General features: G+C 62.9%; 39 protein-coding genes and 1 pseudogene (1 of these 40 cut by a window edge). 11 read left to right on the forward strand and 29 right to left on the reverse strand.

Annotated features, from left to right (window positions below):
- The 3 genes in view from ACFQ24_RS02775 to ACFQ24_RS02785 are tightly spaced (each overlapping or abutting the next) and all read right to left on the reverse strand, a layout consistent with a single transcriptional unit that may run on beyond the window.
- Window positions 1–147: the beginning of an efflux transporter outer membrane subunit gene (locus tag ACFQ24_RS02775; protein WP_380908959.1), read on the reverse strand. The gene continues 1,248 nt to the left of window position 1, outside the view; only the first 147 of its 1,395 coding nucleotides appear in the window; it begins with the start codon at window positions 145–147; the stop codon falls past the left edge of the window.
- On the reverse strand, window positions 144–3,248 hold the full coding sequence (locus tag ACFQ24_RS02780; protein ID WP_380908961.1) for an efflux RND transporter permease subunit: 3,105 nt from the start codon (window positions 3,246–3,248) through the stop codon (window positions 144–146). The genes ACFQ24_RS02775 and ACFQ24_RS02780 overlap by 4 nt, the downstream gene beginning before the upstream one ends.
- A complete protein-coding gene (locus ACFQ24_RS02785) occupies window positions 3,248–4,225 on the reverse strand; it encodes an efflux RND transporter periplasmic adaptor subunit (protein WP_380908962.1) in 978 nt (325 codons plus the stop codon). The genes ACFQ24_RS02780 and ACFQ24_RS02785 overlap by 1 nt, the downstream gene beginning before the upstream one ends.
- 287 nt (window positions 4,226–4,512) lie before the next feature.
- On the opposite strand from ACFQ24_RS02785, the gene ACFQ24_RS02790 reads away from it, so the two are divergent.
- Entirely contained in the window at window positions 4,513–6,552 is a 2,040-nt protein-coding gene (locus ACFQ24_RS02790; RefSeq protein ID WP_380908964.1) for a TonB-dependent siderophore receptor, read from the forward strand.
- 16 nt (window positions 6,553–6,568) lie between these two features.
- Here the strand turns inward: ACFQ24_RS02790 and ACFQ24_RS02795 are convergent, their stop codons facing one another.
- The 10 genes from ACFQ24_RS02795 to ACFQ24_RS02840 all read right to left on the reverse strand — a co-directional run bounded on the left by ACFQ24_RS02795 (window position 6,569) and on the right by ACFQ24_RS02840 (window position 18,246).
- On the reverse strand, window positions 6,569–7,108 hold the full coding sequence (locus ACFQ24_RS02795; RefSeq protein WP_380908966.1) for a phosphatase PAP2 family protein: 540 nt from the start codon (window positions 7,106–7,108) through the stop codon (window positions 6,569–6,571).
- Window positions 7,109–7,204: 96 nt separating this feature from the next.
- On the reverse strand, window positions 7,205–10,240 hold the full coding sequence (locus ACFQ24_RS02800) for an efflux RND transporter permease subunit (RefSeq protein ID WP_380908968.1): 3,036 nt from the start codon (window positions 10,238–10,240) through the stop codon (window positions 7,205–7,207).
- On the reverse strand, window positions 10,237–11,247 hold the full coding sequence (locus tag ACFQ24_RS02805; protein WP_380908970.1) for an efflux RND transporter periplasmic adaptor subunit: 1,011 nt from the start codon (window positions 11,245–11,247) through the stop codon (window positions 10,237–10,239). Before ACFQ24_RS02805 ends, ACFQ24_RS02800 begins: the two co-directional genes overlap by 4 nt.
- Window positions 11,244–12,599, reverse strand: coding sequence for a TolC family protein (locus ACFQ24_RS02810; RefSeq protein WP_380908972.1), 1,356 nt, complete (start codon window positions 12,597–12,599; stop codon window positions 11,244–11,246). Before ACFQ24_RS02810 ends, ACFQ24_RS02805 begins: the two co-directional genes overlap by 4 nt.
- A gap of 290 nt (window positions 12,600–12,889) precedes the next feature.
- Complete coding sequence (locus ACFQ24_RS02815; protein WP_380908974.1) at window positions 12,890–14,065, reverse strand: glycosyltransferase; 1,176 nt, start codon at window positions 14,063–14,065, stop codon at window positions 12,890–12,892.
- A 4-nt stretch (window positions 14,066–14,069) separates the two neighbouring features.
- Window positions 14,070–14,579, reverse strand: a complete 510-nt coding sequence (locus ACFQ24_RS02820) for a DUF2141 domain-containing protein (protein ID WP_380908976.1) — start codon at window positions 14,577–14,579, stop codon at window positions 14,070–14,072.
- A complete protein-coding gene (locus tag ACFQ24_RS02825) occupies window positions 14,576–15,535 on the reverse strand; it encodes a hypothetical protein (protein ID WP_380908978.1) in 960 nt (319 codons plus the stop codon). The genes ACFQ24_RS02820 and ACFQ24_RS02825 overlap by 4 nt, the downstream gene beginning before the upstream one ends.
- 55 nt (window positions 15,536–15,590) lie before the next feature.
- Window positions 15,591–16,742: a glycosyltransferase gene (locus ACFQ24_RS02830; protein WP_380908980.1), complete on the reverse strand. Its 1,152-nt coding sequence runs from the start codon at window positions 16,740–16,742 to the stop codon at window positions 15,591–15,593.
- Entirely contained in the window at window positions 16,730–17,488 is a 759-nt protein-coding gene (locus tag ACFQ24_RS02835; RefSeq protein ID WP_380908982.1) for a DUF2334 domain-containing protein, read from the reverse strand. Before ACFQ24_RS02835 ends, ACFQ24_RS02830 begins: the two co-directional genes overlap by 13 nt.
- Before the next feature lie 2 nt (window positions 17,489–17,490).
- Window positions 17,491–18,246: a hypothetical protein gene (locus ACFQ24_RS02840; protein WP_380908984.1), complete on the reverse strand. Its 756-nt coding sequence runs from the start codon at window positions 18,244–18,246 to the stop codon at window positions 17,491–17,493.
- 173 nt (window positions 18,247–18,419) lie between these two features.
- Here ACFQ24_RS02840 and ACFQ24_RS02845 point away from each other — a divergent pair, with 173 nt between their 5' ends.
- A complete protein-coding gene (locus ACFQ24_RS02845; protein ID WP_380908986.1) occupies window positions 18,420–19,472 on the forward strand; it encodes an endonuclease/exonuclease/phosphatase family protein in 1,053 nt (350 codons plus the stop codon).
- On the opposite strand, the gene ACFQ24_RS02850 is transcribed toward ACFQ24_RS02845, so the two are convergent.
- The 8 genes from ACFQ24_RS02850 to ACFQ24_RS02885 form a co-directional block, all read right to left on the reverse strand.
- On the reverse strand, window positions 19,444–21,597 hold the full coding sequence (locus ACFQ24_RS02850) for a TonB-dependent receptor (protein ID WP_380908988.1): 2,154 nt from the start codon (window positions 21,595–21,597) through the stop codon (window positions 19,444–19,446). The genes ACFQ24_RS02845 and ACFQ24_RS02850 overlap by 29 nt on opposite strands.
- A gap of 145 nt (window positions 21,598–21,742) precedes the next feature.
- A complete protein-coding gene (locus ACFQ24_RS02855) occupies window positions 21,743–22,699 on the reverse strand; it encodes a FecR family protein (protein ID WP_380908990.1) in 957 nt (318 codons plus the stop codon).
- Window positions 22,700–22,756: 57 nt separating this feature from the next.
- Window positions 22,757–23,284 carry an RNA polymerase sigma factor gene (locus ACFQ24_RS02860; RefSeq protein WP_380908992.1) on the reverse strand — a complete coding sequence of 176 codons (528 nt, stop codon included), beginning with the start codon at window positions 23,282–23,284 and terminating at the stop codon, window positions 22,757–22,759.
- Window positions 23,285–24,049: 765 nt separating this feature from the next.
- A complete protein-coding gene (locus tag ACFQ24_RS02865; protein WP_380908994.1) occupies window positions 24,050–27,313 on the reverse strand; it encodes an error-prone DNA polymerase in 3,264 nt (1,087 codons plus the stop codon).
- Window positions 27,313–29,136, reverse strand: a complete 1,824-nt coding sequence (locus ACFQ24_RS02870) for a DUF6504 family protein (protein WP_380908996.1) — start codon at window positions 29,134–29,136, stop codon at window positions 27,313–27,315. Before ACFQ24_RS02870 ends, ACFQ24_RS02865 begins: the two co-directional genes overlap by 1 nt.
- Window positions 29,054–29,830 (reverse strand): ImuA family protein, encoded by a 777-nt coding sequence (locus ACFQ24_RS02875; protein ID WP_380908998.1) that lies wholly within the window; start codon window positions 29,828–29,830, stop codon window positions 29,054–29,056. Before ACFQ24_RS02875 ends, ACFQ24_RS02870 begins: the two co-directional genes overlap by 83 nt.
- 85 nt (window positions 29,831–29,915) lie before the next feature.
- Complete coding sequence (locus tag ACFQ24_RS02880; protein ID WP_380909000.1) at window positions 29,916–30,335, reverse strand: DUF1810 domain-containing protein; 420 nt, start codon at window positions 30,333–30,335, stop codon at window positions 29,916–29,918.
- Window positions 30,332–30,955, reverse strand: coding sequence for an SOS response-associated peptidase family protein (locus tag ACFQ24_RS02885; protein WP_380909001.1), 624 nt, complete (start codon window positions 30,953–30,955; stop codon window positions 30,332–30,334). Before ACFQ24_RS02885 ends, ACFQ24_RS02880 begins: the two co-directional genes overlap by 4 nt.
- 152 nt (window positions 30,956–31,107) lie before the next feature.
- Here ACFQ24_RS02885 and ACFQ24_RS02890 point away from each other — a divergent pair, with 152 nt between their 5' ends.
- From ACFQ24_RS02890 to ACFQ24_RS02910, 5 genes are all read left to right on the forward strand, one after another.
- Window positions 31,108–31,533 carry an SOS response-associated peptidase family protein gene (locus ACFQ24_RS02890; RefSeq protein WP_380909002.1) on the forward strand — a complete coding sequence of 142 codons (426 nt, stop codon included), beginning with the start codon at window positions 31,108–31,110 and terminating at the stop codon, window positions 31,531–31,533.
- Window positions 31,534–31,546: 13 nt separating this feature from the next.
- Window positions 31,547–32,134: an alpha-ketoglutarate-dependent dioxygenase AlkB gene (locus ACFQ24_RS02895; protein WP_380909004.1), complete on the forward strand. Its 588-nt coding sequence runs from the start codon at window positions 31,547–31,549 to the stop codon at window positions 32,132–32,134.
- 160 nt (window positions 32,135–32,294) lie between these two features.
- On the forward strand, window positions 32,295–32,831 hold the full coding sequence (locus ACFQ24_RS02900) for a hypothetical protein (protein WP_380909006.1): 537 nt from the start codon (window positions 32,295–32,297) through the stop codon (window positions 32,829–32,831).
- Between the two features lie 53 nt (window positions 32,832–32,884).
- On the forward strand, window positions 32,885–33,271 hold the full coding sequence (locus tag ACFQ24_RS02905) for a hypothetical protein (protein WP_380909008.1): 387 nt from the start codon (window positions 32,885–32,887) through the stop codon (window positions 33,269–33,271).
- A gap of 151 nt (window positions 33,272–33,422) precedes the next feature.
- Window positions 33,423–34,580 (forward strand): extracellular catalytic domain type 1 short-chain-length polyhydroxyalkanoate depolymerase, encoded by a 1,158-nt coding sequence (locus tag ACFQ24_RS02910; RefSeq protein ID WP_380909010.1) that lies wholly within the window; start codon window positions 33,423–33,425, stop codon window positions 34,578–34,580.
- Window positions 34,581–34,700: 120 nt separating this feature from the next.
- Here ACFQ24_RS02910 and ACFQ24_RS02915 read toward each other — a convergent pair whose 3' ends face one another.
- From ACFQ24_RS02915 to ACFQ24_RS02950, 8 genes are all read right to left on the reverse strand, one after another.
- Window positions 34,701–35,327 (reverse strand): hypothetical protein, encoded by a 627-nt coding sequence (locus ACFQ24_RS02915; protein ID WP_380909012.1) that lies wholly within the window; start codon window positions 35,325–35,327, stop codon window positions 34,701–34,703.
- Between the two features lie 31 nt (window positions 35,328–35,358).
- Window positions 35,359–35,898, reverse strand: coding sequence for a thermonuclease family protein (locus tag ACFQ24_RS02920; RefSeq protein WP_380909052.1), 540 nt, complete (start codon window positions 35,896–35,898; stop codon window positions 35,359–35,361).
- A 78-nt stretch (window positions 35,899–35,976) separates the two neighbouring features.
- Window positions 35,977–36,444: an SRPBCC domain-containing protein gene (locus ACFQ24_RS02925; protein ID WP_380909014.1), complete on the reverse strand. Its 468-nt coding sequence runs from the start codon at window positions 36,442–36,444 to the stop codon at window positions 35,977–35,979.
- 356 nt (window positions 36,445–36,800) lie between these two features.
- On the reverse strand, window positions 36,801–37,232 hold the full coding sequence (locus ACFQ24_RS02930) for a hypothetical protein (RefSeq protein ID WP_380909016.1): 432 nt from the start codon (window positions 37,230–37,232) through the stop codon (window positions 36,801–36,803).
- Between the two features lie 152 nt (window positions 37,233–37,384).
- Window positions 37,385–37,924 (reverse strand): JAB domain-containing protein, encoded by a 540-nt coding sequence (locus tag ACFQ24_RS02935; RefSeq protein ID WP_380909018.1) that lies wholly within the window; start codon window positions 37,922–37,924, stop codon window positions 37,385–37,387.
- Window positions 37,925–37,956: 32 nt separating this feature from the next.
- Complete coding sequence (locus tag ACFQ24_RS02940; RefSeq protein WP_380909020.1) at window positions 37,957–38,373, reverse strand: hypothetical protein; 417 nt, start codon at window positions 38,371–38,373, stop codon at window positions 37,957–37,959.
- A gap of 78 nt (window positions 38,374–38,451) precedes the next feature.
- Window positions 38,452–38,796: a hypothetical protein gene (locus tag ACFQ24_RS02945; protein ID WP_380909022.1), complete on the reverse strand. Its 345-nt coding sequence runs from the start codon at window positions 38,794–38,796 to the stop codon at window positions 38,452–38,454.
- A gap of 62 nt (window positions 38,797–38,858) precedes the next feature.
- Complete coding sequence (locus ACFQ24_RS02950) at window positions 38,859–39,347, reverse strand: hypothetical protein (RefSeq protein WP_380909024.1); 489 nt, start codon at window positions 39,345–39,347, stop codon at window positions 38,859–38,861.
- Between the two features lie 544 nt (window positions 39,348–39,891).
- Between ACFQ24_RS02950 and ACFQ24_RS22675 the strand changes: the two are divergent.
- From ACFQ24_RS22675 to ACFQ24_RS02965, 4 genes and pseudogenes are all read left to right on the forward strand, one after another.
- Window positions 39,892–40,365 (forward strand): annotated as a pseudogene (locus ACFQ24_RS22675) (DUF7146 domain-containing protein); the annotation flags it as partial.
- A 6-nt stretch (window positions 40,366–40,371) separates the two neighbouring features.
- Window positions 40,372–40,704, forward strand: a complete 333-nt coding sequence (locus ACFQ24_RS02955) for a toprim domain-containing protein (protein ID WP_380909026.1) — start codon at window positions 40,372–40,374, stop codon at window positions 40,702–40,704.
- A 33-nt stretch (window positions 40,705–40,737) separates the two neighbouring features.
- A complete protein-coding gene (locus ACFQ24_RS02960; protein WP_380909028.1) occupies window positions 40,738–42,771 on the forward strand; it encodes a ParB/RepB/Spo0J family partition protein in 2,034 nt (677 codons plus the stop codon).
- A gap of 134 nt (window positions 42,772–42,905) precedes the next feature.
- Window positions 42,906–45,194: a strawberry notch-like NTP hydrolase domain-containing protein gene (locus tag ACFQ24_RS02965; protein ID WP_380909030.1), complete on the forward strand. Its 2,289-nt coding sequence runs from the start codon at window positions 42,906–42,908 to the stop codon at window positions 45,192–45,194.
- The last annotated feature ends 117 nt before the right edge of the window (window positions 45,195–45,311 follow it).

The following is a 45,311-nucleotide window of genomic DNA, read 5'->3' on the forward strand; positions in this document are numbered from 1 at the left end:
GTCGTCTGGCACTGGCGCGATCGTGGAGATGTCCCGCGTCGTGAACGCTGGGCTGGCCATCGGCGATACGGACGCAGAAGGCGGTGTCGATGCTGCCATGCAGCCGCTGGCGAGCAGGGCGCTCAAGGCGCTCAGGCGACGGATCATGCCGCTTCTCCCCGCGCTGGCGGTTCATTTGGTCCCGGGGCATCCTCGCCGAAGCGCGCATAGAGGGCGGGCATCAGGAACAGGTTGAGCAGGGTCGAGGACACAAGGCCGCCCAGTATCACGATCGCCATCGGATGCTCGATCTCATGCCCCGGCGCGTTGCCTGCGACGATCAGCGGCACCAGCGCCAGCCCCGCGCAGGCCGCCGTCATCAGGATCGGCACCAGCCTTTCCTCCGCGCCGCGCAGGATCAGGGCAGGGCCGAACGGTTCGCCTTCATGGACCCGCAGATGATGATAGTGGGACAGCAGCATGATGCCGTTGCGCGCCGCGATGCCGATCACCGTGACGAAGCCGACCAGCGAGCCGAGCGACAGCAGGCCGCCGGTCAGCGCTACCGCCACAACGCCGCCGACCAGGGCGAAGGGCAGGCTGACCGCGACCAGCGCCGTTATCCGCCCGGATCGGAACTCCAGCCACACAAGGATCAATATGCCGATCAGGCACAGCAGTCCGGTCGTCCAGAGGCGCTGGCGCGATTCCTTCAAGGCGGCATATTCGCCCAGCACCTTGGCGTGATAGCCCTGCGCGAACGAGGTCTGCACCACCGCCTGCTCGATTGCGCGCGCGACTGTGCCAAGGTCCGATCCGTTGACGTTCAGCGTCACGTCCAGACGGCGCTGGCTATTCTCCCGCTTCACTTCGTTCGGTGCAGGTTCGATGCGGACATCGGCCACGTCGCGCAGGCGCACTGGCGTGCCTGCGGGCGTCTGGATCATCAACTCGCGCAGCGCATGCAGTTCGCCCCGAATCGCCGGCTCGCCCCAGATCGCCACGTCGAACGCCTTCTGGTCGCGATAGATTTCCCCCAGCTTCTGTCCCGCGATCAGGCTTTGCGCCTGTCGGCGGACCTCACCGGGCGTCAGGCCCAGCGTCGCCATGTCGGCGGGACGAGGCCGGATCTGGATTTGCGGGACCAGCACCTGCGCTTCGACCTTGAGGTCCGCCACGCCGTCAATCCCCGCGATCTTTGCCTTCAGCCGATCGGCACTGGCGCGCAGTTCCGCCTGATCGGGGCCGAAAATACGCACGACGACCGTGGCGCCCGCACCCGACAGCACTTCCTTGATACGCTCGCGCAGGTAAGTGAGGACGTCGCGGAACAAACCGGGATAGCCCTCGATCACGTCCTTGATCTTCGCGACGCTGGCATCATAGTCTGCCGTCTCGTCTAGGCTAATCCACAGTTCCGTGAAGTTCGGGCCGACCACTTCGTCGGCGGCTTCCGCCCGACCGATATGCGCGCCGAAATTGCGCACGCCGGGAATGGTGCGCAATTCCTTCGACACCTTGATCGTGATGCGATCCATCGCCTCGATCGAGGAGCTGGGCTTTTCCAGCCAATGCATCAGGAAATCCGTTTCGCGAAAATCGGGCAGGAACTGGTCCTTGAACGTGGCATAGCCGACCCCCGCCAGCAGCAGCCCACCCGCCACCACGCCAATGACCGCGCGCGGCGCAGCGATCAGGCGGGGCAGGGTGGCGGTATAGCTGCGCTTGAGCGCCGTCACGAAGCGCGTGTCCCGCTCGGTATTCAGCGGCGCGTTAGGTAGCAAGAACAGGCACATGGCGGGCGTCACGACCAGCGCCACCAGCAAGGACGCGCCGATCGCCAGCACATAGGCGATCGCCAGGGGCTGGAAGAAGGTGCCCGCCACACCGCCTAGAAAGAAGATCGGCAGGAACACCAGCATCACGATCAGTGACGCGAAGACAACCGCCGATCGCACTTCCAGCGACGCACGCAATACGACATCGAAGGCGGGACGGGGGCTTTCGCTTTCCCGGTTCAACCGCAATCGGCGCGCGATATTCTCGACGTCGATGATCGCGTCGTCCACCACTTCGCCCAGGGCAATGACAAGGCCCGCGATCACCATCGTGTTGATCGTCGCCCCGCTCCACAGCAGCACCAGGCCCGCGCCCAGCAATGACAGCGGGATCGCGATCAGACTGATCGTCGCCTGCCGCCAGTCGCGGGTGAAGAGAAAGAGCACGACCGCGACGAGGATGCAGCCGATCGCCAGCGCGCGGGTCAGATTGTCGATCGACCGCTCGATGAAGGTGGCGGGGCGAAAGATCGTGTTGTCGATCTTCACGTCCTTCAGGCCCGGCTTGATTTCCTCCAGCGCGGCCTCGACCGCATGGGTCAGGTCCAGCGTGTTGCCGGTCGGCTGCTTTTCGACGATCAGCATGATGCCGGGGCCATCATCGATGATCGCGTTGCCGATCGGCGCGGCATAGCCTTCGCTCACCCGCGCGACATCGCCGATCCGTATGGGCGCTTCGCCCGCCAGTTTGATGATGGTCTGCGCGAGGTCATCGGGGGTCTGGATCGCGCCGGGCTGCTGCACGGCCATGCGCTGGTTGGCGGTGTCCACGAAACCGCCGCCGCCCACCAGCACGGCATCGCCCGTAGCCGCGCGCAGTTCGTTCAGTGTCACGCCCGCCGCGCGCAGCTTGTCGGGATCGACCAGCACCTGCAACTGTCGGTCCCGCATGCCCCACATCGCCACATTGGCGACGCCGGGCACCGCCATGAGGCGCGGCCGTATCGTCCAGCGTACCAGTTCCGACAATTGCATCTGGTCGAGTTTGCTGGATGAGATGCCGATCTTCATCGCTCGGCTGGTCGAGGACAAAGGCGGGAGCATCACCGGGGGGCGAGCTGCCGTGGGCAGGCGCCCCTGCACCTGCGTAACCCGTTCCTGCACCATCTGCCGCGCGCGCATGACGTCCGTGCCGCGATCTAGCAGGATCACGACCGAAGACAGGCCCAGTACGGACTTGGATCGCAGCGTCGCAAGGTGCGGGATGCCGTTCAACTGCGTTTCGATTGGCACGGTAATCAGGCTTTCGACTTCCTCGGTCGACAGGCCGGGCGCTTCGGTCTGGATTTCGACCATCGGCGGCGCGAATTCGGGAAAAACGTCCAATGGCACACTGGTGGATGCGCGTAGCCCCAACACAACCAGAAGGACGGCCATGGCCAGCACCAGCACACGCTGGGTCAGCGCCGCGCGAACGAGCCACGCCAGCATCAGTGCGCGACCCCGAATTCGGTGCCGAACAATTCCATGGCGCCGGTCGTGACAACCCGCATGCCCGGCTCCAACCCGCGCGATACTATCGCGCCATCCGCCCCGGCCGATGTGATTTCCACTCGCTGACGCACGAAATGGTTTGGCTCAGTCTGGGCATAGACCCATTCCCCGCCATAGATATCGCGCAGAATTGCGGAGGCGGGTACGGTCAGCCCCTGTTGCATCCGCCCGATTGGCAGTTGAACGCCGACCCGCTGCCCGACGCGCCATTCATGACTTCGATTGTCGATGGCATAATAGAGGTCCACCGTACCTGCCGCAGCATTGGCCGAAGGCGGCGCCTGAACTGGGTGCGCGCGGCTATCGGAATCGGTCGCGCCCAATGCCCGAACCAGCACGGAAGAGGATCGGGCGACGTCGGCGATATCCGTTCCAGATACCGACACGCGCACCCACAGGGCCGACTGGCGATCGAGCGCGGCGACTGAAGGCCCCAGCAGGCGTCGCTGCTCGACCGCTACATTCGCCTGCGCCTGTGCAGTGGCGAGCGCGGCGGCGGCTTCGTCGCGCGAGCGGATGCTGCCCGCCTCCTCGGCAACCAATCGGCTCGCCCGATCGAGGGCGATGCGGGCAAGGCGCGCCTGCGCGCGGGTCCGCGCCACCTCTCCATCGGCCGCAGCTTGTGCAGTGCCGATCTGGGCCAGGTTGCTGAGCGATCCGGTCGGCACACCGCCCGCGCCGTTAGGCACGACGATCTCGCCGCTGGTTTCGCGCATCATCGCGGCCTGCCCCTGACCAACCTTAATTGTGGCGATGCCGAGCCGTTGGACGGCCTGCGGCGTCAGCGTGAGTTTCAGCAGTTCGGTTTCATGCCCGACCGTTTCCGCCTTGGCTGGCGGCGTCGAGCGCGCCTTGTTTTTATCACCGCATGCCGGGAGCAGCAGCAGAACGCAGAGAAAGGAAATGCGGTGCATGGGGACTCGCCATCGATCAAACTGGCTTCGTCTCTACCGGTAGGCGGTGGAACCCTGCTCTCTGCAACTATACGATTTGTCCATCTTTCGCCGGAACGTTACGAAATACTGCAAATGAGTTGCATTAGGTAATTTGCGCTCTTATTGGCCCCGCCGACGTGGGGGCATGGTGGGGCAGCATGGCTCGATCATGCCGGATATAGAGGGTTGAGAGGATGATGATGGCGTCTGTTGGATATCGTGCAGGTTCGCAAAGGCTGATGAAACAGGCGGCAAGCCTTGCCGTAATGGCAATTATGATGACTGTCCAGGCGCAGGCGCAAACCCCGGAGCCGGGGCAAGATGCAAGCGATATCGTCGTCACCGCAGATCGGAATGACAGCTTTGGTGCCGATTTTGTTCAGGCGGGCACATTTCGCGATTCCAGGATCATGGATACGCCGCTGACGGTCGCGATCATGACCAAGGAACTGCTCGAAGCACAGCAGGCCCGCTCCATTCTGGACGCCGTCCGTAACACGCCCGGCGTCACGCAGGCGCAGATCAACTCCACCATCTACAGCAATCTTGCTGTGCGGGGCATCATCCTCAACAACTTCACCAACGTCCGGTGGAACGGCATCTTGCCGGTGGTGAACCTGATAGAGCAGCCGATAGAGAGCAAGGACCGCATTGAGGTGCTCAAGGGGGCCGCTGGCCTTTATTATGGCTTCGCGACGCCATCGGGGATCATCAATCTCGTCACTGAACGGCCCGGTGCTGCGCCTATTACGCGCGTTGATGTGCAGGGTGACAGCAATGGATCGATCGGTGCGAGCTTCGATGTCAGCCGCACCTTCGGCACCGTGGGCATGCGCGTGAACGCGGGCACATCCCTCATCGAAACGGGCGTCAAGCGGACGCGCGGCGAGCGTAGCTTCGTGACCGGCGCGCTGGACTGGAACCCGGCCGACAATCTCGAAATCCTGCTCGACGCGGAATATATCTACAAAAGCATCACCGAACCGACCGAGTTCAGTCTGCCCGCTGCGGTCAATGGCGTGATTGCCCTGCCGTCGCTGCAATCCTCCTCCAAGAATCTGGGCGGTGAATGGATGCAGGGCAAGGGATGGGAAATCAACCTGCTCGCCCGGCTAAACTATGATTTTGCACCGGACTGGCGTTTGGCGCTGGCGGCGGGACAGTCCTATCTGACCCGCGATCGCGCCTATTCCTCCTTTGGCGGCTATGATCTGACGACCGGCAATGGCACCGTGACGGTCGCCATGACACATGGCAATGATTACAAGACGCGCATCTATCGCGGTGATCTGTCGGGTACATTCCATACAGGGCCGATCGAACATAATGTTCTGATCGGTGTCGCCTATAATACGCGCGACGGTAATGTGCCGACGGCGGTGCGTTATTCGTTCGCGCAAAATCTTTATAATCCTGTGGCGATTCCGCAGCGCGCCAATCCGCCCCGGATCATTCCCAACCCCTCGAACGTGGAGGATCTGGGCCTTTACATCTTCGACCGGGCCTCGCTCGGCGAATGGCTTCAGGCTACGATCGGTTACCGCAAGACGGACTATAGCGACGTCAGTCGGACGACATCCTACAAGATCAAGCCCGATACCCTGTCCTATGGTGTCATGGTAAAGCCTGCGCGCTGGGTCAGCATCTATGCCAACTATATTGAGGGGCTGGAACCGGGGCCGATCGCGCAGCAGATTGCCAATAATGCCGGCGAAATCCTGCCCGCAGCGATCAGCAAGCAGAAGGAAGCGGGCGTCAAGATCGAACCGATGGACGGCCTGCTGCTGACGAGCGCCTATTTCCATATCAAGCGGCCATCGGCCTATCTCAACAGCGCCAATTTCTTCGTTCAGGACGCTGAGGCCGTTTATGAAGGCGTCGAGTTCAGTCTGGTCGGCGAATTGACGCGGAACCTGTCGATTGCCGCCAGCGCGATGTCGCTGGAAGCCGAGCAGAAATCGGGCAACGCCACGGTGATCGGCAAGCGGATCGAGAATGTATCGAAATTCTCCGGTTCGCTATTCTTGGAATATCGCGTCCCTATGATCGACGGGCTGCGCCTTTCGGCCGGCGTCTTCCATGTCGGCAGACGGGCCGTTAATGCGCTGAACCAGGCGTTTGTACCGGGCTATGAGACGTTCGATGTCGGTGCGAGCTACAACTTCAACCTGCTCGGCAACCAGACGACGGTGAGCATCTATGGAGAGAATATCACCAACAAGCGCTATTGGGCATCGTCCGGGTCCAGCTTGCTGGCGCAGGGCTTGCCCATGGCGGTCAAGGTCGGTTTGTCTACGCGGCTATAAGCCGGGGCTGCCCACCTTAAAAGCGCATCGTCATTGCGACGCCGCCGCCTGCGCTGTCGCCCCAGGGCAAAATGCGGACATTGGCGTCGCGGCGCGTCGTGATGAGGAAGCCGGATTCCTCGCCGATGGCGGCACCAGCGACCACATCATACCAGTGATGTTTGTCGGCCTTCACCCGCGCCAGCCCCACGAAAGCCGCGACGAGTTGCGCGGGAACGCCGACCCGCCAGCCATAGCGATTGTGCAGGCTGGCGGCGGCGGCGAAAGAGGTTGCCGCGTGTGATGAAGGAAAGCTTTTCCGGTTGCTGCCGTCGGGCCGCATTTCGGGAAAGGTTTCTTTCAGACCCAGCGACAGCAGGGTTGCGGCGCCCACACTGCCGCCAGCCTGGAGCGTGCCGGTCCAGTCGCCCTCAACTGTCGGTAAAGCCAACGCACCGATCACCAATGCGTCCCTGCCGATATCACTGGCGTCGCGCCAGCCCTTGTCGGACGCATGCGCGGTCCCTGATGCGAAAAGCGACAATGCCGTTGTGATCGAAGCGATACCACGCCGCATATATTATCCCCCCAGCGAGCAGGAGGCTCGCGGCAGGACGACGGCGGCGTTACGAACGCACCTCAGTCAGCCTATGAAATTTCCGCATGGCACGGGTCAGCACCTGCTGCGTGCCGACCAGCAAAGCAACAAGGCCGGCAGGAATAGCAGCACCAGTGGCACGGCCGCGACAAGGCCGAAGATGATCGCCGTGGCCAACGGTTGCTGGAGGCCCGCGCCGCGGCTGAGGCCCAGCGCCAGCGGGCTGAGCGTCAGGATCGCGATTAAGGCCGACATCAGGATCGGGCGGAGGCGCTTGGACCCTGCTTCCCGCAAAGCGGCCAGCGTCGCGCTCGCGCCGCCTTCTATTTCCGCGAGGTAGAAGATCACCAGTTCCGTCACCATGCCCACGACCATGGTCAGGCCCATCAGCGCGGATATGTTTAGTTCCGTGCCGGTGATCCACAGCCCCAGCAGCACTGCGCCCGCTACCAGCAGCACTGTGGCCATCGCGGATATCGTCCATGCGAGATTTTCGAACAAATAGGTCAGCAGCAAGGCGCTGAGTAGGAGGGCGGCGGCAAAGACCATCGCCATGTCTGCAAAACTCTTCTGCTGTTCGGCATAGAGGCCGCCATAATCGACGCGCACGGAAGTCGGCAGATGAAGCCCTGCCACCTTGGCCTGCACTGCCTGCATGGCGGACCCAAGATCGCGTCCTTCCAGCCTTGCCGTGACGGCGATAAAGGGTGCCAGATCCTCGCGCGTCAACTGCTTCTGCCCGCCATCGATCCCGACCTGCGCGATCGATCCCAGCCGCACGCCGTGCCCATCCGGCGCGGTCAGCGGCAGGTCGGCGATCTGGTTCGCGCGGCTATGCAAATCCTGCGCGCCGCGCACCCGGACTGCCACCAGTTGCTCGCCGAAGCGGATATTGGTGGCGATGCTGCCGCCGACCAGTGCCTCGATCTGGCTTGCAACCTGATCCGGGTCCAGCCCCTGTTGCGCGGCCCGGCCATTGTCGATCTTGACCGAGATGGCATCGCCCGTAACCCGTAGGCCGTCTACGATCTCGACCACGCCGGGGATCGTCGCCAGCGCCTTGCCAACGCGCCCGGCGGATGCTTCCAGCGCGGCGGGATCGTCCCCGAACAACTTTACTTCGATTGGCTGCGGCACGGCCGTTAGGTCGCCGATCAGGTCTTCCATCAATTGTACCAGTTCGACCTGCAATCCCGGCACCTTCGCCTCTATCTGCTGGCGGATGTCGGCCATCACTGCATCGATCGGGCGGCGCGATCCCCCCTTCAGCCGCACGAAGAAATCGCCTTCATCGGCTTCGGTCAGCCCGCCGCCCAGTTGCACGCCCAGGCGGCGTGAATAGCTGGCGACCTCTGGCGTTGCGGCGACGATCGCTTCCACCTGTTTGACCAGCCGGTCGGTATCGGCCAGCGAAGATCCGGGCTTGGCGGTATAGTCGAGCACGAAGCCGCCCTCATCCATGACCGGCATGAAGCCGGAGGGCAGTTGATACCAGGACAGGGTCCCGGCGACTAGGAAGACGCTGCCCATGATAGCAGCGGAAAGGCCGGGCCGTCCGAAGAAACAATCCCCTGCGCGGACATAGGCGTGGTTGAGCCGGTGCATGACGCGATCGGCCTTTTCCGCCGTTTGCGCATCACTCTGCCGCAGCCAGCGTGCGGCAATCAAAGGGATGACGCAGCGGGAGAAGAGCAGCGAGAGGGTAAGAGCCGTGACGATGGTGATGGCCAGTGCCTTGAAGAAGCCGCCGCTGACGCCGCTGATGAAGCTCAACGGCAGGAAGACGACGATCGTCGCAAGGGTGGAGCCGATCAACGGTCGCCCCATTTCGGCAGCGGCGGCGAGCCGGCTTTTGACGTCCGGTGCAGTCCCTTCTTGCATGCGCCGCATGATATGTTCCAGCATGACGACCGCATCGTCCACCACCAGTCCGACGGCGGCCGCCATGCCGCCCAGCGTCATCATGTTGAAGCTGAGGCCCAGCGGATAGAGTAGCAAACATGTCCCGGCGAGCACGGCGGGCAGCATCAGTCCGGTGATCAGCATCAGCCGCCCGGACCGCAGGAACAGGAACAGGACCAGACCCGCCAGGATAGCCCCCAGCAGGATGGCGTCCCGCACGGCATTGGCTGCCCCCGTCACCAGTTCGGACTGGTCATAGAAGGGCGTGACCGTCACCGTCGCGGGCAGCCCCAACGCGTGCAGGCGCGCATCGACCGCCTTGACGATTGCGACCGTATCGCCCGTCAGTGCCTGCCGCACGTTGATGAGGACGGCGCTGCGTCCATCGGATGCGATCCGGACATAGGCGGGTTCCGCCGCCGGGCGCACGGTCGCGACCTGTCGCAGCGTGACCACCGCCGCACCATTGCCGGTCGCGGCGCGGATCGGCGTGGCGAGCAGATCGGCCGTTGATGTTGGTGTGCTTTGCACCAGTACCAGATACAGGCGATGCCTGTCCTCGATCCGTCCCGCGCCGCGAATGGCATTGGACTTGGCCAAGGCGACGGTAACGTCGGTAATGCCAAGGCCGAAGGTCCGCAGCCGGGCTGGGTCGATATCGACCGCCAGTTCGCGCGGCGTGCCGCCCAGCACGTCAACCGCTGCTACGCCCTGTACAGCAGTCAGGGCAGGGCGAACCTTGAGTTCCGCCAGTTGCCGCAGCGCCTGCTGGTCGAGCGAAGGGGAGGTGAGCGCGATGCCCAACACCGGGAAGATGGTGGGATCGGAGCGACGGACATCGAAGCGCGTGCCTGTGGGCAAATCGGGCAGCAAGGTCGCCAGCGCTCCCTGCGTCGCCAGTGTCGCCGCCACCATATCTTCGCCCCAGTCGAAATTGAGCGCGACATCGGCCGTGCCCCGGCTGGTGGTCGATCGGACCCGCGTCACGCCGGGGACACTGCGTAGTGCGATTTCGACCGGGCGGCTGATTTCTGCTGCCATCTGGGCTGCGTCCCGGTCGCCCGCGTCGATGGTGACGACCACGCGCGGATAATCGATATGCGGGAACAGGCTGACCGGCATGCTGCGCGCCGCGAGGATACCTCCCAGCGCCAGCAACAGGACAGCCAGCCAGATCGATCGGCTATGCCGCTCCAGCGTCGCGGTCATCGCAGGCGAACCTTCATCCCGTCGTCCAGCGCAGTCCCGCCCTCGACCACGACCTGATCGCCTGGCGCCAGGCCCTTCGTGACGACGACGACCGCACCGTCGCTCGATCCCGCCACGATGTCCCGGCGATGGGCCGTCCCTTTGACGACCACGAAGACGAAAGGCTGGCCGGCATCGTCGAGCAATGCGGCATAGGGAATGGCCAGCGCGTCCTGCGTGCCTTTTATGGTGGCATCGCCGGTCAACGTTTCGCCCGGCCGAAGCGTCGTGCCTGCGGGCAGATCGGCATAGGCGGCGGCGAGTTTCGTTTGCGGATCGACCATAGGATCGACCGCGGACAAGCGGGCCGGGATCGCGCGACCGTTGCCCGCCGTCATGATCGCTATCGCGGCGCCTGTACGCAGATTGCGGACAAACGCCGGATCGACCCCGAAGTGCGCCCTGATCGCGCCCGTTCCGCCGATCGTGACGACCGACGTGCCCGCCGGGATCAGGTCACCCGGCGTTCCGGTGATGCTTTCGACATACCCCGCGCGGGGTGCGCGCAATGTCAGGCTGCGGCCTGTCAGGCTGGTCAGCGTGGCGTCGGCGCTGGCCTTGGCGGCGCGGGCGGTTTCGACATCGGCGTCGCTCATCAGCCCGTCGCCGCGCATACGCACGGCGCGGGCATAGGCTGCGTCGGCGGCCTGCGCATCGCTGCGTGCCTTGGCCATGTCCAGCATTGCGGTCGGGCCGGGGGCGAGGCGGACGATGGCCTGGCCCTGCTGCACGGCGGACCCGACCGGCGCGTCGATGGCGATGAAGCGCGCTTCAATCGGCGCGAACAGGTCCGCCCGCCCGCCGGGACCGCTGTCGGCCACGCCATAGAGGCGGATTGTCTCCCCAACTGCCTGCCTGCCCACTACGGCCAGCTTGACCAGAGCCTGCGGCTCTGGGCTGTCCTCTTGAGGGGCCTGTGAGCAGGCGGCCAGCAGCATCAGCGCGATGGCCGGAACGATCCTCTTCACTTCCATTGCTCCCGCGCTATACCTGTCAATAATTCCAGGGCGATGGCCTGTTCCGCCATGTCCTGCGCGCTGTGCAGGCGCAGGAGTTTGCGGTCCCGCACTATCTGTTCAGCGGCCCGCGCGGTCGCATCGGGGAGGTCGCCGCGTGTTGCCGCACAGCGGCTCGCGTCGGCCAGCCGCGTCGCTTCCGCAAGGCCAGTGTCGAGTTCGGCATATTGGCGCCTGGAAATCGCGAGTGCCGTGACGGCGGCGGCAATCTCCGCCCGTGTCTGAAAAAGCCGCGCCTCATATTCCGCTTTCAATGCGGTACGGGTTGCCTTCTCTATCGCGATGCCACCCCGATTGCGGTTCCATAGCGGCAGTGTGAAGCCGATCGCCGGTCCCAGCGTGACGTTCCTGCCGGTGTCGCGCCCGCCATTGATCGTCAGGTCCAGCGTTGGAAACTGATCGAGGATCGCCTTGCGCAAGGATGCTTCCTGCGCGTCATACCCCTCGCGCAAGGCACGCAGGTCTGACCGTTCCTGCTGCGCGAGCGTGAACAGGCGGTCGGCATCCGGCATCGTCCCAAAGGTAGCAATGGACGCGATACGCACCGGGTAGGTCGGTGGCAGGCCTAGCAACCGGTTCAATTCCAGGCGGGCTGCCGCAAGGTCTTTTTCTGCCTGTCGGACGATCTGCTGCGCATCGACGGCCGCGATCCGGGCGCTTTGCAGGGGATCTGCCGACACGTCCCCCCGACCGGCGGCAGCACCATATCGGGTAAGAAGATGTTCCGCCGAAGCAAGGCTGTCCCGCGCGACCACGCTTTGTGCTTCCAGCGCCGCGATGCGCACCGCCTGCAATCGCGCCTGTCCCGCCGTCTGCCACTCCGCCCAGACGAGATCCATGCGCGCCTGACGCTGCTGGGCCATCGCCTGTTGCCGGAGAACGGCACGGGTCCGGAGGGCATTGAGGTCAAGTCCGAGAGCCCCTGCGATCCCCGCGACCGGATCGGCGCCCGACAGGATCGGGTCGACTCCCAGAGAGAAGGTCGGATCGGGCAACAAGCCAGCATTGAACACCTGCGCGTCGTTTATGCCATTGCGGGCACGCAAGGATTTGAGGTCGGGGTTAGCCGTCACGACCAGCGCGGCGATGGCATCTTCGCTGAGCGGTGCGGACAGGTCGATACTCTGCGTAACGGAACCGGGCATGGCGCCATAAGAGCGGACCAGTAGCCTGGCATCCGGCGCGGCAAGAATGTCCGGCGTGTTGGTCAGTGGGTCAGGCGTATAATGGGCACAGCCTGCTAGCAACAGAAACAAGGTGGCGGCGGGCATGAACCGGTATCGACGGGGGGAAAGACGCGACACGAAACCGCCATTCTGAAAGAGAGATGCAGCGGTAATAAAAGCCATAGAGGCAATTGCCCAAGAAAATTGCTGAACATAATTTGTTTAAGGAAGGTCATGCACGTCTGTCGCTCAAGGCCCACCATATGATCCGCACCATCAGCGGCCAGCAGCGACAACTGCACTGACGGGTGAACCCTGCGCTGCTGTCGCGGCGACGATCTGCTTCGGCGATGCGCAGACGGCGCAGCAGCCGCCTTTTTGCGCGGACGCTTGGCCGGACATGAGCTGTCTCGATCGGCATGATGGCATCAGGCGGCATGACGACCCCTCCCGTTCAGTGCGGCATAGCTGGCGAACAGCTGATCGAAATGGCTGTCCATGGTGCCGACATATGCGGCTGCGCTGGTCGCACGCGCGCGCCATGCGGCCGGATCGGTCGTCGCCAGATGATCGATCGCTTGTGCCAGGCTGGCGGTTTGGCCGGCGCGATAGTGCAGGCCCATGCCTCGTGCGGCGTGATCGGCGGCCCCACCTTCATCGGGAACGATCACCGGCAGGCCGCTCGCCCGCGCCTCCGCTGCGACCATGCAGAAGGTTTCCGCCTCGCACCCGTGGACCAGCGCGTCGGCGCTAGCGAGCAGCCTGGCCAGTGCCGGGCGATCGCTCGTTGGGGCCAGCAGATGAATGTGCGGATTATGGGCTGCTGCCCGCCGCACGCGCGCGCTGTCCCGGCCGTCGCCGATCAGGACCAGCCCCACGGGTTGACGGTACCCCGCCATGGCGACCGCCTGTATCACCTGTGGCCAGCGCTTCTCCGGTGCATGACGACCGGCGCCAATCAGCAAGAGGCTGTCGGGACCAAGGCCACAGCATTGCAGCAAATGGCTGCGCAGGGCTTCGTTGCGGTGGAGGGGAGAGAAGATGCCGGGCTCCACGCCCATCGCGATGGTCCGGGCTCGAGTGATGCCCCCATCGCGTAACCGGGTCGACAGGCTGTCATTGGCGCTGACGATCAGGTCGAATGCGGTATCGAGCCTGCGCAGATGTCGCCAGTACCAGTCGAAACCACGATCGATCGTCGCTCGCCGCGCGACCGGGCCGAACCAGCGATAGGCATAGGCCGATAACGGGTCGGCGTGCATGATAAGCGCCCGCGGTGCATCGCCCCGCCAGCGACCGACCATCGCCGCGCTGGACCACGGAGAAGACGCTTCGACCAGATCAGGCTGCAACCGATCGAGCATGGCGTGCAGAGAGGCTTCGTCATCGAAATAATGATAGCGCCTATCAAGCGGAAAACGTCGCGCAGGCAGCAGGACGATCCGGCCGTCGCCACCTGTCGGCAGGATTGCGCTGCGTTCGCCGGGGGCCAGGATGATGACCTCATGCCCGGCCTTCGCACCAGCCTTCAGCTTGCGTTCGACATAGGTTTTCACCCCGCCACCCTGCGGCGCGTAGAAGGCGCAGACATCGACTATTCGCATGGCATCAACGCTCCAGGGGGCCGAAGGAAAACAGGCTGCGACGATAGTTGAGGGTGATGGCGATCGGGGTCGGCCCGGTAAGGGCGCGAGCACTCGCGGCATTGGCTGAGGGCTTTCGCATGCCCAGTTTCGGATTGCCCGCGAACCCTATGCCATCGACCGACAGCGCGAATTTGCGGTTCCCGTCGCGATCGTGCAGCAGGCTGAGGGCGTAGATGCCCGGTCCAGGCGCGCGAATGCAGAGTTGGATCGGGCCTGACGCAGGGACAGGGATTTCGACGCGACGAAAGGCCTTTCCGGCTGCCACCAATATATTGTCGTCGGCCAGAAAATCGTCGTCGTTCGCCGGATAGAGTTCCAGCTTCAGCCGGCCCTTGCGATCCTTGATGCCGTTGACCGTGACAAGGAAAGACGGGCCATGCTCGTCCGCGCGGCACTGGCCCTCCGCCTTGCCCAGATCAGGGGAGGAGGGGAGCGATGTCGCTGCCGCCCAGATCAGTAACGGCGCGATCATCCCCGGCTCCCGCGCCACAGGCCGCTAGCGCCCAGCGCAATGCCTACCAGCAGATGTGCCGCCAGGATCAGCGTGGCCATCAACGCCATCGCCGACACGATTTCACTATCGCGGCCGATCAGGAAAGCGGCCATGCCGGCAAAAACGACATCCTTGTTGGGCAGCAATGGCAGGCGCGAGATCAATTGCCGCAACGTACCCAGCAATATCCATGTGCCGACGTCCACCGACGGCAATAATATGTGCCACATGGTGGCCGCCAGCAGGGTCGTCGCGACAATACGCAGCAAGTGGATGGCTGAAACGAACCACAGGTCTGCGCGCGGCAGGGCGAAAAGCCTGTTCCGCAGCAGCAGTGCCACCAGCGACGTTGCCAGCACGAACAGGATGGACCCCATGATTTCCCAATGGGTAGCGCCGATGGGCAGTGCATCGAACAGGGGGATGGCGATCGCCAGCATCGCCAGCGTCACGATATTGCCGACCAGCGCGGACAGGATCGTCACATCCTTTAGTGCGCCGAAGGGCGCCGCTTTGATAGCAGCGCTGCGCCGCGCCCAGGCGTAGAAATAGACTTCCCCCAGATAGCCCAGCAATATCTCGTTGCTCACCAGCTTGCGCAGCAGTGCGCCGAAGCCGCTGACCGGGATGGCCCATAGCCGACGGAAGATGACCCATTCGGATACCGGCCCCGCGGTATAATATGCGAGGAAAGCCAACCAGAAGAGCGGCGCTGTAGGCAGGAGCGCCAAAAGGCTGGTCCGGTCGATATCACGGAACTGATGAAGTGCCGCCGCCAGGATCAGGATCGATACCAGCGGCCCCGCCCATAGCGTCCAGTTGCGGCCAGAGCGGATCAGCGGTTGCGGATCGATGACGGTGGAGAGGGGGGCAATACCCTCCTGGAAAAGGGGATGGGATCGAAGTACTGAACCGGCGGATGTCTGGCCCGTCATACATGTCTCGTCATTGTTGTTTCGGACGCTCTGACGACACGTCAGGCGGGGCACCTCAGTTGGAGGAAAGGAAATTATTCTGTCGGGTTGGGGCAGGCCGTCGGATCGCCTGGAAACAGGCCAGATAGGCCTGCGATGCCCGTTCGACGGTGAAGCGACGGGCCTGTGCCAGACTGGCCGCGCGATCCTGACGCAGGCGACCGGCATCGCGAATGGCGGCGCTGAATGCTTGCAGGTCACCCGTGTCGATCAGATGAGCGAGGGCGCCATGGCCGGTCAGAGCGGCCATGCTGACGCTGCATCGGGTGGCGATGATCGGCAGACCGGCCGCCAATGCTTCCACGATGACGGCAGGCACGCCTTCATAGTCCGAAGACAGCAGGAAAACGTCGAAATCTGGGAGGCGGCTCGCCGGGTCGGGAACATGACCGGCCAGTTCGACGCGATCCTCGATACCAAGATTGCGGCATAGCGCTGACAGCGTGGCATGTTCCGGGCCGTCGCCATAAATGGTCAGGCTATCCAGCGATGCGGCCCCGCATGCGAAGGCGCGCAGCATTAGCGCGACATTCTTCTGGGGCGCCAGCCGACCGATCGCGGCAAAGCGAATGCCGCCGGCTGAGGCGTTACGCGCCGACCCGACAGCATGATGCAGCCGCACTAGCTGCGCCTCGTCTAGCGCAGGGTCAGGAATGATCGATATGCGTCCGATCGCGGCTGGAATGGCGTTGGTAATTTCGCCTTCCATCGGATGTTCCATCCCGATGAAATGGTCGATGAATGCGCCATGCAGATGCAGCCATCGGCGATAGAGCCAGCGGACCGGAGGGATCATGTCCCGGCGCTCCAGATCGTTGCTGATCTTTGCCAGGATCGGTGGACAGCGGCGCCCCAGCAGCAATTTCATCGCCAGCGCGACGATCGTATAGCTGTTCCCCGCGCAGAACAAAGCGTCGGGCCGGAGCCTGACGATCACGCGCGGCAGCGTGGCAATCATCCACAATGTCTCGATCCAGCCGATCGCAAAGGGCTGGCGCGGCACCTCATAGGCAAGGTCGGCGGCCATTTCCTCGCGCATCGCGCCATCCGCCCGCCCCATGAAAAGCGGTGCATCAACGCCTTCCGCACGCCAAGCCCGGACAAGGCGCAGCGCGACGCGCTCGACGCCTCCCGGTTCGAAACTGTACAGGAATGTCAGGATGCGCATGGCGTGCTCGATGCGGGCAACAGGTCGCTATAACGAGCCGGTACATGGCTGCGCCGCACCCGCCGCAGCGCATCGTCGATGCTGAGCATCAGGGCAGGGACATGGGCGTCGCCCGGATGCACCGCGATCCGAACAACCGGCGCAAATTGCAGCAGCGGCGGTAACAGACGGGCGACGGCCAGCGACGATGCAATGCGCGCCCGGCTGCGGCTGGCCCAGGTGATGACTGGTCCGCGCGCCAGCGTGGCGCCGGTCTGGGGCGACCAGATCTTCATATGATCTTCCGCCAGCGCGAATCCTGCCTGTTCAAGCGCCACCAATGCCGGTGCGCCATAGAGCCAGGCAGGAGCGACGAAGCCCGCAACTGGCCTGCCACTGATATCTTCGATCAGCGCCCGGCCATCGGTCATGCGTTGCAAGGCGGTTGCATGGTCAAGGCCCAGAAACTCGCCTTCGCCCGCCGTCATGTGGCGAGCCTTGAACTGGGATGCGGTCCCCACATGGCGGCTGTCGTCCCTATGATACCAGCCATGGGCGAACAGGCTGACGCCCCGATCCGACCAGCCGCGCAGGCACGACGCAAAGGGCGAACCGGCAATTAGCGGATGCTCCCCCCAATGATTGGGCACCACCAGCATCGCCAGATGTTCAAGGGCAACATGGCGCGATACATGGTCCACCAGTCGGTCGACTTCGGTTTCGAAGCGGGGGCCGACATCGTGAACGGACAGGAGCAGTCGGCGCATGCTCATAGATGAAAACGCAGACTGGCCATGGCGCGCCGGTCGCTATGGAGCGCGGTTTGGTCGAAAAGGCCAAGATAGGGGCTGGGCCTCTGCATCGCGCCAAGTGAAAATCGCCAGTCCATTCCGCCTCGCATGCTTGAGGCCGCTGTTGCGAAGGCGAGTTCCAGGCCATGGCCGGTCAGTGGCGCGCCACCGATCATTTCTGTCAGGCGCGTCAGATCATCATGATGTGACGTGCGGGCGATCGACAGATAGTTCAGCGACAAGCGGCTTTCGTTGCCAAAGGCTAGCGCCGTGCCGACCCGCGCCATTCGGGTCGACAGCCGGCGCGGAACAAGGTCGACAATGTGTAGTCGCCTGCTCATGCGCGCATAATCGCCTCCGATAACCAAGCCAAAGTCCGACGAGAGAGGGATGTTCGCCGACAGGCCAAAGCCCTTTGTCGACCAGTGAACGGCATCCGGCCCGCGGTTCCAGCGGTCAGCGCCATTTGTGGCACGGCTGGCTGACAGCGAAAGCGCGATCACGCCGATCGACAGATTGGTGACGCGGGACCGGACAGCGGCGCGGTCGAAATGATCGGGGGGGCTGAACATAGTGGAGAAGGGGAGCGTCTCGGTGCTGCTCCGGTTAGGCCGGGCATCGGTGCGCGCCAGTCGAGCGGCGCTGGCGACCAGAAGATCGGAGATTTGTGTCGGCGGCTCTACCGCCTGCGCCATCACCATTGCGGGATAGAAGGCGGCTGTCGCCAGGATCATCGTCCCAATTGGTCGGTGGTTGCGCATATGTCCCTGTCCCCGTTTCCACAGAGACGACACACTCCGGGGCAACCGCAGTTGCGATGATCCCGGAAAATTCTTGTCCGCGCCAACTGTGGCTACCGCATCGGCACGGCGTCCATCTGCCGACAAGCGGGAGACAGGCGTTGCGGATGAAGAGACAAATTGCGCTGGCGATGATCCTCGCCACCTCGATCGGTGCGGCCGCCCCCGAATTGCCATATCGCTATCGGGGGCCGCTTCAGTCGCCTGCCTTTGACGGGCGATTGTCAGTCATGACCTATAATATCCATGGCCTGCCGTGGCCGGTGGCATGGGGTCGCTCCGGCGCATTTGCGCAGATAGCCCAGCAACTGGTGGCCTTGCGGGCGCTGGGGCGGCAACCGCATGTCGTGTTGCTCCAGGAAGCCTTCACACCGCAGGCGCAGGCTATCGGCCGTGCGGCCGGCTATCCCTATATCGTCGAAGGGCCATCGGCCGATATGGCCAGCCCAGAACCCGCAGATACGGCCGATGCTCGCTCTATGGCGGCTGAATCCTGGACGCATGGGGAGGGGCTCGGCAAATATGTCGGCAGCGGGCTTCAATTGTTGTCCGACTTCCCGATCGTCGGTGTGCGCAGGATGGCGTTTCCGGCTTTCGCCTGTGCCGGTTATGATTGCCTCGCCAACAAAGGCGCGTTGATGGCGAGCATTCGTTTGCCCGGCAGGGCTGATCGCGTCGATATCGTCACCACGCATCTCAACAGCAGACATGCGTCCGGTGTGGCAGATGACCGGTCATTGCAGGCCTATCGCTTGCAGGTGGGCTATCTTTCCGACTTCATTCGCAAGGCGCATGATCCGGCCCGTGCGCTGATCGTTGCGGGCGACTTCAATGTGGGGAGCGTGGCACCACGCCGCGCCACGCTGCTGTCGCATGTGCGCACCGGCTGGAGCCAATATGGCGACATAGACGATGCATTTGGTGAGGCGGTCAGGCATCATCTGCCTTTGTCGGATGACGCGCGTTATGCCCATATGCGGGCACGGGACTGGCAATTCTATACGCCGGGCCACTCTACGGATATTGAACTGGAGCGGCTGGACGTTCCGTTTGGCCACGCCGCCGATGGCAGCATGCTATCCGATCATGTCGGCTACACCGCGACCTACCAGCTTCCTGTCCGCCGGATTGCTACCAGGACCGCGCAACCGACAGCATGAACGTGCGGGGGCGCAAAGGCGTATATTGCGACCCGGCACGGATCGAGAAAGGGTTGCCGAACGCAAAGCTGTCGCCCCGCACGTCGAGCAGATTGTCTATGCGGACGCCTAGCGTCCAGTCGCCCTGCGACAATTCGGCATTGGCCGACGTCACCGCATAATTGCCCATGTTCCGATCCAGATCGTCATCGAAGGACAGGCGCGCCTTGCCGATATAATTGGCCTGAATTGCGGCATGCCCGGTCCAGTCGTTCAGCAGGATGAAGTCCTTTGCCAGCGCTACGCGTCCGGCCAGTGCGGGCGCGATGGGCAGGCGACGATCGTCCAGTTCCACGCCATCAGCCGCACGTGTGAGCCGTGCCGACTGGACAGTTCCGCCCGCGGACAGGATGAAGCCCTTGCCAATGGTCCAATCGGTCGTGATCTCTCCGCCGATGATCGCACCGCGCCCGGCGTTGCGGGTCGATACCAGGCCGTTGGCCAGCAGATAGTCCGACTGAATCTCGTCCCATCTTGTATGATACAGGCTGGCGGACAGTGAAAAGCGCCCGTCATGGGATGAGCGACGCACTCCCAGATCGATCGTGCTGAGTTCGTCTGCATCGAACTGGCGCGATGCTGCCATATCGGCCGGGGCCAGTCCGCCGGGGCGCATCGCCCGCGCATAGCGCAGATAGAGGAGGCCGCGACCGCCTAGGTCCAGCGAAAGCGATGCGCTGGGCGACAGGATGGTCTTGCTGATACGCACCGGGTTTACTGTCGGATCGTCGCCCGTGCCATCCTGCGCGATGCTGTGGAACAGGCGCGCACCCAATGTCAGGTCCAGCTGGTTTATGATCCGCAACGTGCCTTCACCGAAAGCGGCATATTCGATCACGCGGCGATCATAGCTTTCTACTGTCTGCGCGGCGTTGCTGTCGTCCATGACCTGCGCGTTGCCGCGGGTCGTCGCCTGAAGATAGGACAGGCCCACCAGCCAATGATCGTCGCCTCTCGACGCGAGTCGCAGTTCCTGATTGAAAACGGAATAATGCCTCTGATCCTCGAACCGGACCGGGCCGCTAAGACCGAAGGCGTCGGCGGCTTTGCTGGCATCCAGGATATAATCGAAACCATGATCGGCATAGCTGGTCGCCGATGTCAGTTCCAACGCGCCGATCGCTCCGGTGATCGTGCCGTGCCAGAGCTTGAAATCATTGTCGGTCGGTTCCGCGAACGCATTATCGCGGCTTAACGTATCGTCTGATGCCGTCACATATTGGCTGTCGCGCGAATTAATGTCCTGTAACGCAAATCCCGCATCAACCGTCCAGTCATCGGCCGGACGCCAGCGAAGGCCAAGGCGAACGCCCACCGTTTCGGCCGAATTGCTGCCGCGTTTTCCCCCGCTATTGCTGATCCATCCACCATTGACGAAACGATAGCCTGTTGCCCGGACTGCCAATCGGTCATCCACTAACGGCAGATTGAAAATAGCCTCGGCGCCTGTCCCCGGCTGGCCATGTTGCACGGCTTCGCCCGACAGGCGGACCGATCCCGAAACGCCCTCGAAATCGGGTTTGCGGGTCACGATATGATAGATGCCGCCCAGCGCGCCAGAGCCATAGAGGGGCCCTTGCGGTCCTTTCAGCAACTCCACCCGGTCGACGTCGATAAGCCGCAGGTCGGGGTCCGGCGCATTGAAGGTCACGCGCGCTTCGTCCATTTGAACGGCGACGGTCGACTGACTAAGTCCGTTGAACGGGCTGTCGGCGACCCCGCGAATGAACTGGCGATTGCGCCCCGGCCCCATATTGGTCATCGCCAAGCCCTCCAGATCAAGGCTGATGTCGCGGCTGGATGGCGTACGCGACCGGGCGAGCGGCGCGAAGGACAGGACTGAAACGGATAGCGGCACATCGCGTAGAATCTGTGGCCGTTTCTGCGCAGTGACGACGATGTCGCCCGGCGGTGGCGCGACCGGCGGAGGCGGGAACGATAGCTTGGGCCGAACTGTGCGCGCCTTGGGGATGCGCTCGATCCGGTAAAGCGTCGCGCTGATCCGCACCGCGCGCAGGTCTGTGCCGGCCAACAGCGTTCGCAGGATCAGGTCTGGCGACATTGTGCCGGCCACGCGCCGGGTCATGACATGCGGCATATCTCCGGTAAGTCCGACTGAAATGCCTGTCGCGGCTGAAAATCGGTCGATCGCGCTGCTGAGCAGCCCGGCCGGTATATCCACCGAACGGGCCTGTTCGCGCGCCAAAGCTGTAAATGGCTGGAATGCAGGTTCAGCGCACAGCGCCAATGCGCACAGCATTGCCCGACGACTGTGCTTCAATCCCCATGACGTCGGCCAGATCGCGAACCAGTTTCGATCCGTCGCCGATGACCAGACTGCCCGAAAAATGCTTCTTCTCCACGGACGGATCTACGATGACCGGCTTGCCGGAATAGCGGCTTATGTCTGCCGCGACGAGAGCCAATGGCGCATCGGTATAGGACAGTCGTCCACTCCGCCAACTGCCGATCTGCGCCACATCGACCGGCGCGAGCGTGATCGCGCCGCTACCCCCAACGAGCTGATACCCTGCATCAAGCCGGACCGGCTTTGCGACGCCCGGTGCGTTGACCGATACCATGCCTTCTGCAACGCCTACCCGGAAAGTTCCGCGTGCCAGATTGACGGAGAAGCGCGTGCCGATATCGCTGATCCGATAGCTGCCGGCCGACACGGTCAGCGTCCGGCCGGGGTCGTGGCGCACATCGAAATAGGCTTCGCCCTGCGCCAGTTCGATCGCACCGGCATCTTGGCCAGTCACGATGATCTTGCTGGATGGCGCAAGGATAACGTCGGTCCCGTTCGTCAAAGACAGGCTGCGGTTCGTCGATCCACCATTCTCATAGATGACTGGATCTGAACTGGACCGAACGAACATCGGACTTGCAATCAGGATCGCAAGGCTGGCGGCGATAGCGCCAACCCAAAGCCACCGGGCGCGCGATCTGCTGGGAAGGGCGATGGTCGATATCGTGGGATCGGGGGACAGCAAATTCTGAATCTGTTCCTTGTTGTCCGTGATCGCAGCTTCCACCAGCGCAATGGAATCGAACGCCTCCCGATGGCGCGGGTCGGCTTCCAGCCACGCCAGATAGGCGTCCCAGTCGGCATCATCCTGCTCAAGCGCCGCCTGCCAGGCAATCGCCTGATCCAGCACCTGCTCATCCATTCCCGATCGCGCCGTCATGGCGTATGCCTTTCTTCCCTCTTGGTCCTTCTATGACGATAACGTGACACCATAACCTCAGTCCTGTAGCGCGCGGCGGAGATATTTCATCGCCACGGCCATATGTTTCTCCACCCCGCTCTTGCTGATGCCCAGCTGCGCCGCGACCTCCGCGTGACTCAACCCTTCCAGCTTGTGCAACTCGAACGCCTTTCGCGCGCCGTCGGGAAGGTTGCTGATGGCTGACACCAATGCTGCGACCTCCTCACGCGCCAATATTTCCTCCTCGGCAGTCTGACTGCGATCGGCCGGCTCGACGCCCGCGGCCGCAAAATCGGTCGTATGATCGCTCCAGCGTCGCTCCCGCTCCATGCGCCGCTGCTTCTCACGCAGGCGGTCCACGACGAGGTTCTGGGCCATGCGGTAGAGATAGGCGCGGCCATTATCTATCGGCCCGGCCTGAAGATTTTGTGCTTTCAGCCAAAGCTCCTGCAGCACGTCGTCCGCGTCAGCAGCGTTGCCGATCCGTGCGATCAGAAAACGGCGAATGTCGGCGCGATGTACGCCATATAGGGTTTCCAGGCCATTTTTATCGTCCAGGCTCATATTGAAGGGATGGCAGATAAGCCGGACCGACGGGAAGTGTTTTTTGTGTGAGCATATCTCGGGGCGCTGCACGACACAGCGCCACTTCTTGAATCTACCTGTTGCGAGATGCGATCCGTCGGCACGACTCTGCTGTCAAGGCCCCATGCGCCACCACAATCTCAACTTCACGCAGCTTGCCGATAATCTCTTCCGGCTTGTGCTTCTTGCTAGGCATTCATCGTCCCTTTCGTGGTCCAGACTATCATAGTCTCTGGGCCACTCAGCGGGGGGCAGATCACTTTTGCAAATCGCCAAGGTGCTGGCTGATGGTGAAGTCCTTTGCCTCGCGCGAACAGAATTCAGGATGAAATAAAGAAACTTATCTTTTCATTCTGAACCCGGCAACGGCCATCCTTTGTATTTGGAAGGACATCGGGTCGCCGTTGTCGGGATATCCTAATAATATAGAATACGCATTCTCTATCAATTACGAAACTGGGAGATAAAGAATTTTATATATTCGTATTTAAATTTTGAAATAATGGATAATTATGAGGAATATTTATTGATGCCGTCGAAGCGATTTACCCGATTGAAGCGCTTACGTATCGCTTTGGATATTGAACCGGCCAACAGATCGTTCAATGATCGAAAAGCTGCAGCATCGGGGGGGAGTAAAGCGAATGAGCGCCGTCGTAGCGCTGCTTTGCTGGATGATGGCGCCAATGGGGAAACTGGCGGTACAGCGTAGCGGCGAGAGGTTTGACCAAGCGGTCGACTGACTCAATGAAAATCATGGCTACGGATCGGCAGAATTTCATCCTGTGCTGCTGTTGATTGGCGATAGGGGGGCGACCCAAGCGTCCGGCCGCTGGGGAAGGCGGGATCACGCGGATCGGGGCCACCGCCATGCGTGGCGCCATCGCCCCGGCCCGGCGCGACGCTAAAGTCCATCCTCCCGACCGAGCGGAGCATGTCGTCATGATCGATGATCCGGTCGCAGATGATGTGAATGACCTCGCCCTCCTTCTGCAGTCGTCCGCGCATCGCGATCATCGAGGCGGACATGACCTGCCGTCGGTAGATTTCGAACCGGTCCGGCCAGAGGATGCCCTGGGCTACCCCGGTTTCATCCTCGATGGTGACGAACAGCACACCCTTTGCGGAGCCGGGCCGCTGGCGGACCAGAATGACGCCGGCCACTTCCACATTGCGGCCGTCGCGGATCGACTTGAGGTCCGCGCAGCGCTCGATCCGCATGGCGTCGAGCTCTGGCCGAAGGAAGCTCAGCGGATGGTTGCGGAGCGAGAGCTGAAGCGATCGATAATCTTCCACCACCTCGCGGCCTTCGCTCATCGGCTGGAGCGTCACCAATGCCTCTCTGCCTTCGGGTGAGAATTTTCCCTCACGCTCGTCGGCCGCTGCAAATAGGGGGAGGGGCGCTTCGCCCAGGCCCTTGACCTTCCATAGCCCCTGTCGCCGGTCCTGCGCAATGCAGGCAAAGGCGTCGGCTTCGGCCAGCCGTTCGATCGCGGCGCGCGGCACACCGGCGCGACGCCAGACTGCCTCGACGCTCTCGAACAGAGCAGGACCACGCGCACCGACGATCGCGGCGCCGTGAAGGTTCGCAAGCCCGCGTACCTGCCGGAAGCCGAGGCGCACGGCCTTGTATCGCCCGCGTGCCTGCTCAAGCGTGCAGTCCCAATGGCTGTGATTGATCGAGACCGGGCGGACCTCGACGCCATGGTTGCGCGCATCGCGCACGATCTGGGCGGGCGCATAGAATCCCATGGGCTGGGCGTTCAGGAGCGCGGCGCAGAAGACATCTGGATGATGATGCTTCATCCAGCAGGAGGCGTAGGCGATCTTGGCAAAGCTCGCCGCGTGGCTTTCGGGAAAGCCATAGCTGCCGAACCCCTCGATCTGCTTGAAGGTGCGTTCGGCAAAATCCTTCGGGTAGCCGCGCGCGATCATGCCGTTCACCAGCTTATCGTAGAAATGGCTGACGCCGCCGGTGAGCTTGAAGGTCGCCATGGCGCGGCGGAGCTGGTCAGCTTCCACAGGCGTGAACCCGGCGCCGACGATCGCGACCTTCATCGCCTGTTCCTGGAAGAGCGGGACGCCCAGCGTCTTCTTCAGAACCGCTTCCAGCTCCGGCTTGGGATATTCGGGCACCTCCTTGCCCTCGCGGCGGCGCAGATAGGGATGGACCATGTCGCCCTGGATGGGCCCAGGGCGGACGATCGCGACTTCGATCACGAGATCGTAAAATTCCTTCGGCTTGATCCGCGGCAGCATCGACATCTGCGCCCGGCTCTCGATCTGGAAGACGCCAAGCGTGTCGGCACGCTGGATCATGGCATAGACAGCCGGGTCATCGTGCTGAAGGTCCGCCATGCCGACACGGATGCCCTTATGCTCTTCCAGCAGGTTGAACGCCCGGTTCATGCAGCCCAGCATGCCGAGGCCCAGGACGTCGACCTTCATGAACTTCAGCGCATCAATGTCATCTTTATCCCACTCAATGATTTGCCGGTCTTCCATGCGTGCCGGCTCGATCGGCACGAGATCGTCGAGCCGGTCCTGCGTCAGCACGAAGCCGCCGGGATGCTGGGAGAGATGGCGCGGCGTGCCGATGAGCTGCCGGGAGAGTTCAAGCGTCAGTTTCAGCCGATGATCGTCGGCATTCAGATTGACGCTGGCGATCTGCTCGTCGGTGATGCCGTCCATCGACCAGCCCCAGACAAGGCCGGTCAGCATCTTGGTGAGATCGCGCGGCAGGCCCAGCGCCTTGCCCACCTCGGCGACCGCGCCGCGGGTGCGGTAGCGGGTGACGACGGCCGTCAGCGCCGATCGCGTGCGGCCATAGGTCTCATAGATCCACTGGATGATTTCCTCGCGCCGCTCATGCTCGAAGTCGACGTCGATGTCGGGTGGCTCCTTGCGCTCGCCCGAGACGAACCGCTCGAATAGCAGCTCATGCTTGATGGGATCGATCGAGGTGATGCCCAGCATGTAGCAGACGCAGCTATTTGCCGCGGAGCCTCGACCCTGGCAGAGAATGCCGCGCCTGCGGCTTTCCGCTACGATCGAATTTACCGTCAGAAAATAGGGGGCGTAACCGAGCTGGTCGATCAATCGCAGCTCATGTTCGATCTGGTTCCGGTAGGCTTTGGGAAGGCCGGTCGGGAACATTCGGTCCGCAGCCGCTTGGGTCAGAGCAGCCAGCGCCTGCTGCGCCGTGCGCCCTTCCATCACCTGCTCATAGGGATATTGATACTGGATCTCGCCAAGGTCGAACCGGCACTGGGCGGCGATGTCGGCGCTGGCCTGGATCGCATCGGGAAAGGCGGAAAAGCGCCGTTCCATCTCGGCCGGGGATTTGAGGTTCCGGTCCATATAGCGCTCGCGCCTGAAACCCAGGCCATCGATCGTCGTCTTCTCCCGGATCGCGGTCATCACATCCTGAAGCGGCCGGAAATCGGGAGAGTGATAGAGAATGTCGCCGGTTGCGACGCTTCGCACGGCCGTCGCTCGCGCCATGGCATCTAGCCGGTGAAGCCGGGCGACGTCGTCGGGCCGTCGGCGCAGCGCGAGCGCCATATGCGCGCGGGCACCGAAGACAGTCTTGAGGTCGCGGAGATTGGCCATGGTTGCATCGTCGGGCTGGTCCGGGGCCAGGATCGCGATCTGGCCTTCGGCATGGGCGACAACATCGGCCCAGTCGAGCTGACAGCAGCCCTTGCCGCCGCGGGCCTTGCCGACCGAGAGCAGACGGGTCAGTCGCGACCAGGCTGGGCGATCGGTCGGATAGAGAAGCAGGGCCTTGCCGTCGGTGAGATCAACCCGCGCGCCGGCGATCATCCGGACCCCGGTCGCCTTCTGTGCATCCCAGCCGCGCACGACACCCGCGACACTGCCCCAGTCGGCAAGCCCCAGCGCCGTATGACCGAGCAGGGCGGCGGCCGAGAAGAGCTGCTCGGGCGAAGACGCGCCGCGTAGGAACGAGAAATGGCTCGTCACCTGAAGTTCGACATAGCGGGACATCAGCCGAACACCCCTTGCATGAACCAGCTGAGGTTCCCGGTTTGCTCATCGACGCCATCGCCCCGGCGGAACAGCCAGAAGCGTTCGCCGCCTTCGGCCTCGACCCGGAAATAGTCCCTGACCGCCCACATCTCGCTCGCGTTTCGCCACCATTCGCCATGGATGCGTTCCGGACCGTCGCCGGCGACCACGCGATAGCTCGATCCCCGCCAGACGAAGCGCCGGGGTGGATGATCGGGCAGGAGCGCCACGACGTTGGAGAGAAGCTCAGGTCGCCGAAGCATCCGCACGGGCCGCTTCCAGCCGGGCCAGCCTTTGGGCTTTGCCAGTGGCCCGATCCGGCGCACCGCGCGCTCGGGCACGTCGCTCTCATGCGAGGACAGGCGAAAAGGTGTGTCGGGATCGATCCGGCCGGCAAGTTGATCGACCAGCAGCGCTATATCGGGCGCGCGATCGCCCGTGATGAGGCCAGCCTCGAGCGTCTGCGCTCTCAATTGCTCGACGCGTGGCGCGCTCAGCGTCATCGCCTCAATGCCAAGGCCTGGATCGATCCGCTCGACCCGCATGGCCAGCATGCGCTTCAAATGCTTCGCATCGCGCGTGGCCTTCGCTGTGCCGATCGCGATCCGCTGCTCGGTCCCGTCGACGATATGGCAGGCGAGCTGTGCGGTGCGCAGGCCAAGGCCCTGCTCGACGAGCAGCGCGGCAAGATCATCGACCAGATCGCCGATAACCTGGTTGATCGTCTCCGCCGTACCGATCGGTTCGAGCAGACGCCGCTCTACATGGGGCATTTCGAAGGGGATGACCGGGACGATGGGTTCGGCGATTATGCCGCGGGCCTGATCGAGCCTGCGAACGGTCAGGAGGCCAAGACGGCGTGCGAGCGGCCCACGTGGCATGGGATAGAGGTCAGCGATGCGCTCGACGCCGAACCGGGCTGCAATCTCAAGTACGGCCGGATCGAGCCGGAGCGCGACGAGAGGCAAATCGGCAATGGCCTGGGTTTCGGCGCCGTTGGGAAGGAGAATGATGGCCTCGTTCCCGTAGCGCGCGAGCGCATGGGCGGCGCCCGGCGTGCCGGCGATTGCGATCCTGGCGGTGAAGCCCAAGCGTTCAAGGAACCGCAGCAGCCGGCGGCAGAAGCGCGCCTCACCACCGAATAAATGGGTCGTCCCCGTGAGATCGAGCCAGAGGCCGTCGGCCCCAGAGACGCAGGCCGTCGGCGTCCAATGCGCGCCCGCGTGCAGCGCCAGCCGGTCAAGCCAGGTGTGGTCCTTTTCGGGCTGCGCGTCCCGAACCTCCAGGTCCGTTACCAGCGCCCGCGCATGGGCGGCGGCCATGCCGGGGCGAAGGCCAAGTTCCAGTGCGAGCGGGCAGGCCGCGGTCACGACGTCCCGTTGCCCGGGGCGCATGATCAGGATTGTGGGCTTCCCCCAGAGCGTCGCCCATGTGAGCGGCTCGATGGTCTTCGATGTGCTGCGGTCGTTGCCGTCATCAGCGGGCATGGCTTTGAACACATGCTCGGCCGCTTCGCTGCGCCGTCCCATCTCGCGCATTGTCGGGCGCTGATGCGCTGGCATGGCGTCAATATCGGCCTGGGTTGGCCGTCTGCCGAGCGCGCCATCGCGGGCCCAGCGGGCGCCGGGACGCCAGCCGCCCGCTTTGGGGACGGAGCAGGCGCCAGGATTATCGTCGATCGGCAGGGCGAAGCGCTGGGCGATCGGGACCGGGGCCGGCTCAGGCAGCCTGGCGGGACGCTCTGCCTTGCGCAATCGCTCGATCGCGAGCTGCGGCAGGTAGAGCGAGGCGACCCGTGTCATCGCACGCTTCCAGTTCGAGAGAGAAGGGATTGCCGTTCCGCTGCCGGACAAGTTCGACCGACCAGCGCGGCCGACCAAGGCCGGCATGGGGGAGGGAGGTCGACGGCGCAGCGCCGATGCGCCAGCGCGTCATCGCCGAGGAAAGGCCACTCAAGGGGCAGCGGTCGCGACTGCGGTGGCGGCGGTAAAGCAGCATCGGCGTTTTGCCATCGGAAGCCGCCAGTTGAAGCCGGCGGGTCGCGGTCTGATCGGCGGCCTTCACCTCCGCGACAACGCAGGCAAGCGATCCATCGCGCAGACCATCTTCGGCAAGCGCCAATATCTCGGCATCCTTGCGGCCCTGGGCATAGAGAATTTTGTCCGGCCCAAGGCCGATCTGCTCAAGGCCAGGCGCGTAGAGATCGAAACGCGTAACGGCCCAAAGGATGGTGAAACCGGGCTCGACACAAAAGCGCGCCGCGATTCCGGCTGCGAACAGGGTGGCGCAGGCATCATCGGTGAAGCTCGCAGAGGCGGCAGCAATTTCATGCAGCCCGGCGCCGTCGAGGCCACGGTCCGCGAGGCGCTCGTCCAACTCGGGCAACCCGAAGGGCAGAGCCGGCCCGCGCGCGGCGCGGGCGTGCGCCAGGGTTACGCGAAGCGCGGCAAGCTGGTCGACCTGCTTCTGGTCGAGGGGAGAGGGACAAGCGGACATGGGAACAACGACTCAATTTGTTCCCTATATGTTCCTTTGAGTCTGCAATTTCGTCAAGCGGCATCAAACTCGGTTCGTCCGAGACTCAGGCGAGGAGGCGCAGAGTGGTCGAGTCCCGCTCGCCATCAAACCATCGCTCGAGGGCATCGTCGAGCAGCGGCGGTCCGCCGGCGGCGTCGAACAGGGTGAGCGACGAACGCAGCTTCATCGCGTCGACCAAGCCGAAGACGGATACCGGATCGCTACCGCCAAGCGCCTGAAGTGCTGTCACGCATTCGAGATAGCGCGGCCCCAGCACGGGATGGTCGAGATAGGCGCGGGCTTCGGTGAGCGAGGCGATCCCATAATAATGGGCGGTCGGGCTGTGGCCGAGGCCGCGGAGCTGAGGAAAGACGAACCACATCCAATGGCTGCGCTTGGCGCCGGGCCGGATCTCGGCAAGCGCCGTGTCATAGATCTTGGCCTGAGCCTCGAGGAAGCGGGCTAGCGTCGCATCCTGCGTCATAACAGCACCTGCTGCGCGGGCGGCGCGCCATAGACCTGGGCGACCTGCAGGCTGCCCTCCGGTAGCCAGCGCAGCACCTCTTTCGCGGGCACGGTTGGGTCGAGCCAGTCGACCCATTGATCGCGGGTGAGCGGAATGATCTGGCGGTGATGATAGGGCGACACATCGGGGCCGGCGTCCATGGTGAGCATCGTGAAAGCTTCGCCAGCCGGACTTTCCCGCCAGATGCCGGCGATACAGAACCAGTCATGATCCTTCATCGTGAACAGCCATTTGTCGAGCCGCTTGTCCTTCGGGCGAGGCACGGGTGGGTCCGTAAATTCGAAGAAGCCGTCAGCCAGAATAAGTGCCCGGTGGGATTTAAACTCACGCCCTTCGGTCCGGAAATTATAGACCGGCTTGCCGTGGTTGCCCGGCCAGCTCCAGCGGCGGTTGACCAGTTCGCCCACGCCCCGCTCGCCCTCCACGCTGCGCACGATCGGCGCCATGTCGGTCATCCGGATATCGTCGCGCGCGGGCACATTGGGTTTGCCCTCGGGCATCCTGCTCTTGATCTTGAGGTCCTCGAAATCCTCGACAATCGAGGCGATATCGACCTTCAACCTATAATCGTTGCACATAGGCTCTCCGCGCGCTTCTTCAGCTTGCCCTGATCAGTCGTTCGCTATATGTTCTCATCATGGACTCGAAAGCAACTCCGTTCGACTCCGACGCTCTCGGAAGTCGCCGTGCCATCATCCGACGCAACCCGGACGATGCCCGAGAAATTGAGATGATTGAAGCGGCCTGGGGTTCCAACCCGCGCTTTTCCGATGGCGTTTCCTATGAGTTCATCCGGTCGGAAGGGAAAAGTTTTCCCAACAATCGCTGCCTTGTCCCCGCCTCGGAATTCCACATCCGCAACGGCGAGAAGAAATTCCGCGCCTTTCGCGAAGACGGCGATTTCTTCTATCTGGGCGCCATCTGGGAGCCGCCCATGGGCGACTGGCCGGTTAGCTATCGCATCCTCACCGTCGATGCGAACCCCGATGTCATCCGCTATCAGAGTCGGCACGGCGCGATCATCGAGCGGCGGCAGGTCATGCAATGGCTGGATTTCATGGTTCTGGAGGAGGAGCTGCTTGTGACGCCGCCCGGCGACATCTTCACAATCGAGGAAATCCTGACCAAGCCCGTTCAAACGAGTTTCGCCCTTTGATGGGCCAGAACCAATGACCATGTTGCTTCCTTACGATGTGCCGCCGCAGCAAGGCGTGCCGGTGCTGCCGGGGCTCCATCAACAGGAGGATTTCATCACGCGGTCGGAGGAGCAGGCGCTCATCGCTGCAATCGGTAACGCGGGCCTGACGCCTTTCCTCTTTCAACAATGGACCGGCAAACGGCTAACCAAGAGTTACGGCTGGAGCTATGATTTCCAGACCGGTATTTTCGCGCCCGCCGAGCCTATTCCGCAGTGGGCGACCCCGATCAAGGCCCGAGCGGCGCGGTTCGCGGGGCTGGCACCAGCCGATATCGAGCAGATGCTGCTGATCTGCTATGACCCAGCCGCAGGCATTGGGTGGCATCGTGACAGGCCGGCGTTCGAACATGTGATCGGCATTTCGCTGGGCGAACCGGCTACCATGCGCTTCCGGCGCCGCACGGAGACAGGCTTCAGCCGAGCCAATGCGCCGCTCGCGCCGCGCTCCATCTATCATATGAGTGGTGAGGCCAGGCACGGCTGGGAGCACAGCATCGCGCCCATGGAGGCGCTGCGTTGGTCGATCACGTTCAGGAGCCTGAGGAAATTGGCCTCGTAGCGGGACGCAGCCGTAACATTAGGAACCGAGCCTCCCTTTGCCCGTTACCCCTTCATCGATCCGCGCAGCATTGCCCCCCGCTCACGCGGTTCGGTGATATCGGCGGCCCGTCAGATCCCCCGACTGACGGGCCGTCTTCATGTCGTAGAGGGCTGGCTATATGGCGCCCAGACTGAAGCTATTCCGCACGCCGATCGGCTTTCACGATGCCTATGTCGCCGCGCCCAGTCAGAAGGCGGCGCTGAAGGCCTGGGGAGCCGACGCCGATCTGTTCGCGCGGGGCATTGCCGAACGAGTTGAGGATCCCGCGCTGCTGACGCAGGCGGCCGAGAAGCCGGGCACTGTCATCAAACGCGCTCGCGGGACCGCGGAGGAGCATCTGGCCTCCGCTGAGAAGCAAGCGAAAACCGCGCCGCGAAAAGTGCAGGGCAGAGCGAAGGTTGAGTCGCCGCCCTCGAAGCCCCGGCCGCGACCCAGTCGGAAGGCGCTGGATTTGGCGGAGCAGAAGCAGGCCGCGCACCAGCGGTCGGTCAAAGCACGCATTGAGGAATTGGAGGAAGAGCGCGCCCGCATCGGGGCCCAGATTGCGCAGGTCCGGAAAGAAGAGAGGGAGCAAGCCGGCAAATTTCAGACGGCGGTCGACAAAGTCCGCGCGAAATATGAGGATGCGCTGGGCCAATGGCGTAAGCAGACCTGAGGGCCTGAGGGCGCCAGCAGGATTGCAGTGACCAGGCAGGCGTGGAGGCGGGCGTGGCTGATGACATGTTGACCGAGGACGAGAAGGCCCTCTTCACCCTCGCGCTGGTGGAGCAGTGCGTGCGCAACACCGGGTTGGAGGATCTTCATGCCGGCGTCACGCCCAGCAACGCGACCGGCGATTATAGCGATGTGAAGGTCGTCACCCCCTATGGCGAAATTCCCTGGAATAATCTCTCGCGTATTTCCGACGAGGAGATGAAAGCCCTGATGATCGAGGTGACGAACAAGGTCTTCACCTTCCTGACTCGCGGCGAAGACCTGATGACGCTGGGGCCGGCGGCACGATGGAACAAGCCAGAACTCGACCAGGGACTATCGGGGAAAGCGGATCGTCGCGCGGCGCAGCGCGGGCGACGGATGAAGGCAATATCGCCGTAAAGGCCTCTACGGGCGCAATTTTGCGCCATATGTGCCACGATCTTGGCAACGCTCCTCCGAAACTCTTCAGATTTATTGTGCGATGCAGCAACATATTTCGCAGTTGCAGCGTTTCATCGCCGAATGGGCCCCTGCTCATGGAGGGACAGTTATGACGAAACTGCACTCGACAATCGCGCAACTCGGAAAGTTCAGGGCATTATCGCTCCAGTCGCCGCCACCGTCCGATCGGGGCCAGCTCAGCGACATGGAGGATTTCGGTTCCAATCCAGGAGCGCTGCGGGCCAGATATTATATCCCGACGGATCTGGGCGCTTCGGACCAGGACCGGCACGCGCCACTGGTCGTGGTTCTGCATGGATGCACACAAAATGCCGATGCCTATGACCACGGCTCTGGCTGGTCGCAGCTGGCGGATGAGCTGGGCTTTGCATTGCTGTTCCCGGAGCAGCGACGCGCCAACAATCCCAATCGCTGCTTCAACTGGTTTGCGCCCGGCGACTCCGCGCGTGACGCAGGCGAGCCGCTATCGATCCGGCAGATGATCGCCGCTATGGTCGCGGCGCATCCGATCGACGAGGCCCGCATCTATGTGACCGGCCTTTCGGCTGGCGGCGCGATGACGTCGATCATGCTGGCGACCTATCCTGAATTGTTCGCCGGCGGCGCGATCATCGCCGGCTTGCCTTACGGCGCCGCGGCGTCCGTGCCGGAAGCCTTTGCGCGCATGCGCGGCGAGGGCTATCCCGATGACAAGTCGTTGGGGACTCTCATCCGATCCGCCTCTGACCATGCAGGGCCGTGGCCGACCATCTCTGTCTGGCAGGGTGACGCGGACCAAACGGTCCACGCCTCGAACGCGGACAGGATCATCGCCCAATGGCAGGCTGTCCACGGCAGCGACGCCTCAGACGTTGAAACGCGGATTGTGGACGGGTCCCGCCAGCGCCTCTGGCGCGATCCCGACGGCCGCGTCGCGGTTGAGGCTTATGAAGTGATCGGTATGGGGCACGGGACGCCGCTTGCAGTCTCCGGTCCCCGGGCTTGCGGCGTCGCCAGCCCCTACATGCTCGATGCCGGTATCTCATCGACCCGGCATATTGCAGCATTTTGGAGGCTGGCCGAAGAAGGGACGGCTATGCCGGTGGAAGTTGATGCTGGCTTAGAGATCGACCCCATAGCGCGCGGCCCAGATCCTATCCCATTCCCATTGCGAAACGACGCTAGCCAATCTCGCCAGGCGTCGGGTCGCGTGAATGTGGGCGCGATCATCGAACAGGCCCTCCGACGGGCCGGCATCATGCGATGAAGCGTCTTGCCGACCGCTGGCGGGCCTGCGGCTCGGGAGCAGACAGCGGATCGCCGGCCGAGGTTTTCGCCCGCCGCGCCGGCGGTTTCTCTATTCCGGACCGAGTGGCTTGAGCGTCTATCAGGGCGCGAAGCCGAGCAATCCGCGCTGATAGTCCTCGACAACATAGGCGATCGGCAGACCGTCTGCCCGGCTCATGAGCGCGCGCTGGGAGAACAGGATTAGCGGCGGGATTTTGGCTGTTCGCCTTTCTCCCTTGGGCAACCACGCTGACGACGATCCTGCCGATTTCCGATCGAGATGCATGGGCGCGACCACCTTGCCGAACGGTGTGCCGGTCTGCTGAAGGCTTACCTCCATGGAAGCGGGCAAACGGGAAGGGACATACCAGAGCCGTGCAACGGAGAGGATATGCCCGCTACAGCGCAAGCGGACATGCCGCAGTTGAACGCGGTCCGACGCTTTGAGCTGTAACGTGCGGCGCAATTGCGCGGTCGCCGGCACCGGCTTGTTCGCGATTTTCTCGGCGATGACCGCGCCTTCTGGCGCCATATGATGGGAAACACACCAGCGGTCCAGCACGGCGGTCGCGGATGCGGCTTTGCCGATCTCGTCCCGCAACGCGCTGACCTCGGCCACGGATTGCGCAATTTCGGTTTGGCGCGCCGGGGCGACGTCGGGGCTGGTGATTAACCCAGTCGCCAATCCCGTGGCGGACAGGGTAAGCAAGGTGAATGGTCGAAGCATGCTTGGCCCTATGCCTCCTTGGCTCCGGCTATCACAAGCAGAGGATATAGCCGTAGCGGCGCACCGCCTGTCCGGCGCTCAGTTGGCCACAGGACAGGTCGACACCGTTTGACGTGCATCTGGCGACCGTCCGGCCATATCTGTCGGTATCGGTCTTGTGGCACTGCACCGATCCCGCCGCGACGAGATTCTGGAGATTTTGCATGGCCGCATAGGGATCGCCCTGCGTGCATTGTCGTCCCTGGCGACAATGTCCAGGCAGCTCTGGCGCATCGATCCCCGAAAGACGAATATGTATGGACCCGCAATCGAACGTATCCCCGTCGATTACGCGGATGCTACCACATTGGAAGCTTGCATCTTCCGAAGCGAAACCCGTTCCGCCGATCAACTTCAGCCCCAGGGATGCCCCAAACAGCAGGCCGATGATGACGACGACGCTTTGGACGCGCGTCCATCGCCTGCGTGTTGGTCCGCGCCAGTGTGTCAGCCGAGACCCACGCGAATTGCGCCGAGCATTTTTCAGTTTCCTGAATTTGTGGACATCCCCCATTCGCCTATCATCGGGCATCAAGGCTTTACATGCAAACGGGGAGGTCAGGGTCAAAGCGTCAGCGACCAGATCTATCCGAGCAGGTCATGGCAATGATCATTCCAGGAGATTAGCGAGATTGCGCAGGCTGGACGACATCCCTTCCCGGTGATCGGCTTCGGAGATGCCCGCAGGCACATTCTCGGCAAGGAAAGTCACCTTGCTGCTGTTTCCCTTTTCGCGCTCGATCGTGGTGGTGAGCGTCATCGTTCCGGCAAAGTCCGGATCGTCGCTTTCAAAGCTCACGGCCTCTACGATCTTCTGGTCAGGGATGAGATCGACGAAACTGCCCTCGAACATGTCTTCGCCCGATCCGCTCTTGCCGCCTTCCGGGCTGCCCTCGGGATAGATGAAAGCCATGCGATAGCCGCCGCCGATCCACGGGTCGAAGCGCTCGACGCGAGCGGTCATACCGCTTGGCGGGCGCCAGGACGATACGGATTCCGCGTCAAGGAAAGCGCGATAAATGGCGCGTGGTGACGCCAGGATGGTGCGCGTGACTCGATGGTTATGCGATTCGGACATTGTGGCGACCTGTAGGGGCCGAGCCCTGCGATCCGCAATGTCTGGAGGGCCGATAAACGATAGGCCGCCATTTTACCGGCGGCCTATCCACTGTCTGTGCCTTGTGCGGCAGGCTTAGAGCCTGACCCCCGCGGAGGCCATGCCCAGACTCTCTGACGCGCGTGGCGTAGGACAATGAGACATCTGACCACCTCCTTTCCGTTGTTGAACGTGAAGAGGATATGGGAACGCGTACGGCTTGTTCAAGCACTGCACATCAACCTTGCGGCGCTCAATGCGCCGGCGACTGCCGGCAATTCTTCTCGGCGGCGCCAGCGAGGGGCTCACCGTGGCAAGGGCGTCCGTCGCTATCCAGCTCAGCTTGGCCGCTGGGGCGAAGCGAACGCGTCAGATCCTCCGTGCAGCGCCGGATCGGCAATCGGATAGGCCTGCAGCGGAACAGGAGGATCGCCACTTCGCAAAATATCTATCATGCCATCGAGCAGACTGTTGACGAGCCGCGTGCCATCGGAGGTCAACTTCACCTCGATGCACCGCCGGTCTGTATCCGGGCTCTCTCTTCTCAGCCACCCGGCTTTCTCCATCTCCACGATCTTCCGCTGCGCCGTGGAGGATGGAATGTTGGCGGCCCCGCAGAGCGAGAGCATGAAGACGTCCCGATGGTCGTGGTCAGCCAGGTAAAGGTCCAACAGCATGTCCCAGACCGGGTTAGGGCATAGGCTATATCCGAGCGAGACACCCACGATCTTCCGCATCGCGACCAGCCTCTTGCAGATGTCGATGCGCATGTCGGCGCATGGAATATGTGTCATTCCCCAACTCCCTTACATTTGATCGAGAAAATTCGCGGACTGAGCCTGCAAGACGGGCAGCGGCAGATTGGCGGCCTCGCTTTCCCAGAGGGAAGGCCATGGCATTACCGCGCGCCGTGCGCGTGCAGTTACAGATAGCCGGCTCTGCGAAAGCTGACCCAGCCTTCGCGTGCGACGATGAGATGATCATGCACGGCGATGCCGAACCAGCGTGCTGCTTCCGCAATCTGCGTGGTCATCGTCTTGTCAGCCTTCGATGGCGCCGGCCTCCCAGAGGGATGATTGTGGACGAGGAGGATGGCGGTTGCTCCCACGTCGAGACAACGTTTCAGCACCTCTCGAGGATAGATGTGAACGCTTGAAACCGTTCCGGACGCCATAACCTCATCGACCAGCAAATGATTGGCCGCGTTCAAAAAGAGGACCCGCATTTGCTCGACGGGGGCAAAGGCCATGGTCGCACGGAGATATTCGATGACCGCCTCTTCATTGGACAACACGCATTTGTCAGCGATGCGTCCACGCAGAATATGGTCGATCGCCATTTGAAGGCAGACAAAGCTGCGCTCGATGTGGCTCGAGGCGCCCATCACCGCCAGACGATCCAGCGGCTGCGCCGCGAGCGCTTCACCCAATGATCCAAAGCGCTTGACCATTTGCATCGACAATTCTTCCGCCCGAGCAGGGCAGGTGAGCGCGATCAGCTCTTCCAGGATGCGTCGACACCCTGACGCGCCAGTCTCCTTTGATGCCGCCAGGTTCCCGCGACAAGCATCAACTGAATGATCCAGCTCCAGATCGCCAGGCCATCGATATACGCCTGTGGGATGATGCGCGGCATCAACGCCCGCATAAGGTGGACGATCACTTCTGCCCCCAGCATTGCTGCGATCCACAGCGGCCAAAAGCGCGTGCTTCTTATCGAGAGCCATAGGAAACTGCCCAGAATTGCAATGTCGATCAGCAACATGCCTGTTTCGACAAGCCGGAAGCGGCCTCCAAAGGGACTGACGACAAGTGTAGAGAGGAGGGCGCCCCCCAGCAGGGAGGCCGCCCCGATTTGCTCGGGTCGGCCGCCACGCAAGCCCGCATAAAGCGAACTGAGGATCAGCAGCACCAGGAAAGCACTTTGTCGCATCATCCCAAGGATGAACAGGAACAGCTCCGGTCCGTCAACATATTGTAATAGCGCAGATCAGACTGCGCGAAGATGTGGCTCAGGCGTGCGCTGCTGCGTCACTCCGGCTTTGAAAAGATCGCCGTAGCTGACTTCCCGCAGTCCCATGTCGTCGCTGGCCCGCTTGAGGTTCGCATGGGTTGCAACGATCTCTTCGCGTGTGCGGGCGACGAGCACCATGGCGGCAGCCGAACTGGTCACCGCATCCTGCCCGATGGTGGCGGAGAGCCGCGCGTCGAGCCGAGCCAGGGGCAGAGCGGCATTCAGTTCCGCAATGCGGGCAGCAGCGAGGTCGAGAGCAGTCTCTGCGGCAAAGAGCCGGTCTGCGACTGATTGTGCGATGTCTTTGCGTTTTACGCGCATGGGGTCTCCTTCCCGTTCCTGCTCGGAGCGGGTCAAATTGGGTGTGATGGGGATAGGTCAGCTTATCGGGGCATCCCGTTGAGCGCCGATAGCAGAGAGGCGGCCGATCCTGCCGCTACAAGGGCGGCAGCCGTCAAAACGGCAACCGTGGCCATGGTGAAGCGCGTCGTCAGGTCATTTTCTTTTCTCCCGCTCGATCTGAGCGGCGCATAGGCCATCAGGGTCGGGACCACCTGCGAGAGGATGAAGATATCCTGCTCTTCGTTGAACGGTCCGCCGGGTTTGGCCAATGCATCCGCTGCATGGTTGGCGGGTTCAGATGGCTGGGAAATATGGTCCGGGGACAGACCCAAAAATTGGGGGGCTAATAATTGGGTGGGGGGTAAATCTTCTTTCGCTTCGGCCTGGAAGGCCACAAAGAGGCGGACTGCCTCGCTGCGCTCGATCCCACCTAGATGCTCGCGCGCCTTCGCGATATGCTTGTAGACCTGGTCCGTGCCGATCTTCAGAATCCCGGCGATCTTCTTTGGAGGGTAGCGCTCGGCGAGCAACTCGAGACAATCCCGCGGCCTCCCGCTCAAAGTTTCGAGTCGCCCTCTATAGGCGGCGATGTCGGGGGGAGATTGTTTCTCTTGCATGGCTTGAGCGCGACCTCTTGCATGCTGGCGGCCCGATTGCACCTAGATCGCCGGCGGGAAGCCAGTCCGTTACCTGTGTGACATTGTCATGAAAATGAAACCTAAAAGCAACCGACGAGCCAGCGTTTTGGAGCCGTGTCGGCTGCGTTGATCACTGATGCCAACGGAGCCGAGCGCGGTTCATGGCGGCAGGCGCCACAGGCGGAAAGAGGAGTGGGGCTGGGAGGGGGAGCCCTGTGGGCTCGAACACCAATCCTGCTGACAGGAGCAATTCCATGCTCGCTTCAAACCTTTCATTCATCCACCATATTTCCCTCATCATTCAGCGAAATATTGCCTGCAAAATCATGCATGGAGGCGCGTGTGACCAGGCGTCGGTCAATCAATGACTGCGCTTGATCGGCGAGGCGAGGCACTCGTCCACAGGCTTGGCGGAACCTGGAAACACGGTGGAGGCATGTGCCGTTGTCCTGCCCATGAGGACCGGAGTCCGAGTCTCTCGGTGAGAGTCGGTGACTCGGCCCTGCTGTTCAAATGCTTCGGCGGCTGCACGATCGCTGAAATTCTACGCGCCTTGCGGCGTGACCGCATCGATATATCCGGAAGGCCAGATAGCGGGCACCGCGCAGCAGCACATAGTCAGCAACGATCGACCGCGGCTCTCAGACTCTGGCGTGAGGCAGGCCCCATCGAGGGCACGCCCGCTGCACGGTATCTCGCAGGCAGACGCATATATCAGGCAACGCACGCCCTGCGCTTTCATGGCTCGACGCCGCTCGGCGGGGGCAATAATGTCAGCTTCCTTCCCGCCATTCTCGCCGCTGTCGTCGAGGCCGATGAGATTGTCGCGATCCAGCGGATATTTCTTCAGCCCAATGGCCGCCCGGCGCTGCTTGCAAAGTTCAAGCGGACCTTGGGCTCGCCAGGAGCAGGGGCAGTGCAAATTCAGCCGGCGCAAAACGTGCTAGGTCTCGCCGAAGGGATCGAGAACGCGGCGTCAGCCAGCACCCTTCTTGGCATTCCTGTCTGGGCAACGCTGGGCGCCGAACGGTTCGACAGGGTCGCTATTCCGCAGAGCGTCAAGCGGCTCGTTCTGCTCGCGGACAATGACCGGACCGGCCGCCGCGCTGTTGCCAAGGCGATCACGCGCTACATGCGGCCCGAGCGACAGGTCCTCACCATATGGCCGCCTGCTCCCTTCAATGACTGGAACGAACTGCACCGGGCAGGAGGGGAGGTGGTGGTGGAGCGGGCGCGGTTAGCGGCCTGATGGTCGGGGCGCTCCGCCTGTTGGAGACACTCCATGAACAAGACACCGCCCATTATCTTCGTTCCGGCATCCAAGCTCTCGATCGCACCCACCAATGTGCGCAAGCGCACCGACCCCGATGCGGATGCGGAACTCAAGGCCAGCATCGCTGCCAAGGGCATCATTCAGAACCTGATCGGCGTCCCGGTTGCCCGCAAGAGGGGCGAATATCGCATCACTGCCGGCGGCCGACGGCTCACCCAAATCAACGCGCTCATCGAAGATGGCGTCCTGGGGCCTGACTATCCCGTCGCCGTGATGGTGCTCGCCGACAAGAATGACGCGACCGAGGTCAGCCTGATCGAGAATTTCATCCGCCTCAACATGTCGCCTGCCGAGGAATGCCGGGCGTTCCAGGCGATCATCGACGGCGAGAAGAAAACCCCTGCCGACGTCGCCAAGCATTTTGGTCTCACCGAACGTTTCGTTCTTGGGCGCCTGCGACTTGCCGGCCTTGCCGACACCATTTTCGACGCGCTTGCGGCGGGCGAAATCACGCTCGATGTCGCCAAGGCCTATGCCAGCATCTCCGATACGGTGCGGCAGGCGGCTGTGTTCGAGGAGATGGGTAGCGGCTATTATTCGACAAATCTGAGCGAAATCCGCCGACGCCTGATCTCCGGCTTCTATCGCGGCAGCGATCCCAAAGCCCGACTGGTCGGGCGCGATGCCTACATCGCGGCAGGTGGTCGCATCGATAGCGATCTCTTCTCCGATGCCGCCAATGAGAACTGGATCGACAGCGACATCATCGATCGGCTCGCGACCGAGCAGATGGAAGCGGCAGCTGCTGCGGTTCGCGCTCAGGATGGCTTTGGCGAGGTCCGCATCATCTGCGAAACCCGCATCCCCTATATGGAGACCATGGCGCTCGATGAATTGGAGGGCGAACCTGCTGAACTGACCGCTGAGGAAGAGGAGCGTCAGCGCGCGATCGAGGTCGAACTGGAAGCCATTGCCGAGCAGGCCGACGAGGATGGCTATTCGGATGAGGAGATCAGCCGGATCGAGGCCCTCGAAGCGGAACATAGTGCGCTCAACGAAAAGCCTCCCTTCATCTCCGCCGAGCAGAAGGAGAAGGCGCTCGCCTATCTCGTGATCGGCAGCGACGGCCAGCCCAAGCTCCACGAACGGCTTTTCATCGTTCCCGAGCCCGAACCGGAGGTCGAAGAGGCGGCAGCCGAGTCTGAAGCCGATGACAATTCGGCCGAGGAAGTCGAGCAGGAACTGATCGAGGACGGTCCATCGCTCGCGCCGATCAGCCAGAAACTGGCTGAGGAACTTGCGATCATGAAGACCGAAATCCTCCGTCTCCATGTGGCGAGCGATCCGCACTTCGCCCTCGACCTCGGCACCTTCTTCATGGTCGATACGGCCCTCGGGCGCAGCTACGGACATCCGAGCGAACTGCGCGCGACTGCGCCCTATTCGCGCGTGCCGGGATTTGAGAGCGACACCCCGGCCGCCGAGGGCTGGACGGATCTCGAAGCCGCCCTTGATCGCAGCTGGACCGAAGCCGGTAACCTTGTCGAACGCTACGACGCTTTCTGCGGCCTCGATGAAGGCGCGCGGGCCGCATGGCTCGGCTGGGCGATCGCCCGCACCCTCCACGCGGTCCCGGTCGGCGGCGCCGGCGCTGATCTCATCGATCATCTGGGACGCAAGCTCGAAATCGAGGAGCATGTCTGGTGGCGCCCGACGGCGCGCCGCTATTTCGACCGGGTGAGCAAGGGCAGAATACTGGCCCATTTCGGCGAGGTCGGCGGCCTGGAGCTTTCCAATCGCTACGCCGCATCCAAGAAGCACGACCTTGCGGCATCGGCCGAGAAGCTCTTCGCCGGGCAATTGATCGTCGAGGCGGAGGTCAAGGACCGGGCGCTCAATTGGCTGCCGGACGAGATGCGCTTTGGCCCGGCTTTGAGTTCCGAATGCGAGAGCAGCGACCAGGGCGGTGGCGAGCTCGCGGCAGAGGCCGCCGGCGCCCCCGGTTCTGAAGCTTCGGGCGAGGGCCTTCCGGAAGCTGCCTGAGTTCCGTGCCAGCCGGCGCTGCGCTTTTAGTGGCGCCGGCCCTTTTTGCTTTCCCGACGCCCTCCGCCGGAAGGGAAGGGGGTGCGAGCTGTGCTGCCGTGCAGCGGCAGTTTCCTCACCGACAGGAGTTCCCGATGACCCGTTCGCTTCTCGCTGCTCTTGAAGCCGGCGCAGACCCGCTCGACCAGAAAATCTGGACGATCGCCGCCGTCGCCCGGTCGCTTTCCGACCTCATTCGCACCGGTCAGCCTATCAGCCGCCAACGGCTCTCACGGCTGATGACGGCCCATTTCGGGACCGATGACAGCTCGGGCGCCTGGTCGCTTCGCGACGCCTATGACGCTCTCGAGTTGGCGCAGGTCACGGCATTTCTTCAGAGAGATGCCGACAGCGATGACGACGCCCAGCCTGATCGCGCGCTCCTGAGGATCGCTGCGCTCTCGGAGCGATTGCCGACGCAAAGCTATCGGTCCGAGCGCCAGATCGACATGCAGCAATTTTCGACGCCTGCACCGCTTGCCTTTCTGGCTTCGCTGGCCGCGGCCATCACGCGGGACGATCTGCTCCTCGAACCATCTGCTGGCACCGGCATGCTGGCGGGCTTTGCAAAAGCTGCCGGCGCGCGCCTGGTGCTGAATGAGCGTGACCCGCTTCGAGCAGGTCTGCTCGCCCAGGCATTCAGCGCGGCGGTCACCCGGCACGATGCTGAACATATCGATAATCTGCTCGACGCGGGGCTGCGCCCGAGCCTTGTCCTCATCAACCCGCCCTTCAGCCGGAGCGAGGCGAGGGGCAAGGATCGCCATGCCGGCGCGCGTCATCTCCGCTCGGCTCTTGCCCGCCTGATGCCGGGCGGACGCTGCATCGCGATCATGTCGCCGGCCTTCGCGCATGATGGTAGCGCGGCTAGCGGCTATGAAGCGGTCGCAGCCCTGGTGTCGCCCCGCGTCGAGATCACGATACAGGGGCGCCCATTCGCGAAACATGGCACCAGCATCTCGGTCCGCCTGCTGGTCTATGACAAGGGATGGGAAGGGACGCCGCTCCGGGTGACGGTGAATGGCGTCGACGCGCTACTGCCGCATATCCTTTCACTGCCACCTCGGCTTGGCGGAGGGGTGCCGCCCGAACCGGACCAACCGGCAGTTCGCCGTCCATTGGCTGGAAATTCGACAACCAACGCGCGCCCGGTCATCCGATCGCTGTTCTCGGACAAGCAAGGTACCATCGCACCACTCCCCAAGCCCAGGCCGATCGTGGCCATTGATGGGACCATCGAACCGCTTGCCTACGCGGTTCGCGGCACGCCGCTGCCCGCCGCCGAGCAGATCGGCATCTACATACCCTGGCGCCTTTCGCGCATGGAAATCGCTGGGGCCAAGGCGCATCCCGATCAACTGGTCGAGTCGATCGCCATGTCCTCAATCCTGCCGCCCAAGCCGACCTATGTGCCGATGCTACCACGCTGCGCCGTCGCCGCCATGTCGGACGCGCAACTCGAAACCGTCATTTATGCCGGCCAGGCCTTCGAGCGGGACCTGCCCGGTCTCTACGCTCCCAATGAAGCCGGCACGCTATTGTCACCTGACGGAAATGGCGAAGCCTATCGCATGGGCTTCTTCATCGGCGACGGCACCGGCGTTGGAAAAGGTCAGCAGGTGGCGGCCTGCATCATGGATCAATGGAGCCGCGATCGACGCAAGGCCGTCTGGATTTCCAAGAGCGCCGCGCTGATCGAGGATGCCAGAAGAGACTGGGCGGCGCTCGGTGGATCGCCTCTCGATATTCAGCCGCTCGACGCCTTTCCTGTCGGCAAACCGATCAGCATGACCAGCGGCATCCTGTTCCTGACCTATGCGACCCTGCGCTCGCAACGGCATGACGAAGCCTCGCGCCTTGCGCAGATCCTTGCCTGGCTGGAATCCGATTTCGAAGGGGTCATCTGCTTCGATGAGGCCCATGAAATGGCCAATGCCGCCGGGACCGAGAACCAGTTCGGGAAGCAGAAGGGTTCCGAACAGGGGCTGGCCGGCGTCCGATTGCAAAATCTGCGTCCACGCGCCCGGATACTCTATGTCTCGGCGACGGGCGCAACCGATCCCGCCAATCTCTGCTATGCGATCCGCCTCGGGCTGTGGGGGCCTGGAACCTCCTTTGCGGACCGGGCCGAATTCATGGGCGGGATCGACAAGGGCGGCATTGCCGCCATGGAAATCGTCGCCCGCGATCTGAAGGCGCTCGGCCTCTACACGGCGCGGGCGCTTACCTTTCAGGGCGTCGAATATGAGCCGCTCGAGCATCCGCTCAGCCAGGATCAGATCGCGATCTATAATGCCTATGCCGATGGCTGGACGCTGTTATGGCGAGCTGCGCATAAGATCGCTTATCGCGAGGAAGCGGTAATGCGGAGGAGCGCGGCGTAGTCCTGCAAAGCTGCGGAACATTTCGCCACGTCCTTCACATTATTCTATAGGGTGTCGAGCCATCCCATCAGATTGGCATCTCGCTTCCACGAAGGTGGCACGTTGCTCGCCGCCGGG

Origin of the sequence: Sphingobium olei (genome assembly GCF_042678845.1) — a bacterium.
GTDB classification, from domain to species: Bacteria; Pseudomonadota; Alphaproteobacteria; order Sphingomonadales; family Sphingomonadaceae; genus Sphingobium; species Sphingobium olei.

Excerpts from the sequence above, each read along its gene's own strand:
- ACFQ24_RS02780 (WP_380908961.1), bottom strand. The coding sequence starts at position 3,248 with ATGCTGGCGTGGCTCGTTCGCGCGGCGCTGACCCAGCGTGTGCTGGTG.
- ACFQ24_RS02785 (WP_380908962.1), bottom strand. The coding sequence starts at position 4,225 with ATGCACCGCATTTCCTTTCTCTGCGTTCTGCTGCTGCTCCCGGCATGC.
- ACFQ24_RS02790 (WP_380908964.1), top strand. The coding sequence starts at position 4,513 with ATGGCAATTATGATGACTGTCCAGGCGCAGGCGCAAACCCCGGAGCCG.
- ACFQ24_RS02795 (WP_380908966.1), bottom strand. The coding sequence starts at position 7,108 with ATGCGGCGTGGTATCGCTTCGATCACAACGGCATTGTCGCTTTTCGCA.
- ACFQ24_RS02800 (WP_380908968.1), bottom strand. The coding sequence starts at position 10,240 with ATGACCGCGACGCTGGAGCGGCATAGCCGATCGATCTGGCTGGCTGTC.
- ACFQ24_RS02815 (WP_380908974.1), bottom strand. The coding sequence starts at position 14,065 with ATGCGAATAGTCGATGTCTGCGCCTTCTACGCGCCGCAGGGTGGCGGG.
- ACFQ24_RS02820 (WP_380908976.1), bottom strand. The coding sequence starts at position 14,579 with ATGATCGCGCCGTTACTGATCTGGGCGGCAGCGACATCGCTCCCCTCC.
- ACFQ24_RS02825 (WP_380908978.1), bottom strand. The coding sequence starts at position 15,535 with ATGACGGGCCAGACATCCGCCGGTTCAGTACTTCGATCCCATCCCCTT.
- ACFQ24_RS02830 (WP_380908980.1), bottom strand. The coding sequence starts at position 16,742 with ATGCGCATCCTGACATTCCTGTACAGTTTCGAACCGGGAGGCGTCGAG.
- ACFQ24_RS02835 (WP_380908982.1), bottom strand. The coding sequence starts at position 17,488 with ATGCGCCGACTGCTCCTGTCCGTTCACGATGTCGGCCCCCGCTTCGAA.
- ACFQ24_RS02840 (WP_380908984.1), bottom strand. The coding sequence starts at position 18,246 with ATGATCCTGGCGACAGCCGCCTTCTATCCCGCAATGGTGATGGCGCAG.
- ACFQ24_RS02845 (WP_380908986.1), top strand. The coding sequence starts at position 18,420 with ATGAAGAGACAAATTGCGCTGGCGATGATCCTCGCCACCTCGATCGGT.
- ACFQ24_RS02850 (WP_380908988.1), bottom strand. The coding sequence starts at position 21,597 with ATGACCCGGCGCGTGGCCGGCACAATGTCGCCAGACCTGATCCTGCGA.
- ACFQ24_RS02855 (WP_380908990.1), bottom strand. The coding sequence starts at position 22,699 with ATGACGGCGCGATCGGGAATGGATGAGCAGGTGCTGGATCAGGCGATT.
- ACFQ24_RS02860 (WP_380908992.1), bottom strand. The coding sequence starts at position 23,284 with ATGAGCCTGGACGATAAAAATGGCCTGGAAACCCTATATGGCGTACAT.
- ACFQ24_RS02865 (WP_380908994.1), bottom strand. The coding sequence starts at position 27,313 with ATGTCCCGCTATGTCGAACTTCAGGTGACGAGCCATTTCTCGTTCCTA.
- ACFQ24_RS02870 (WP_380908996.1), bottom strand. The coding sequence starts at position 29,136 with ATGACACGGGTCGCCTCGCTCTACCTGCCGCAGCTCGCGATCGAGCGA.
- ACFQ24_RS02875 (WP_380908998.1), bottom strand. The coding sequence starts at position 29,830 with ATGTCCGCTTGTCCCTCTCCCCTCGACCAGAAGCAGGTCGACCAGCTT.
- ACFQ24_RS02880 (WP_380909000.1), bottom strand. The coding sequence starts at position 30,335 with ATGACGCAGGATGCGACGCTAGCCCGCTTCCTCGAGGCTCAGGCCAAG.
- ACFQ24_RS02885 (WP_380909001.1), bottom strand. The coding sequence starts at position 30,955 with ATGTGCAACGATTATAGGTTGAAGGTCGATATCGCCTCGATTGTCGAG.
- ACFQ24_RS02890 (WP_380909002.1), top strand. The coding sequence starts at position 31,108 with ATGATTGAAGCGGCCTGGGGTTCCAACCCGCGCTTTTCCGATGGCGTT.
- ACFQ24_RS02895 (WP_380909004.1), top strand. The coding sequence starts at position 31,547 with ATGACCATGTTGCTTCCTTACGATGTGCCGCCGCAGCAAGGCGTGCCG.
- ACFQ24_RS02900 (WP_380909006.1), top strand. The coding sequence starts at position 32,295 with ATGGCGCCCAGACTGAAGCTATTCCGCACGCCGATCGGCTTTCACGAT.
- ACFQ24_RS02910 (WP_380909010.1), top strand. The coding sequence starts at position 33,423 with ATGACGAAACTGCACTCGACAATCGCGCAACTCGGAAAGTTCAGGGCA.
- ACFQ24_RS02915 (WP_380909012.1), bottom strand. The coding sequence starts at position 35,327 with ATGCTTCGACCATTCACCTTGCTTACCCTGTCCGCCACGGGATTGGCG.
- ACFQ24_RS02920 (WP_380909052.1), bottom strand. The coding sequence starts at position 35,898 with ATGCCCGATGATAGGCGAATGGGGGATGTCCACAAATTCAGGAAACTG.
- ACFQ24_RS02925 (WP_380909014.1), bottom strand. The coding sequence starts at position 36,444 with ATGTCCGAATCGCATAACCATCGAGTCACGCGCACCATCCTGGCGTCA.
- ACFQ24_RS02930 (WP_380909016.1), bottom strand. The coding sequence starts at position 37,232 with ATGCGCATCGACATCTGCAAGAGGCTGGTCGCGATGCGGAAGATCGTG.
- ACFQ24_RS02945 (WP_380909022.1), bottom strand. The coding sequence starts at position 38,796 with ATGCGCGTAAAACGCAAAGACATCGCACAATCAGTCGCAGACCGGCTC.
- ACFQ24_RS02960 (WP_380909028.1), top strand. The coding sequence starts at position 40,738 with ATGAACAAGACACCGCCCATTATCTTCGTTCCGGCATCCAAGCTCTCG.
- ACFQ24_RS02965 (WP_380909030.1), top strand. The coding sequence starts at position 42,906 with ATGACCCGTTCGCTTCTCGCTGCTCTTGAAGCCGGCGCAGACCCGCTC.